Below are 48,289 nucleotides of genomic sequence, written 5' to 3'. Positions count from 1 at the left end.
GTGAGTGACCTGCCCGTGGTAGAAAGGGGAGACGCGGTCGGGGGCGGTTTCGCCCTGGGTGGCTTTGGGGGGAAGAACCCCGCCCGTGCCACCCCTCTCGGCGCCCCCCCGGTCCACGGCGCTCCAGACGGCGCGCCGGGCCACCGGGTCCATGCCGGTGGTCGGCTCGTCGAGGACCAGGACGGGCCGCTCGCCGACCAGCGCGGCGGCGAAGCACGCCAGCCGCCGCTGGCCGCCGGACAGCTTCTTCAGCGGACGGCCGGCGATGGGCTCCAGGCCCAGTTCGGCCAGGACGGCGTCGCGCTCGGCGCGTGCGGTGCGGGCGTCCAGGCCTCGCAGCCGCCCGGTGGTCTCCGCCGCCAGCGCCACGGTGAGCTCGTCGAGGGCGGTGGACTCCTGCCCGAGGTAGGCCAGCAGCCGGGCGGCCCGCTCGGGGTGGCGTACCAGGTCGTGCCCGAGCAGCTCCACGGAACCGGAGTCGGGGCGCATCAGGCCGGTCAGCTGGCGCACCAGGGTGGACTTGCCGGCGCCGTTGGGGCCGAGGAGCCCGAAGATCTCGCCGCGGCGGATCTCCAGGGAGATGCCGTCGGTGGCCCGGACCTCGGGCAGGGCCGGGGTGCCGCGCCCGCCCCGCAGCGGCGGGTACGTCTTGACGAGATCACGGACCGCGCAGACCACGGCGGGCGGCTCGGCAGCCCCCGCCCTGGGGGGCCGATCGCCGTGTTCCGCGGCTTGTCCCGCCTGTGCTGTGCCCGTGCTCACGAGGGAGCAGCCTACGGGGTTCGGCGGCGGCCGACGCTCCCGGGGCCACGCCCCGCCCCCACAACGGCAGGTTCCCCGCTAGTCGGGGACCGGAGAGGCCGGGGTGCCGGGGACGTGTTCGGCGGCGGCCCTGACGTCGATCTCGCGCCAGAACCCGGCCCGGATGGCATAGCGGTCGTGCTCGTCGATCTGGTCGTCCTTGTGGGCGAGCAGGCCGAAACGGGCCGCGTAGCGCAGCAGCTCCCCGTCGATGCGGTGCGGGATGCGCGGGTAGAGCGTGGCGAGCTTCTGGAGGTGGACGGTCTCGGGGAGGCGTTCCATCCAGCGGCGGGCGAAGACCTGGCCGACTTCGAAGGGGTCGCCGCCGACGGTGGTGATGTCCTCCTCGCGGTCCGCCCAGCGCTGCTCGGCGCTGGTCAGCTGGGCGAGGGTGGGCAGGGAGGCGGTCTCGGCCGGTTCGCCGAGCGGGCCGCCGCGCTCGATCCAGCCCCGGTCGGAGGACCAGCGCAGGGTGGCGGTGCCGGCGGGCGGGGCGGTCTGCGGGCCGGGGACGGGCGCGTGCGCGCGCAGCCCGGCGAGGTCCTTGGGGGTGGGGATGCCCTTGGCCGCGGAGGCGGGGGTGGCGGCCGGGGTGTCGTTCCCGGCGGCCGGGGCGGGGGCGGTGCCGTTGCGGGCGGCCTCGGCGAGGGCGGCCTCGGGGAGCGGGGCGGAGAGGATCGCGGCGATCTCGGGGCGGGGCGCCGGGGGCGGGGCGCAGATGCCGGCGAGGTCCTTGGCGCGGACGGCCCGGGTGATCCAGGCCCGGTCGAGGACGCGCCGTTCGTCGGCCTCGGCGACCAGGTCCTCGGACTGGTTGTAGTCGCCGTCGGCGGCCTGGACGGCCCACAGGTGGACGGCCACGCCGTGTTCCTTGGCCGACATCAGGCCGGGCAGCAGGTCGCCGTCGCCGGTCACCAGGACCACGTCGGAGCAGGCGCGGTTCCTGGCCAGCTCGGTGAGCTCGGCGTGCATGGCGGCGTCGACGCCCTTCTGGGCCCAGCGGCCGTCGCTGCGGGTCAGGGCGCCCAGCCGGACGGTGACCCGGGGCATGACGCGCAGCCTGCGGTGCTCGGGCTGGGGCACCCGGTCGGGTGCCCCGTCGAACCAGTAGATGCGCAGCAGAGGGCGTTCGGTGTCCGCCTCGGCGCGCTCGCGCAGGCCCTGGATGAGGGCGGCATGGTCGACGGTGATGCGGGAGCGCGAGGGCTCCCCGGCGAGGAGACTCGCGGCGGCGCCCAGCAGATAGCCGGCGTCCACCAGGACGACGCAGCGGTCCACGCGTTCCACCCACTTCCCTGGGGGTCCCCCTCCGAAGACCGGGGGATGGTTCGGTTTTCCCCGAGTCTGCCCGACCGTAAGGGCGTTGACGGCCGGAACTCGATCACCGGCGTGGCGGATCGCAAAGTTCCGCAGGCGTTCCACCGATTACGCGCAGTAATGATCCAAAATGCGCGGTATAGGGTGATATGTGAGTGTGAAGGCGGCCCTGGCCCCTAGACCCTCACAGGAGGCTTCACCATGGCCAAGAACAAGAACCGCCAGCAGCCGGCCAAGCAGCAGGACCGATCGTCGCAGCAGGATCCGGCGAGGAGTTCGGCGGATACGTCGTCCGACTCCGCGTCGTCGGCACCCAGTCCGATGGACATGGCGCGCAAGGGCAAGCAGAAGAAGTTCGGCCACAACTGACGCCTTCGCCTGCTCGGCAGGTACGACGAAGGGCGCGCCCGGTCTTCCGGGCGCGCCCTTCGCGCGTACGCGGCTCGCCGTCAGCCAGCCAGGCAGGACGGGCCGAGCAGGACCTTCAGGTCGCCGAAGAGGGCCGGGTCGGGCTGGACCCGGTGCCGGTCGAGCCGGAGCACGGTGGTGGTGCGCGGCCCCTGCAGCTTGATCCGGACCTCGGTGTTGCCCTTGTGGTGGCGCAGGATCTCACCCAGTCGGCTGACCATGGGCGGGGTGACCTTGACCGTCGGGATGGTGAGGACCACCGGGGCGTTGGTGCCCGCGGAGGACAGGTCGGGGACCATCATCTCCATCGCGACCAGCCGGGGGACGTCCTCCCGCTTGTCGAGGCGGCCCTTGACGAAGACGACGGTGTCCTCGACCAGCTGGGTGGAGACGAGCTGGTAGGTGGCGGGGAAGAACATGCACTCGATCGAGCCGGCCAGGTCCTCGACCGTGGCGATGGCCCAGGCATTGCCCTGCTTGGTCATCTTGCGCTGGAGGCCGGAGATGATGCCGCCGATGGTGACGACCGCCCCGTCGCCGTGCTCGCCGCCGGTGAGCTGGGAGATGCCGGCGTCCGTCTTGTCGGACAGCACGTGCTCCAGGCCGAACAGCGGGTGGTCGGAGACGTAGAGGCCGAGCATCTCGCGCTCCTGGGCGAGCAGGTACGACTTCTCCCACTCGACGTCCGAGAACTCCACGTCGAGCCCGAAGCCCGGTTCGCTGCTCTCCTCGTCGCCCATGCCGCCGAACAGGTCGAACTGTCCCTCGGCCTCCTTGCGCTTGACCGCGACCACGTTGTCGATCATGGGCTCGTGGTGGGCGACCAGGCCCTTGCGGGTGTGGCCCATCTCGTCGAAGGCGCCGGCCTTGATCAGCGACTCGACGGTGCGCTTGTTGCAGACGACGGCCTCGACCTTGTCGAGGAAGTCGGGGAAGGAGCTGTACTTCCCCTTGGCCTTGCGGCATTTGATGATCGAGTCCACGACGTTCTGGCCGACGTTGCGGACTGCCGTGAGGCCGAAGAGGATCACGTCGTCGCCCTGGGCGGCGAAGTTCGACTCGGATTCGTTCACGTTCGGCGGGAGCACCTTGATGCCCATGCGCCGGCACTCGTTCAGGTAGATCGCGGACTTGTCCTTGTCGTCCTTGACCGAGGTGAGGAGGCCGGCCATGTACTCGGCCGGGTAGTTCGCCTTCAGGTAGGCGGTCCAGTAGGAGACCAGGCCGTAGGCGGCGGAGTGGGCCTTGTTGAAGGCGTAGCCCGCGAAGGGGACCAGGACGTCCCACAGCGCCTTGATCGCCTGGTCGCTGAAGCCCTTCTCCTTCGCGCCGGCCTCGAAGATCACGAAGTTCTTCGCGAGCTCCTCGGGCTTCTTCTTGCCCATCACGCGGCGGAGGATGTCGGCCTCGCCGAGCGAGTAGCCGGCGATGATCTGGGCGGCCTTCTGGACCTGCTCCTGGTAGACGATCAGGCCGTAGGTGACGTCCAGGACCTCCCGCAGCGGCTCCTCCAGCTCCGGGTGGATCGGGGTGATCTCCTGCTGCTTGTTCTTGCGCAGGGCGTAGTTCGTGTGGGAGTTCATGCCCATCGGGCCCGGCCGGTAGAGGGCCGACACGGCGGAGATGTCTTCGAAGTTGTCGGGCTTCATCAGCCGCAGCAGCGAACGCATCGGCCCGCCGTCGAACTGGAACACGCCGAGGGTGTCACCGCGGCCGAGGAGCTCGAAGGTCTTGGGGTCGTCGAGCGGGAGGGCCAGGAGATCGATGTCGATCCCCTTGTTGGCCTTCACCATCTTGACGGCGTCGTCCATGATCGTGAGGTTGCGCAGGCCGAGGAAGTCCATCTTCAGCAGGCCGAGCGACTCGCAGCTCGGGTAGTCCCACTGGGTGATGGTGACGCCGTCGGTGTGCCGGACCCAGACGGGCACGTGGTCGGTGATCGTCTCGCTGGACATGATCACGCCGGCGGCGTGCACGCCCATCTGGCGGACCAGGCCCTCGACGCCGCGGGCGGTGTCGATGACCTTCTTCACGTCGGGTTCGTTCTCGTACATCCCGCGGATCTCGCCGGCCTCGCCGTAGCGCGGGTGCTGCGGGTCGAGGATGCCGGAGAGCGGGATGCCCTTGCCGAGGACGTCGGCGGGCATGGCCTTGGTGAGCCGGTCGCCCATGGCGTACGGGTAGCCCAGGACGCGCGCGGAGTCCTTGATGGCGTTCTTGGCCTTGATGGTGCCGTAAGTGCCGATCATGGCGACCTTGTCGGCGCCGTACTTCTCGGTCACGTACCTGATCACCTCGACGCGCCTGCGCTCGTCGAAGTCGATGTCGACATCGGGCATCGAGATGCGCTCGGGGTTGAGGAACCGCTCGAAGATCAGGCCGTGCGGGATCGGGTCGAGGTCGGTGATGCCCATGGCGTACGCGACGATCGAGCCGGCCGCGGAGCCCCGGCCGGGTCCCACCGCGATGCCCTGCTTCTTCGCCCACATGATGAAGTCGGCGACGACGAGGAAGTAGCCCGGGAAGCCCATCGAGATGATGGTGTCCATCTCGTACTCGACCTGCTTCATGCGGTCCTCGGGGATGCCCCCCGGGAAGCGGCGGTGCATGCCGCGCATGGTCTCCTCGCGGAACCACGTGACCTCGGTGTAGCCCTCGGGGATGTCGAACTTGGGCATGAGGTTCTTTTCCTCGAACATGCCCGCCATGTCGACCTGCTCGGCGACCTTCCAGGTGTTGGCGCAGCCCTCCTGCCAGGCGTCCGAGGAGTCGATCGCGTACATCTCGTCGGTCGACTTCAGGTAGTAGCCGGAGCCGTCGAACCGGAAGCGGTCCGGGTCGGAGAGGTTCTTGCCGGTCTGGATGCACAGCAGGGCGTCGTGCGCCCCGGCCTCGCTCGCGTAGGTGTAGTGCGAGTCGTTCGTGACCAGCGGGGGGATGCCGAGCTTCTTGCCGATCTCCAGGAGGCCGTCGCGGACCCGGCGCTCGATCTCGATGCCGTGGTCCATCAGCTCCAGGAAGTAGCGCCCCTTGCCGAAGATGTCCTGGTAGTCCGAGGCCGCCTGGAGGGCCTCGTCGAACTGTCCGAGGCGCAGCCGGGTCTGCACCTCGCCGGAGGGGCAGCCGGTGGAGGCGATCAGGCCCTCGGACCACTTGGAGATGGTCTCCTTGTCCATGCGGGGCCACTTGGTCAGCCAGCCCTCGGCGTAGGCGTCGGAGGACAGCCGGAAGAGGTTGTGCAGCCCCGTGGCGTTCGCCGCCCAGATCGTCTTGTGGGTGTAACCGCCGGAGCCGGAGACGTCGTCCCGCTTCTGGTGCGGCTGTCCCCACTGGATCCTGCGCTTGTTGCGCCGGGACTCGGGGGCGACGTACGCCTCGATGCCGATGATCGGCGTGATGCCGGCCTTCTTCGCGGAGTGGAAGAAGTCGAAGGCGCCGTGCAGGTTGCCGTGGTCGGACATGGCGATGTGCGTCATGCCCATCTCGTTGCAGGCGCTGAACATGTCCTTGAGCCGCGCAGCACCGTCCAGCAGCGAGTACTGGGTGTGAACGTGCAGGTGCGTGAACGGCTGCTTGGCCACGGCGCTGGACCTCCGGAAAACAATCGCCGACAGGATGGGGGGGCAGCGTTGAAGTCTACGTCGGGCGGGTGACACAACCCGGGCACTCGCGGGTACGGTCGGGCGTTGCAGTGACCGAGAACACCTGACCGACGATCCGTCCCACCCCGCACCAGGAGGCACCTGCCATGGCGGTCCCCGAGACGACGACCGAGCAGCGCGCCGAGCAGATCCTCGACGTCTTCGACACGGCGTTCGGCGAGCTCCTCGCCGCCGACCCCGCGGCCTTCCAGGTGAAGTTCCGGAAGATGGCCGCGTCCGCCTTCGCCTTCTACCGCGGCACGGCGTGCCTGTTCTACGCCGACCTGGAGCGGGAGCGGCACGGCGGGCCGTTCCTGGACGAGCGGACCGGGCGGGTGTGGATCCACGGCGATCTCCACGCGGAGAACTTCGGCACGTACATGGACTCCCACGGCCGGCTCGTCTTCAACGTGAACGACTTCGACGAGGCCTACGTCGGCCCCTTCACCTGGGACCTCAAGCGCTTCGCCGCCTCGGTCGCGCTGATCGGCTATTCCAAGGCGCTCAGCGACGGGCAGATCACCGACATGGTGCGGACGTACGCCGCCGCCTACCGCGAGCGGATCCACCGGCTGGCGGCCGGCGCGAAGTACGAGGAAGTGCCCTCCTTCACCCTGGAGACCTCGGACGGCCCGCTGCTGGGCGCCCTGCGCGCGGCCCGCGCCCGTACCCGCTTCGGGCTGCTCGACTCGATGACGGAGATACGGGACTACGAGCGCCGGTTCTCGGCGGGCGGCGGCGCGGTCGAGCTGGACGCGGCCACCCGCTACAAGGTCCTCGCGGCGTTCGACGGCTACCTGGAAACGCTTCCGGAGGAGAGCCTGGTGCGGCCGGACTCGTACCGGGTCAAGGACGTGGTGGGACGGCGGGGCGTGGGCATCGGCTCGGCCGGGCTGCCCTCGTACAACATCCTGCTGGAGGGGCACAGCGACGCCCTGGAGAACGACGTCGTGATCTACCTGAAGCAGGCGCAGACCCCGGCGGTGTCCCGGCACGTGACCGACCGGGCGGTCCGCGACTACTTCCACCACGAGGGGCACCGCACGGTGATCTCGCAGCGGGCGCTCCAGGCGCACGCCGACCCGTGGCTGGGCTGGACGGAGCTGGACGGCACCGGGCAGCTGGTGGCGGAGGTCTCGCCGTACGCCGTGGACCTGGACTGGTCGGACATCGACGACGTCGAGGAGATAAGGGCCGTCGTGGCCGACCTGGGCCGGGCGACGGCGACGATGCACGCCGCGGCAGACGCCGACGAGAGCGGGCAGTCGCTGGTGCCGTTCTCGACGGAGCGTGCCATCGACGCGGCCATCGCGGCGGACGAGGAGGGCTTCCCCGAGCTGCTCGCCGACTTCGCCCACGCGTACGGCGCCCGGGCCCGCGCCGACCACCAGATCTTCGTGGACCTGTTCCGCAACGGCCGTCTGACCAGGTAAGGGACCGCGGGAGGGCAGAGGTCCGACTTCACAGGCAATCGTGCGACACTTCCGGGCGATGGACTTCTCAGGGATACGGCTCAGAGCACTGCGGGCGGCGCTGTTCAGCGCCGTCGTCGTGGTGCTCTCGGCCGCGTCGCACGTGCTGAGCTCGGGCGTGCCGCTGCCGGTCACCCTGATCGGCGCGCTGGGCGCCGCCGTGTTCTCGGTCGCGTACGCACTGGCCGGGCGCGAGCGCGGCTTCTGGCGGATCGCCGGGCTGCTCGTACCGCTGGAACTGGCCGCGGACACCGTCTTCACCGCCGGCCAGCACGTCTGCTACGGCCCGGCCGGCGGGCCGGTGTCCGGGCCGCTGCGGGCCGTCGGCATCGACGTGCTCTGCGGCGGCGGACCGGCCGGCGCTCCGCTCGCGGGCGTGGCCGGCCCGGTCGGCGACCCGGCGGTGCTGCTGGCCTCGCCCGACCCGCTCACGCCCTGGCTGCTGCTGGGCGGGCACGTCGCCGTGGGCCTGCTGGCCGCCTTCTGGCTGCGCCGCGGCGAGCGCGCCGTGGGCCGGCTGCTGACCTCGGTCGGCGCCTTCGCGTTCCGTCCGCTGCTCCTCGCGGTGGCCTCGGCCGCCGCGCGGACCCGGCCCGCCCGGCGCCCGCTGCCGGCCGGCCGCGCGGGTGCCGTGGCCCGCACCCGCTTCCCCGTGCACTCCGTGGGTCTGCGTGGACCCCCCGTAGCGGTGCCTTCCGGCATCTGACGACGGCACTCCCCCGTTCCGGGCCGATCCCTGCCCGTACGGGCACCCACGCTTCCAACACCGACGGAGATCCACCATGAGCAACCGCAACAGCAAGGCGAACAAGGACGCGGCCCGCGAGCGGCTGCGCGCGGAGCGCGAGCGCCAGGCCAAGAAGGACAAGACCCGCCGCCAGATCACGGTCGCGGGCGCGGTCGTCGGCGTCCTCGCCCTGGCGGGCGGCATCGGGTACGGCGTCATGCAGGCGAACAAGCCCTCCGCGTGGGACGCCGCGCCCACCAAGGAGCTCGTCGTCCCGAAGAACGCCTCGGGCGACAAGGGCACGACCGTGGTCATCGGCAAGAAGGACGCCAAGAAGACCCTGGAGCTGTACGAGGACGCGCGCTGCCCGGTCTGCGCGACCTTCGAGCAGACCGCCGGCGAGCAGATCAAGCAGGACGTCGACGCGGGCAAGTACAAGGTGAAGTTCATCGGCGCGACCTTCATCGACAACGTCGCCCCGGGCACGGGGTCGAAGAACGCGCTGAGCGCGCTGGGCGCGGCGCTCGACGTCAGCCCCGAGGCCTTCCTCGCGTACAAGTCGGCGCTGTACTCGGCCTCGAACCACCCCGCGGAGAACGACGACAAGTTCGCCAAGGACGACTACCTGCTCAAGCTCGCGGACTCGGTGCCCGCCCTGAAGGGCAACGCCGCCTTCAAGAAGGCCGTGACGGACGGAACGTACGACCGCTGGGCCGTCGAGATGTCGAAGTCGTTCGACAAGAGCGGCGTGAAGGGCACCCCGACCCTGAAGATGGACGGCAAGCAGATCGACCTCCCGCAGACGCCGCAGTCGTTCGCCGCGGCGATCGACAAGGCCCTGAAGGGCTGACACCGGGTCAAGACGGGGCAACGGGCGGGCGAACTTTCACAGTTCGCCCGCCCTTTGTGCGTCCAGGGGCTGTCACCACGCCAATACCGGTCAGTAATATGATCATCCGTGACCAGTCTTCACTCCTCTTCCGCAGCGCCGCGTCGCCGCACGGTCGTCAAGGCCGCCGCCGCCACCGCCGCGTTCGCTCCTTTCGCCGCACAGGCCGCCGTGGGGACGGCGACCGCCCGTGCGGCCGAGGCAGGCGCTCCCGCCTTCCTCCACGGCGTCGCCTCCGGCGACCCGCTGCCCGACGGGGTCCTGCTCTGGACCCGCGTCACCCCGGTCCCGGGGGCCATACCCGGCTCCGGCGTGGGACCCGACACCGAGGTGGCGTGGGAGGTGGCCGAGGACAAGGCGTTCTCGCAGGTCGTCGCCCGCGGCACCACCCTCGCCACGGCCGCCTCCGACCACACGGTCAAGGCCGACGTGCGCGGGCTGCGCCCCGCGACCGCGTACTGGTTCCGCTTCAGCGCGGGCGGTACGGTCTCCGGCGCGGGCCGCACCCGCACCACCCCGGCCCACGACGCCTCGGCCCCGGGAGTCCGCTTCGGCGTGGTCTCCTGCGCCAACTGGGAGTCGGGCCACTTCGCGGCGTACCGCCACCTCGCGGCGCGCACCGACCTCGACGCGGTCCTGCACCTCGGCGACTACATCTACGAGTACCAGTCGGGCGGTTACCCGGAGGACAAGTACGTCGTACGGCCGCACGAGCCCCGGCACGAGATCGTCACCCTCGCCGACTACCGGCTCCGCCACGCCACGTACAAGACCGACGCCGACCTCCAGGCGCTGCACGCCGCCCACCCGGTCATCGCGATCTGGGACGACCACGAGATCGCCAACGACGCCTGGTCCGGCGGCGCCGAGAACCACACCCCCGGCGCCGAGGGCGACTGGGCGGCCCGCGCCGCCGCCGCCCGCCAGGCGTACTTCGAGTGGATGCCGGTCCGCGCCTCCACCGAGGGCACGGTCTACCGCCGCCTGCGCTTCGGCAGCCTCGCCGACCTGCACCTGCTGGACCTGCGCTCCTTCCGCTCGCAGCAGGCCAAGACCGGCAGCGGCAAGGTGGACGACCCGGAGCGCACCCTCACGGGCCGCGCCCAGCTGGACTGGCTGAAGGCCGGGCTGGCCGGCTCGGACGCCACGTGGAAGCTGGTCGGCACCTCGGTGATGATCTCGCCGATGGCCTTCGGCTCCGTACCGGCGCACCTGCTGGGCCCGCTGGCCGAGCTGCTGGGCCTGCCCAAGGAGGGCCTGGCGGTCAACGTCGACCAGTGGGACGGCTACACGGACGACCGCAAGGAGCTCCTGGGCCACTTGACCCAGCGGAACATCAAGAACACGGTCTTCCTCACCGGCGACATCCACATGTCCTTCGCCAACGAGGTCCCGGTGACGGCGGCCACGTACCCGCTCTCCCGGTCCGCCGCCACGGAGTTCGTCGTCACCTCGGTCTCGTCCGACAACATCGACGACATCCTGCACGTGGCCCCGCGCACCCTCTCGCTCGCCGCGGAGACGGCGGTCCGGGCGACGAACCGGCACGTCAAGTGGGTCGAGATGGACTCGCACGGCTACGGCGTCCTCGACGTCACGGCCGAGCGCTCGCAGATGGACTACTACGTCCTGTCCGACAAGCGCAGGGCCGACGCCACCTCCTCCTGGTCCCGCTCGTACCGGACCCTCAACGGCACGCAGAAGATGGAGCGGGTAAACCAGCCCGTCCGCTGACATTTCTGACACTCAGTCAAATTCTTACGGCGATCAGGCCGCCCGGATGTGATCCGGGCGGCCTGATCGTTTGTTGGCCGAAAGTTCTTGACTCAGGCCTGTCGTGCACACGTAAACTCCCGGCCAACGGAGACAACCCATCTCCGTAACCCCCCATACTTCGCGAGGAGTTCACGTGCGCGCTTTTGCCCGCATATCCCCCACGCTCCGCCGCCGCGCCCTCGGCACTGCCGTCCTGGCCGGAACCCTGGCGTTCGCCCCGCTCTCTGCCCCCGTCACGGTCGCCGCCGCGCCCAAGACCGGTGCCGAGCTCTGCGCCGAGGACGCCTCGGCCGCCGCCAACGCCCGCGTCGCGCGTCCCAAGGACAGCCACGCCAAGGAGCCCAACGCCCTCACGGACGCCCAGGCCAAGGCCATGGACGCCGACCTGAAGGCCAAGCTCGCCAAGAAGGCGCAGTCGCCCCGCAGCCTGCGGGCCGCCGAGGCGGTCACGACCATTCCGGTCTACTTCCACGTCATCCACTCCGGCACGGCCGGCAAGCTGACGGCGACCGACATCAGCAACCAGATGGCCGTTCTGAACTCCTCCTTCGGAGGCGTGGGCACCGGCAATGTGAACGCCAACTTCCAGTTCTCGCTGGCCGCGACCGATTACACGGACAACGCCTCCTGGTACAACCTGGCCTCCGGCTCCACGGCCGAAAAGAACATGAAGACCACCCTCCGCAAGGGTGGCGCGAACGCGCTGAACGTCTACACCGCCAACCTGTCCGGCGGGCTGCTGGGCTGGGCCACCTTCCCGAGCTCCTACACCTCCAGCCCCAAGATGGACGGCGTGGTCCTGCTCGACGCCTCGCTGCCGGGCGGCTCCTCCGCCAACTACAACGAGGGCGACACCGGCACCCACGAGGTCGGCCACTGGATGGGCCTCTACCACACCTTCCAGGGCGGCTGTAACGGCAACGGCGACTACGTCTCCGACACCCCGGCCGAGAAGAGCGCCGCGTACGAGTGCCCGGTCGGCCGCGACACCTGCGCCAGCAAGCCGGGTGCCGACCCGATCCGCAACTTCATGGACTACACGTACGACTCCTGCATGTACCAGTTCACGGCCGGCCAGGTGAGCCGGATGCAGAGCAGCTGGACCGCTTACCGCGCGGTCTGACCCGCAGCTGCCCTAACCTGGCGCCATGAGCGCGCCGGGGGACGTGATCGACGGACGGTTCGAGCTGCTTGAGCGGCTCGGCAGCGGAGGCATGGGCACGGTCTGGCGAGCGCTGGACCGTGCCCTGCAACGTGAAGTGGCCCTGAAGGAAGTGCGGCCGCCCGCCGCGCAGACCTCCGCCCGCGCCTCCGACGAGGCCGCCCGGCGGCTGCACGAGCGGGTCCTGCGCGAGGCCCGCTCGCTGGCCCGGATCAGCCACCCGCACGTCGTGACCATCCACCACATCGTCGAGGGCGACCCCCACCCCTGGCTGGTGATGGAGCTGCTGCCCGGCGAGAGTCTGCAACAACGCCTCGAACGCGGCCCGCTCCCGCCCGCCGAGACCGCGCGGATCGGCCGCGAGATCCTCTCGGGGCTCCGGGCCGCGCACGCCGCCGCGATCCACCACCGCGACGTGAAGCCCGCCAACGTCCTGCTGCGGGCGGACGGTTCGGCGGTACTGACCGACTTCGGCATCGCCGCCCTCCAGGACCAGTCCTCGCTCACGCTCACCGGCGAGGTCATCGGCACCCCCGAGTACCTGGCCCCGGAGCGGATCCGGGGCGCCGACCTGCCCGCCTCCGACCTCTGGTCGCTCGGCATGATGCTGTACGTGTGCGTCGAGGGCGTCAGCCCGATGCGCCGCGCGACGACCCTGGCCACCCTCGCCGCCGTCCTGGACGAGCCCGTACCGCCACCGCGCCGGGCGGGTCCCCTGACGGCCGCGCTCGGCGCCGTCCTGGTCCGCGATCCGGCGGACCGGCCCGACGCGGAGCAGCTCGACGCACTGCTCGCCGCCGCGCTGCCCGGCGGAGCCCCGGCAGCAGGCCGGGCGGCGGCGCCGGGTCCGCTCCCGGGCCTGCCCCCCGGCCCGCCCGCCGTTCCGCCCGGTCCGTCCGCTCCGAGGGGCGGCTCACGGCACGGGCCCCGTCCCGCGGTACCGCCGGCCCCGGCACCCAGGCCCGGCCCGCCGGCCGCCGCCCCGCTCCCGGCGCCGGCTCCCGTGCCGACGCCGACCGAGCCGTGGGACTCGCTGCCCACCCGGGGCGCCGGACTCCCGTACCCGGAGCCGCAGCAGCAGCGCGGACTGCGCGGACTGCGCACCCCGCTCGCCGCCGCGGCCGCCGTCGTCGCCCTCGCACTGCTGGGGGTCGGGGGGTACTCGCTGTTCGACCTCGGCGGCGCAGGAGCGGGCGACGACGCGAGGAACACGGCCCACACCACCGCCTCTGCGGCGCAGGCGACGAAGACGGCCGCCCCGGGCACTCCCGCCGGCCCGACCACGGCCCGCACGCCCTCGGCCGACCCGCCCAGTACCCCGCAGAGCACACCGCCGGCGCAAGCACCCACGGCAGCACCGACGTCGGCGGCCGCCCACAGTCCGGCCCCGGCCACCGCACCCGGTGGGGGCGGCCTCGCCGACCGCTGGATCGCCCAGCTGTACTCCGAGCCCGAGAGCACCGGAACCGCCGCCCGGGACCGGCGGCTCGCCGCCGTCCGCGCCACGGTCCCGCAGGCGGAGTTGCTGCGCAGCGCGGACTACGCCTCCCTGCGCCGCGGTTACTGGGTGGTGTACGTACCCGGGCCGTTCACCGACGGGTACGCCGCGCTCTCCTTCTGCGCGGCGCACGGCCGGACCACGGCGAACGCCTGCATCGGCCGCTGGCTCAGCCACAGCCCCGCCGACCGCACGTACCAGTGCCGGCCCTCGTCCCCCTCGGCAGCCACCTGCCGACGGCCGTGACGCGTAACCGCGACCGCGAACGCGACCGTCAGAGCGTGCCGAGGAAGCCGAGGGCCGTCTTCCAGGTCTGCTCGGCCGCCTCGGCGTCGTAGTCCGGCAGGTCCGGGTCGGTGAACAGGTGCCCCGCGCCCGGGTAGCTGTGCACCTCGACGTCCGCGCCCGCCCGCTGCATCCGCAGGTACCACGCCGTCAACCAGTCGTGCGGCTCGAACGGGTCCGGGTCCGCGATGTGCAGCTGCACCGGCAGCTCGTCGAGGACGGCGTCGTCCGCGATGTCCGCCGTGCCGTGCAGGAGCAGCAGCCCCCGCGCCTTGGCGTCCGCGAAGGCCAGGTGCTGCGCGACCGAACCGCCGAAGGAGAAGCCCGCGTAGACCACACCGCGGTCCGAGTACGGCGCGGCCGCGAGCACGGCCCGCCTGAGCAGCTCGTCCTTGCCCAGCTCGTCCCGGAAGGCCATGCCCTCCTCGACGGTCTCGAAGGTGCGCCCCCCGAAGAGGTCGGGCGTGTGCACCTCGTGCCCCGCCGCACGCAGCCGCTCGGCCGCCGCGTGCACCGCGGGCCGCAGCCCGTACGTCGAGTGGAAAAGCATGATGTTCATGCCCCTATCGTGCCAGCCTGCACCCGCGCGGGTCCGCTACGGTCGACGGCAAGGAGGTCGGTCCTGTGGAAAGCGTGCTGCGCCCCTTGATCGTGATCGGCGGCTCGGTCGTCCTCACCCTGATCGCCGGGTGGCTGGTGGACCTGCTGCTGCGCCGCGCGGACGCCCGGCACGCCGAGACCCCGCTGTGGGGGCTGCTGCGCCGGTGCCGCGTCCCGTTCCAACTGGTGCTGTGCACCGCGCTGCTGCTCGCCTTCCACCACCGCGCCAAGGTGCTGGAGGACCACGAGACCGGTGTCGAACGCACCCTCACCCTCGTCCTGATCGGGGCCGCCGCCTGGTTGCTGGTGCGGATCGCGGCGGCCGTCGTCGACTCCGCGTACACGCGCTACGCCGCCGCGGCCGGTGCGGAGAACGCCCGCGTCCGGCGGGTCCGCACCCAGGTCACCCTGATCCAGCGGGTGGTGACGGCCGTCGTCGCGGTGGTCGCGGTCGCGGCGATGCTGCTGACCTTCCCCGCGATGCGGGCGGTGGGCACCTCGATGCTGGCGTCGGCCGGCATCCTCGGCATCGTCGCGGGCATCGCCGCCCAGTCCACCCTGGGCAACCTCTTCGCCGGACTCCAGATCGCCTTCGGGGACACCGTACGGATCGGCGACGTGGTGGTGGTCGACGGCGAGTGGGGCACCGTCGAGGAGATCACGCTGACCTTCCTGGTGGTGCGGACCTGGGACGAGCGCCGGATCACCATGCCTGTGTCGTACTTCACCGGGAAGCCCTACGAGAACTGGTCGCGGGGCGGCGCGGAGATGACCGGCAGCGTCTTCCTGCACCTCGACCACACCGCCCCGGTGGCGCTGCTGCGCGAGCGGCTGGAAGCCGTCCTGCGCCAGTCGCCGGTCTGGGACGGCCGCAAGAGCGGGCTGCTGGTGACCGACACCACACCGACCACGATCCAGGTGCGGGCCGTGGTCAGCGCCAAGGACGCCGACGACATCTGGATCCTGCGCTGCGAGGTCCGCGAGCGGCTGATCGCCTGGCTGTGCGAGGAGCACCCGTACGCCCTCCCCCGTGTCACCACCGGCGAAGCCCCGCCCCGCCCCGGCCGGGCCGGGCCGGACCCCGCTACGGGCGCAGGCTCCTGACGTCGAGGTGGCGCAGGACCCGGTCGACGATCTCCGGGTCGGCGCCCGGTTCGCTGCGGGCCGCGAGGACCTCGTGCCGGGCGGCCGACATCATCTCGCGCTGGATGCGCTGCACCACCCGGAGCCGCTCGGTGCGCTGGAGGTAGGCCTCGCGCCGCTCCTCGTCGACCATCTCGGGGCTGATCCGGGCGCCGACGTCGTACGCCCGCTTCTGGAGCTGCTCCAGCAGGTCCTCGGAGAGGTCCTCCACCTCCTGGATCTCCTTCAGGCGCCGCTTGGCGGCCTTCGCCGCGCGGATCGCGAGGTCCCGCTCGAAGGCGCGCTCGGCGTCCGTGTCGGCGCGTACGCCGAGGACGCGCACCACCCGCGGCAGGGTGAGCCCCTGCACCACGAGCGTGCCCATGACCACGGCGAAGGCGATGAAGACGATCACGTCGCGCTGCGGGAAGGGCGTCTTGTCGTCGGTGGTGAAGGGCAGCGCGAGGGCCAGCGCGACCGAGGCCACGCCCCGCATCCCCGACCACCACATCACCACGCTCTCGCGCCAGCTGAGCGGGATCTCCTCGTCGTAGTCCCGCCGGTCGTGCAGCTTCTTCGCGAGCCACGCGGCCGGCAGCAGCCACAGCAGGCGTACGGCGACCACGACGCCGAGCACGGCGGCGGCCCAGCCGACCGCCTCGCCCGCCCGCCCGGTCGCGGTGCCGAACACGTGGTGCAGCTCCAGTCCGATGAGGCCGAAGGCCACCCCGGTCACGAGCGTGTCCACGACCTCCCAGAAGGTGTGCCCGGCGAGCCGTCCCAGCACGTCGTCGGCGTCGTTGGCGAACTCCGCGAGGTACAGGGCGGTCATGAGCACGGCCAGCACGCCCGAGCCCTCCAGCTCCTCGGCCAGTACGTACGCCACGAACGGCACGAGCAGCGTGAGCCCGATCTGCAGGGTGGCATCGCCGAGCCGGTCCATCAGCCGCCGGGCGGTCCAGCCGAGCGCGAGGCCGACGGCGACCGCGACGACCGCGGAGAGTGCGAACTCGCCCAGTGCCTCGGGCCAGGAGAAGCTGCCGCTGACCACCGCCGCGACGGCCACGTGGTACAGCACGATGGCCGTGACGTCGTTGAAGAGCCCCTCCCCCTCCAGGATCGACACGAGCCGGCGCGGCAGGCCGAGGGCCCCGGCGACCGCGGCCCCCGCCACGGGGTCGGGCGGGGCCACGAGGGCGCCGAGGGCGAGGGCGGCCGCGAGGGGCAGCCCGGGAACGATCGCGTGCGCCACGCCGGCGACGGCCGCCGTGGTGACGAAGACCAGTGCCACGGCCAGCAGGAGGATCGGCCGGACGTTGGCGGCGAACTGCCGCCAGGAGGTGCGCTGCACGGACGCGTACAGCAGCGGCGGCAGCACGAGCGGGAGGATGTACTCGGGTGGGATGTCGACGTTCGGCACCACCGGAACCAGCGCGAGGACGACGCCCGCGAGGGTCATCAGCACCGGCGCGGGCAGCCCCAGCCGGTCCCCGAGCGGGACCGTGACCACGGCCCCGAGCAGCAGGACGAACAGGAGGGCGAGCTGATCCACCCGCACACCCTGTCACGTCGCGGCTCCGCGCCCCCGGCACCGGACGGGGCGTTTCCCCGGGGCGGGGGCCGGGGCCGGCCGGACCGGGAGGTCAGGCCTTCGCGGCCGGCAGGGGCCGGCGCATCGAGCGGTGCGGGATCCCCGCGTCCTCGAACTCCGGGCCGTAGGCCTCGTAGCCCAGCCGCTCGTAGAAGCCCATGGCGTGGGTCTGTGCGTGCAGGTCGACGGCGGTGAGCCCGCGCCGGGCGGCCTCCGCCTCGATCGCGCGGACCAGTGCCGCCCCCACGCCGAGGCCGCGGGCGGCCTTGGTGACGGCGAGCCGGCCGAGGGAGCCGGTCCCCGGGGCCTCGATGCCGGTCAGCAGCCGGCCGGTGCCCAGCGGGGTGCCGTCGGCCGCGACCGCGAGGACGTGCAGCGCGTCCGCGTCGTGCGCGTCGTACTCGATCTCCTCGGGTACCGACTGCTCGATCACGAAGACGTCGGTACGGACCGCGAAGCAGGCCTCGCGGTCGGCCGCGGACTCCACGACCCGCACCTCGTACGCGCTCACGGGGTCACTCGCTCTCGGCGCGGATGACGTCGAGGGCGTGCTGCAGGTCCTGCGGGTACGTGCTCGCGTACTCGACCCACGTGCCGTCCGCCGGGTGCTCGAAGCCGAGCCGCACGGCGTGGAGCCACTGCCGGGTCAGGCCGAGCCGCTTGGCGATGGTCGGGTCGGCGCCGTACGTCAGGTCGCCGACGCACGGGTGGCGGTGGGCGGACATGTGCACGCGGATCTGGTGGGTGCGGCCGGTCTCCAGCTTGATGTCCAGCAGGGAGGCCGCGCGGAACGCCTCGATGAGGTCGTAGTGGGTGACCGAGGGCTTGCCCTCCTGGGTCACGGCCCACTTGTAGTCGGCGCTGGGGTGGCGGCCGATCGGCGCGTCGATGGTGCCGCTCATCGGGTCCGGGTGGCCCTGGACCAGCGCGTGATAGCGCTTGTCGACGACCCGCTCGCGGAACTGCTGCTTGAGCGAGGTGTACGCGCGCTCCGACTTGGCGACGGCCATCAGGCCGGAGGTGCCGACGTCGAGCCGGTGCACGATGCCCTGGCGCTCGGCGGCGCCGGAGGTGGAAATGCGGTACCCGGCGGCGGCGAGGCCGCCGATGACGGTGGTGCCGGTCCAGCCGGGGCTGGGGTGGGCGGCGACGCCGACCGGCTTCATGATCACGACGATGTCGTCGTCGTCGTGGACGATCTCCATGCCCTCGACGGGCTCGGCGACCACCTCGACGGGCCGCGGCGGGGCGGGCATCTCGACCTCGAGCCAGGCGCCGCCGTGCACGCGCTCGGACTTCCCGACGACGCTGCCGTCGACCGACACCTTGCCGGAGGCGGCGAGCTCGGCCGCCTTGGTGCGGGAGAACCCGAACATGCGGGCGATCGCGGCGTCCACGCGCTCGCCTTCGAGGCCATCGGGGACGGGCAGGGTTCGGATCTCGGGAATCGTACTCACCCGTCGAGTATGCCTTGTCAGTCCTTGTGGACCGTGCCGTCGGGGTCCAGGCCCTTGAACGACAGCAGCACGATCAGGATGCCGCCGCACACGATCGCCGAGTCGGCGAGGTTGAAGACGGCGAAGTGCGCGGGCGAGATGAAGTCGACCACCGCACCCCGGAAGACCCCGGGGGAACGGAAGATCCGGTCGGTCAGGTTGCCCAGCGCGCCGCCCAGCAGCAGGCCGAGCGCGATGGCCCAGGGCAGGCTGTAGAGCTTGCGCGCGAGGCGGACGATCACGACGATGACCGTGGCCGCGATGCACGTGAAGATGATCGTGAAGGCCTCGCCGAAGCCGAAGGCCGCGCCCGGGTTGCGGACCGCCTCGAACTTGAGCAGGTCGCCGATGATCTCGATCGGCGCCTGGTGCTCCAGCTTCGCGACCACGATCATCTTGCTGCCGAGGTCGAGCAGGTAGGCCACGACGGCCACGACGAGCAGCGCCGCGATCCGCCGCCGGCCCTTGGGCTGCACGGCCTCCGGCTCGGCTTCCCCAACATCTGGCGTACCGATGATGCGCTCCGCCTCTGCCACGTGGATTCCCTCAACCTAGGTGCTCGACCACAACGAGGGTACGTCACGCCCAGTGCGCCGGGTCTAGTGCCGACGCTCCTGCCTCTGCTTGCACTCGACGCACAGCGTGGCGCGCGGAAACGCCTGCATGCGGGCCTTGCCGATGGCCTTGCCGCAGCTCTCGCACAGGCCGTAGGTCCCGGCCGCCAGCCGCTCCAGGGCCCGCTCGGACTGCTCCAGCATCTCCCGGGCGTTCGAGGCGAGGGACAGCTCGTGCTCGCGTGTGATGTTCTTCGCGCCGGTGTCGGCCTGGTCGTCCCCGGCGCCGTCGCCGGAGTCGCGCATCAGCCCGGTGAGGGCTTCCTCGGAGGCGTGCAGCTCGGCCCGCAGCCGCAGCACCTCGCTCTCCAGCCCGGCGCGCGCGTCGGCCACCTCGTCCGCGGTCCAGGGGTCCTCACCCGGGCGTACGGCGAGTTCGCCGGGCTCCACCGGGCCGGAGCCGGTCCGCACCCGGGGCAGCCCGCTGGTGGCCGCGGTGGCCGTCTTCCTGGATGCCGAGGTCCTCGCCGTGCCGCTGCCCGTGCCGGTGCTCTTCTTGGCGACCACGTGGGCTCCCGTCTGCTTCCGCTCGGCGGCCTGAGCCGCCTCCTCGGCCGCGGCCTTCTTGGCCGGGGCCGCCTTTCCGGTGCCTGTGGCCTTCCCGGCGACCGTCTTGCCCGCCGCCTTCCCGGCGGCGGTCTTCCTGGTGGCGGTCTTCTTCACGACCGCCTTCACGGCGTCCTTCGCGGCGTCCTTCACAGCCGTCTTCGCGGCGGTCTTCGCGGTGGCCTTCTTCGCCGGGGCCGCCTTCCGCGAGGCGGCCGTGCTCTTCTTCCCGGACACGTCCTTGGCGGCCGTACCGGCGGAATCCGTGGACGCCGTCTTCTTCGCGGCGGTCTTCTTCGCCACCATGGCCGCGGCCCCTTCACGCATTGTGATCTTGCTCGCGAATCGTGCTGGGACGATAAATCGACTCCGACACCGCGGCAACGGGGCTCGCCGCCTCCCGGACCGGCCCCGGCGCCGCACGACGCGAGCCTGCATCCCTTGTGCCCAGCTCGCCGCGCCGTAATCCGCCCCGGGCGCCCCACCGGATCCCGGCGGGGTGCGTCGGGCCATTCGGGGCATCCGTGCCGCCCGCTGCGCGCCCCCGCGGCGCGCCCCGGAAACCGGTCTGCCGAGCCGCCCCCCGGCCCGTACACTGGGCCCAGCGAGAGGCATGGATGGGGACGAGTAGCGTCGGACGCAGCCAGGAGCGACCCGGGGACGGTGAGAGCCCGGGGGCGAGCGCGATGTGAACGATCACCCCGGAGCCGCCGGAAGAAAGCCCGTACGCAGCCCGTACGGCGAGTAGAACCGGCTTCGCACCCCTAATGAGGGGGCCACCGGTGCGTACGCACGCCCCGGCGGCCAAGGAGGGTGGTACCGCGGGAGCCGAAGGCCCTCGTCCCTCCGGACGGAGACGACAGCCCGCCGGAGGAAGAGTTCAGCCTCATGACCACACCGCCGCAGTACCGCCCGGTACCCGCCCAGGTCGACCTGCCTGCCCTTGAGCACGCCGTCCTCGACTTCTGGCGCGAGAGCAAGACCTTCGCGAAGACCCTGGAGCAGTCCGAGGGCCGCCCCGAGTGGGTCTTCTACGAAGGCCCGCCCACCGCCAACGGCATGCCCGGCGCGCACCACATCGAGGCCCGCGTCTTCAAGGACGTCTTCCCCCGCTTCCGCACCATGCGCGGCTACCACGTCGCCCGCAAGGCCGGCTGGGACTGCCACGGCCTGCCCGTCGAGCTCGCCGTCGAGAAGGAGCTCGGCTTCAACGGCAAGCAGGACATCGAGGCGTACGGCATCGCCGAGTTCAACGCCAAGTGCCGCGAGTCCGTGACCCGCCACACCGACGCGTTCACCGAGCTCACCACCCGCATGGGCTACTGGGTCGACCTGGACGACGCCTACCGGACCATGGACCCGGAGTACGTCGAGTCCGTCTGGTGGTCGCTGAAGGAGATCTTCAACAAGGGCCTGCTGGTCCAGGACCACCGGGTCGCCCCCTGGTGCCCCCGCTGCGGCACCGGCCTCTCGGACCACGAGCTGGCACAGGGCTACGAGACCGTCGTCGACCCGTCCGTCTACGTCCGCTTCCCGCTGACCTCCGGCCCGCTCGCGGGCGAGGCCGCGCTGCTGGTCTGGACGACCACCCCGTGGACCCTGGTGTCCAACACCGCGGTCGCCGCCCACCCCGACGTCTCCTACGTCGTCGCCACCGATGGCAACGAGAAGATCGTCGTGGCGGCGCCCCTGCTGGAGAAGGCGCTCGGCGAGGGCTGGGAGGCCACCGGCCAGGCCTTCACCGGCAAGGAGATGGAGCGCTGGACCTACCGGCGCCCCTTCGAGCTGGTCCCCTTCGACGCCCCCGCGCACTACGTCGTCAACGCCGAGTACGTCACCACGGAGGACGGCACGGGTCTGGTCCACCAGTCCCCGGCGTTCGGTGCCGACGACCTGGCGGTCTGCCGCGCGTACGGCCTGCCGGTCGTGAACCCGGTCCGCCCGGACGGCACCTTCGAGGAGGACGTCCCGCTGGTCGGCGGCGTCTTCTTCAAGAAGGCCGACGAGAAGCTGACCGCCGACCTCGCCGCCCGCGGCCTGCTCTTCAAGCACATCCCGTACGAGCACAGCTACCCGCACTGCTGGCGCTGCCACACCGCGCTGCTCTACTACGCACAGCCGTCCTGGTACATCCGCACCACCGCGGTCAAGGACGCGATGCTGCGGGAGAACGAGAAGACGAACTGGTTCCCGGACTCGGTCAAGCAGGGCCGCTTCGGCGACTGGCTCAACAACAACATCGACTGGGCGCTGTCCCGGAACCGCTACTGGGGCACCCCGCTGCCGATCTGGCGCTGTGAGGAGAACCACCTCACCTGCGTCGGCTCGCGCGCCGAGCTGTCCGAGCTGAGCGGCACCGACCACTCGGGCCTCGACCCGCACCGCCCGTACATCGACGACGTGACGTTCACGTGCACGCACGAGGGCTGCTCGCTCGAATCCGTCCGCGTGCCGGAGGTCATCGACGCCTGGTACGACTCGGGCTCGATGCCGTTCGCGCAGTGGGGCTACCCGTACAAGAACAAGGAGATCTTCGAGAAGCGCTACCCGGCGCAGTTCATCTCGGAGGCGATCGACCAGACCCGCGGCTGGTTCTACACGCTGATGGCCGTCGGCACGCTGGTCTTCGACAAGTCCGCGTACGAGAACGTCGTCTGCCTCGGCCACATCCTCGCCGAGGACGGCCGCAAGATGTCCAAGCACCTGGGCAACATCCTCCAGCCCATCCCGCTCATGGACCAGCACGGCGCCGACGCGGTCCGCTGGTTCATGGCGGCCGGCGGTTCCCCGTGGGCGGCGCGGCGCGTCGGCCACGGCACCATCCAGGAGGTCGTCCGCAAGACCCTCCTCACGTACTGGAACACCGTGGCCTTCCAGGCCCTGTACGCCCGTACGTCGAACTGGGCCCCCTCCGCGGCCGACCCGGCGCCGGCCGGGCGGACCGTCCTGGACCGCTGGCTGCTCTCCGAGCTGCACACGCTGACCTCGGACGTCACCGAGGCGATGGAGGCGTACGACACCCAGCGGGCCGGCAAGCTGCTGTCCGCCTTCGTCGACGACCTCTCGAACTGGTACGTGCGGCGCTCGCGCCGCCGGTTCTGGCAGGGCGACAAGGCCGCGCTGCGGACCCTGCACGAGGTCGTCGAGACGGTCACGCGCCTGATGGCCCCGCTGACCCCCTTCATCACGGAGCGGGTCTGGCAGGACATGATCGTCCCGGTCACCCCGGACGCCCCGGAGTCGGTGCACCTGTCGACCTGGCCGGTCGCGGACACCGCGGCCGTGGACCCGGTGCTGTCGCAGCAGATGGTCCTGGTCCGGCGCCTGGTCGAGCTGGGCCGTGCCACGCGCGCGGAGTCCGGCGTCAAGACCCGCCAGCCGCTGTCGCGCGCGCTCGTCGGCGCGGTGGGCTTCGACGCCCTGTCCGCCGAGCTCCAGGCCCAGATCACGGAGGAGCTGAACGTCTCCTCGCTGGCCTCCCTCTCCGAGGTGGGCGGCTCGCTGGTGGACACCACCGCGAAGGCGAACTTCCGGGCCCTCGGCAAGCGCTTCGGCAAGGGCGTCCAGGACGTCGCGAAGGCGGTCGCCGCCGCGGACGCCGCGGCCCTGTCCCAGGCCCTGCGGGCCGGCACGGCCACGGTCGAGGTGGGCGGCGAGACGGTGGCCCTCTCCCCGGAGGAGGTCATCATCACGGAGACCCCGCGCGAGGGCTGGTCCGTCGCGTCGGACTCGGGCGCCACGGTCGCCCTGGATCTGGAGATCACCCCCGAGCTCCGGCTCGCGGGCCTGGCGCGTGACGCGATCCGCCTGATCCAGGAGGCCCGCAAGAACTCCGGCCTGGACGTCGCGGACCGCATCGCCCTGCGCTGGTCCTCCGCGGACCAGGAGGTCGTCACGGCCCTGACCGACCACGCGGCGCTGATCGCGGACGAGGTCCTCGCGACCGACTTCGCGCCGGGCGAGGCCGACGGGACCTACGGCGAGCCGTTCACGGACGAGCCCCTGGGCCTGACGTTCCGCCTCCGCAAGGCGTAAGCAGCACCGCTCGGACCCTGTGGCCCGGCCGCCCCGCTCCGGGGTGGCCGGGCCACAGCCGTTTTCCCCGGTACAAAAGGCCCGGGTACGCAAAAAGGGCCGGGCCCGGATTCCTCTACGGAATCCGGGCCCGGCCCTTTCGCCTGCCGACGACGGCTATGCGCTCAGCGCGCGGGCCGTCAGTTGTCGTCCTCGTCGATCAGGAAGCCGCGCATCGGGGACGGCGCCTGCTGCATCGGCTGCGGAGCGGCCGGGCGGACCGGAGCCATCGGCTGGGTCATCGCCGGCGACATCTGCTGCTGGCCGCCGTAGGACGGGGCTCCGCCCATCGGGGACGGGGGGCTCATCGGCGACGGCGCGCCCATGGAGTGCCCGCCCATCGAACCGGCCGGAGCCATCGACGGCGCCGGGGACGGCGGCAGCGAGGCGGTCGCCGGGGTCCGCGGCGGGGCCAGCGAGTCGTCGGCCTGGGTCTCCAGCTGACGCAGCTGGCTCTCCAGGTACGACTTCAGACGCGTGCGGTACTCGCGCTCGAAGCCGCGCAGGTCCTCGACCTTGCGCTCCAGCGTGGCGCGGGCGGACTCCAGGGAGCCCATGGCGACGCGGTGCTTCTCCTGCGCGTCCCGCTCCAGGGCGTCGGCCTTGGCACGGGCGTCCCGCTCCAGGCCCTCGGCGCGCGAACGCGCCTCGCCGACGATCTTGTTGGCCTCGGAACGGGCCTCCGCGATCGCCTGGTCCGCGGTCTGCTGCGCGAGCGACAGGACGCGGGCGGCGCTGTCGCCACCGGGGCCCTGGCCCTGCGGCAGCTGCGGGGGCTGGTGCTGCATCTGCTGCTGCATGGGCTGCTGCTGCTGCATCTGCTGCGGCATCGGCTGGCCCATGGGGCCGCCCATCGGGTTCTGGCCGCCCATGGACGGGTTGCCGCCCATCGGGTGCTGCATGGGACCGCCCATCGGGCCGCCCATCGGACCGGGACCCTGCGGACCGTGTCCACCGGGGCCGGGCGGAAGCTGGGGTGCGCCACCCGGCAGCTGGGGCGGGCCCATCTGCGGGGGCTGCTGCTGGACCGGCGGGCCGGATATGGCAGCGGGTACGGGTGCTCCCGGGCCGCGCTGGTCCTGCGGCTCCGGCTTGCGCATGCCCTGCTGCTGCTGGTTCTGCGCGGCGGCACGCGTGGCAGCGGCCAGCTTCGCGCGGAGGTCCTCGTTCTCGCGCAGCAGGCGGGTCAGTTCGCCTTCGACCTCGTCGAGGAAGGCATCGACCTCGTCCTCGTCATAGCCTTCTCGGAGGCGGACGGTCGTGAACTGCTTGTTCCGCACATCCTCAGGGGTCAGCGGCATCTCTTCTTCACCTCTACGTAGTCGTCGGCAGTCGGCAAGACCGTATCGTCCGCGGTCATCCTCATCTGGGTCATCTCGCGAAGCCGCTCACGATGGAGATCAGGATGTAGACGATGATCATCAGAACGAAGAAGGACAGGTCGAGTGCCACGCCCCCGAGACGCAACGGCGGGATGAACCGCCGCAGAAGCTTGAGCGGTGGATCGGTGACAGTGTAGGTGGCCTCCAGAACGACCACCATCGCCTTGCCGGGTTCCCATGAACGTGCGAACTGGAAGACGTAGTCCATCACCAGTCGGAAGATCAGCACGATGAGGAAGCACATCAGCGCGATGTAGACCACCTGCAGTGCGACGCCCATCCCGCGCTTCCCTCTCCCCTTGCTTTCGCTGCCCGGCCGGGGTCGGCCGGGCGGTTCGTTCCCGGTGTCCCTTCCGGCTCTGGCCGGAAACCTGTCTAGCTCTGGTTGAAGAACCCGCCCTCTGCAATACGGGCCTTGTCCTCCGCCGTGACATCGACGTTAGCAGGAGACAGCAGGAACACCTTCTGAGTCACGCGTTCAATGCTGCCATGCAGACCGAAGACGAGACCGGCCGCAAAGTCGACAAGTCGCTTCGCATCGGTGTCGTCCATCTCCGTGAGATTCATGATCACCGGAGTGCCCTCACGGAAGTGTTCCCCGATGGTACGGGCCTCGTTGTAGGTCCGGGGGTGCAGTGTCGTGATGCGGTACGGCTCCCGCTCGGACACGACCTTGGGCATGATCACGGGGGCGTTCTTCTCCAGACTCGGTCGTTCAGGTGTGATGGATGCCACGGGGGCAATTCGCGCCGGACGTCCGTTTTCTACCGGCAGCGAGACAGGTTCGCGCTGCGCCGGCGGCTGTACGGCTCGTACCGGTTCGTCCTGTTGTGCGGGCTGATGCGGAGGCTGATGCCGCCGGCGGTCCCGTTCCGGTTCGGGCTCGGGCTCGAATTCGTCGTCGGGGTCGAACCCCGGGCCGTCGTACCCATCGTCCTCCACGAGGCCGAGGTAGACCGCCATCTTGCGCATCGCGCCGGCCATGCTCTGAGTCCTCCGCTCTGTGGTGGATCGCCCTACCGCCCATGTCACCGTGTCACCAAAGGTGCCAAGTGTCCGCGATCCACGTGGTCTGCCCGCCGATCAGTGGGATTGACCATATTTTCTGCTGTGGTCCGACTTGCTTGGCGACGTTACCCGAGCCGGGGTCGGTCTCCGAGTACCGCAGTACCGACGCGCACATGTGTCGCCCCGGCCGCCACGGCCTGTTCGAGGTCACCGCTCATCCCCGCCGAGACCATCGTGGCAGTCGGATGAGCGGAGCGCAGGCGGGATGACAATTCCACCAGCCGCCCGAAAGCCGCCTGTTCGCGTCCCGCGTACGGGCCCGAGAGCGGAGCGACGGTCATGAGTCCGTCGAGGCGCAGTCCCGGAGCATCCGTCACGAGCCCCGCCAGTTCGTCGATCTGGTCGGGGGCCGCCCCGCCCCGCGCACCCCGGGTGCCCGACTCGGCGTCGAGTGCCACCTGCAGGAGGCAGCCGAGCTCGCGCCCCGCCTTCTCCGCCGCGGCCGAGAGGGCCGAAACGAGCTTCGGGCGGTCGACGGACTGCACAACATGCGCATATCCGGCCACGGAACGGACCTTGTTCGTCTGCAACTGGCCGACGAAGTGCCAGGTCAGCGGCAGATCCGCGCAGGCTGCAGCCTTGGGGGCGGCGTCCTGGTCCTTGTTTTCCGCCACATGACGGACGCCCAGCTCCGCCAGCAGCCGTACGTCGCTCGCGGGGTAGGTCTTGGTGACGACGATGAGCGTCACCTCCTCCCGCTTGCGTCCCGCTGCCGCGCAGGCGGACGAGATACGTTCCTGCACCAGCGCCAGGTTCGCGGCGAGTTCCGACTTACGGTCCGTCATCTTGCTTCCAACCAGACATATCCGGCAAGCCGCCCGGTCACCCGGTCACGGCGGTACGAGAAGTGGTCGCGGGATTCGAGGGTGCAGACCGGGGACTTCTCCAGGTCCGTCACCCCCAGCGCGGCCAGCTGCGCGTGCACCCCGGCGACCACGTCGACCGCGGGGGTTCCCCAGCTGGTCTCGGACCGGGCCTGCGGAACCGCGTCGGCCACGGCGTCCCGCATCTCGGCGGGGACCTCGTAACAGCGGCCGCACACCGCGGGCCCGGTACGGGCGACGATGCGCGCCGGGTCCGCGCCGAGCGCGGTCATCGCCTCGACCGCCGCCGGAACCACGCCCGCCACCAGCCCGGGGCGTCCGGCGTGCGCGGCGCCGACGACCCCTGCGACCGGGTCGGCCAGCAGTACGGGGGTGCAGTCCGCGGTGAGGACGGCGAGGGCGAGGCCGCGGCGGGCGGTCACCACCGCGTCGACCACGGCGGGTTCGGCGTCCCCCCACGGTCCGTCGACCACGGCGACGTCCCGGCCGTGCACCTGGTTCATCCAGACCACCCGGCCCGGATCGATGCCCAGGGCCTGCGCCGCACGCGTCCGGTTGGCCAGGACGGCGGCCGGGTCGTCCCCGACCGCGCCGCCGAGGTTGAGCTCCTCGTACGGAACGGCGCTCACCCCGCCCCACCGGTCGGTGAAGGCGAAGTGCGCGCCGCTCACAGTGTGCTGCTCGCCTATCACTTCAAGAAGTCCGGGACATCCAGCTCTTCGGCGGGGCTGTCCTGGTACGGCCGGGCCGTCGGGACCTGCGGCGCCGGGGCCGCCGGGGCCGGGGCCTCGCTGACCGGGGCCGGCTCGACCGGGGCCGGGGGCTCCTCGCGCGCAGTGACCGAGCCGAGTCCGCCGAAGGCCGGGCGCGGGGGCTCGACGGCGCGGACCGGGGCCGGGGGCTCCTCGCGCTTGGTGGACGCGGCGCCGATCACGTTGTCCCGGCGGGCCGGCGGCTGTCCCCCGTCGAAGCCGGCCGCGATGACGGTGACCCGCACCTCGTCGCCCAGGGCGTCGTCGATGACGGCGCCGAAGATGATGTTCGCCTCGGGGTGGGCCGCCTCGCTGACCAGCTGCGCGGCCTCGTTGATCTCGAAGAGACCGAGGTCCGAGCCGCCGGAGATGGAGAGGAGGACACCGCGGGCGCCGTCGATGGACGCCTCGAGCAGCGGCGAGGAGATCGCCATCTCGGCCGCGGCCACCGCGCGGTCGTCGCCGCGGGCCGAGCCGATGCCCATGAGCGCCGATCCGGCCTCGGACATCACGGACTTGACGTCGGCGAAGTCGAGGTTGATCAGACCCGGGGTGGTGATGAGGTCGGTGATGCCCTGGACACCCGAGAGCAGCACCTGGTCGGCCGACTTGAACGCGTCGAGCACGGAGACCTGGCGGTCCGAGATCGACAGCAGCCGGTCGTTGGGGATGACGATGAGGGTGTCGACCTCTTCGCGGAGCTCGGCGATGCCGTCCTCCGCCTGGTTCGCGCGGCGACGGCCCTCGAAGGTGAACGGCCGGGTGACCACACCGATCGTCAGGGCGCCGAGCGAACGCGCGATGTTGGCGACGACGGGCGCGCCACCGGTTCCGGTGCCACCGCCCTCGCCGGCGGTGACGAAGACCATGTCGGCCCCCTTGAGGACCTCCTCGATCTCCTCACGGTGGTCCTCTGCCGCCTTGCGGCCGACTGCCGGGTTGGCGCCGGCGCCGAGGCCGCGGGTCAGTTCGCGGCCGACGTCGAGCTTGACGTCGGCGTCGCTCATCAACAGCGCCTGTGCGTCCGTGTTGATGGCGATGAACTCGACGCCCTTGAGACCGACCTCGATCATTCGGTTGATGGCATTGACACCACCGCCGCCGACACCGATGACCTTGATGACTGCGAGGTAGTTCTGCGGTGCTGCCACGTCGAAGGCCTCTCGCCTCGAGTTACGTGTCGCCGCCTCGCGGGCCTGCGTTGCGACGACTGATGCCGAAATTGGGGACGGCCCGACCAGCCATGACTGCCGACCCGAACCCTAACCCTGAAGTTTAGGGTTAACTGTGTGTCTGTTCCTTGGACTCTTCCGAACAGGACACTAAGTCGACAAGTGGCGCGCGTTCAACGAACACGCCGAACCTCCCGTTTTTCTTTTCACCCTATGTGATCACCCGTATCGGTGGCCAACCAGGGTGCGTCCCTGTTGGATCCGGCGTCAACTCCCGGACACCGCAGGGGCACTGGGGGCGCTCACGTCGAAGTGCGCGGCGCCCGGTGCGGCCTTCATCAGAGCGCTCAGTGCACGGCCCTTCGCCTCGCCCTGTTCGGCGCTCCCCCACACGACCGTACGGCCCTTGGTGAGCTCCAGAACCACGCTGTCGTACGACTTCACCCGCATCAGCCGGGTGTCCCGGGCGACCGGTTCCGGAAGCGAGTCCGCGATGCCCACGGCCTCGTGCAGCAGCCGCTGCCCGTCGAACCGGCGCAGGCTCGGTGACCGATCCGCGTCCAGCAGGAGTTCGGGTACGCCGGCGGGCGCCCGGGGCACCGTGGCGAATCGCACACCCGCAGCGTCCACTTCCACGAAGCCGGAGCCCTTCCGGATGACCAGAACCGGTTTCCGTTCCGTCACTTTCAGTCCGATTCCGTGCGGCCAGGCGCGCACCACGTCGACGGAATCGATCCGGGGCAGCGCGCCGCGCAGCCGGTTCTCGATCTCGCCTGTGTCCACGCCCGCCATCGGGGAGCCGAGCGGCACGGCCGCGGCCTCGCGCACCTGTCCGGTGGTCAGCACGTCGGTTCCCGTGATGCCGACCTTCTCGACGCGCAGCCAGGCGGACCCGTAGAGCACCCAGGCGCCGCCGCCCGTGAGGACGGCGGCGGCTGCGATTGCGGCGACGAAGAGCGGGACCCGGCGGGAGCGGGAACCCTGCGGCCGGCCGGCGCCCTTCGGCGGCTTCCGGGGCTTCGCCTTCTTCGGCTTGGGGGACTTCGGAGGCTTGGCTGCTGCCTTGGTTCCACCGCGTTGCGCGGTCGTCGGTCCGGCCACTCCTGTCGCCTCCTGCGTCCGTGCTTCCCGCGACCTCGGTGTCAGCGGGCTCTGTGTGCGGCGATCGCCTCGTACACCATGGCGACCAGCAGCTCGTCGGCGTCCCGGCGGCCGAACTCGGCGGCGGCGCGGGACATCTCGTACAGCCGGTGCGGATCGCTGAGCACCGGGACGATCTGGCTCTGGATCCACTCCGGGCTGAGTTCCGCGTCGTCGACGAGCAGGCCGCCGCCGGCCTTGACCACCGGCTGGGCGTTGAGCCGCTGTTCGCCGTTGCCGATCGGCAGCGGGACGTACGCGGCGGGCAGCCCGACGGCGGAGAGCTCGGCGACGGTCATCGCCCCGGCGCGGCACAGCATCATGTCGGCGGCGGCGTACGCGAGATCCATCCGGTCCACGTACGGTACCGGGACGTACGGCGGCATCCCGGGCATGTTGTCGACACGCGGCAGTTCGTTCTTGGGGCCGACGGCGTGCAGGATCTGGATCCCGGAGCGCTGGAGGGCCGGGGCGATCTGCTGGACGACCTCGTTGAGGCGCCGGGCGCCCTGCGAACCGCCGGAGACCAGCAGGGTCGGCAGGTTGGGGTCGAGGCCGAAGGCCGCGCGCGCCTCGGGCCGGGCGGCGGCCCGGTCCAGGGTGGCGATGCTGCGGCGCAGCGGGATGCCGATGTAGCGGGCGCCGCGCAGCTTGCTGTCGGGCGTGGAGACGGCGACGGCGGCCGCGTACCGGGAACCGATCTTGTTGGCCAGTCCGGGGCGGGCGTTGGCCTCGTGGACGATGATCGGCACGCCGAGCCGCTTGGCGGCGAGGTAGCCGGGCAGGGCCACGTAACCGCCGAAGCCGACCACGCAGTCGGCCTTGGTGCGCTGGAGGATCTCCTCGGCGGCCTTGATGGTGCCGCGCAGCCGTCCGGGGACGGTGATCAGCTCGGGGGTGGGCTTGCGCGGCAGCGGCACGGCGGGGATGAGCCCCAGCTCGTAGCCGCGTTCGGGCACGAGGCGGGTTTCGAGTCCGCGCTCCGTGCCGAGGGCCGTGATGCCCACGCTCGGGTCCTGCCTGCGCAGGGCGTCCGCGAGGGCGAGCGCCGGCTCGATGTGGCCGGCGGTCCCCCCACCGGCGAGTACGACATGCACCGAAATTCACCGCTCTCCGGACGGACGCTTCTTGACGCGCCGTCTCATCGACTTCCATCTCAGCCCGGCCCGCTTCCAGCCGACCCTCGGCTGCCGCATGGCGAGCGCCGCGCGCGCCGCCGGCTCCTCCCGCGCGAAGGCGATGAGCAGTCCGACCGCGAACATCGTCGGCAGCAGGGCCGACCCTCCGTAGGAGAACAGCGGGAGCGGGACTCCGGCGATCGGCAGCAGACCGAGCACCGCACCGATGTTGATCACGGCTTGCGCCGTGATCCAGGTGGTCACGCCTCCCGCGGCATACCTGACGAAGGGGTCCTCCGTGCGTCCGGCCACGCGGATACCCGCATAGCCTAGAGCCGCGAACAGGGCGAGGACCGACAGCGTCCCCGCGAGACCCAGTTCCTCCCCGGTGATGGCGAAGATGAAGTCGGTGTGGGCTTCGGGCAGTTGTCCCCATTTTTCCACACTCGCACCCAGTCCCGAACCGAACCAGCCGCCCGACGCCAGTGCGAAGATGCCGTGCACGGCCTGCCAGCAGTCGCCCTTGGGCCCGAGGTCGGTGGCGCCGATGCAGGCCAGCCGCTCCATCCGGTGCGGGCTGGTCTTGATCAGTACGGCGACGATGACGCCCGCGGCGGCCAGCACTACGGCGAACAGCCGGGTGGGTGCGCCCGCGACCCACAGCAGCCCGAAGAGGATCGCGGTGAGGATGATCGCGGTGCCCATGTCCCCGCCGAGCATGATGAGCCCGAGCAGCAGGAAGGCCACCGGGACCAGCGGGACCAGCAGGTGCTTCCACTGGCTCAGCAGCTGCTTGTCGCCCTTGCGGGCCAGCAGGTCGGCGCCCCACAGGATCATGGCGAGCTTGCCGAACTCGCTGGGCTGGAGCATGAACGGCCCGCCGAGGGAGATCCAGTTCTGGTTGCCGTTGATCGAGACCCCTATCCCGGGGACCTGGACCAGCACCATCAGGAAGACCGTTCCGGCGAGCGCCGGATAGGCCAGCGCCCGGTGGAGTTTGACCGGCATCCGGGAGGCGACCAGCAGCAGTCCGGTGCCGAGCAGCGCCGCGAGGAACTGCTTCTGGAAGAAGTACGAGGCGGACAGCCCGAGCTGGAGCGCCTTGATCATGGATGCGGAGTACACCATGATCAGGCCGAGTACGGTGATGAGCAGACCGCTGCCGAAAATCAGGTAATACGCGGTGAGCGGTCGGTCCCAGGTCCGCTTCAACTGCCGGTACGTACGCCGGAACCGGTCGATCGGGCCCCGCCCGGAGGGCCGCGGCCGCGAGGACCGCGAGGGCCGCAGGGGTCTGAGCGGCCGCTTGCGGCCCTGTGCCCCGGGTACGGACGGCCGCCGCCCTGCGCCCACCGCCACGCGCTGCATGTCTGTTCCCCTCCACTCGTACGAGCAGCCGGCCGGACAGACCCTGCCCCGGACCTAGGCGCTCTCCGCGGCCAGTTCGCGTACGGCGTCGGCGAACGCGTCACCGCGCTTGTTGTAGTTCGCGAACATGTCCATCGAGGCACAGGCGGGGGCCAGCAGGACCGTGTCGCCGGGCTCCGCGAGCCGCGCCGCTTCCCGGACCGCCGCAAGCATCGCCCCAGTGTCGGTCCGGTCGAGGTCGACCACCGGGACCTGCGGGGCGTGTCGCGCGAGCGCTTCGCGGATCAGCTCTCGGTCGGCTCCGATCAGGACGGCGCCGCGCAGCCGCTTCGCCGACCGGGCGACCAGCTCGTCGAAGGTCGCGCCCTTGGCGAGACCGCCGGCGATCCAGACGATCGGTTCGTACGCGGCCAGCGAGGCCTCGGCGGCGTGGGTGTTGGTGGCCTTGGAGTCGTCGATGTACGTGACCCCGCCGACCTCGGCGACGTGCGCGATGCGGTGCGCGTCGGGCCGGAAGTCGCGCAGCCCGTCGCGGACGGCGCGCGGCGGGACGCCGAAGGCGCGCGCGAGGGCGGCGGCCGCGAGGGCGTTGGCGATGTTGTGCGGGGCGGGTGGGTTGACGTCCGAGACCTCGGCGAGCTCCTGGGCGTTCTTCTGCCGGTTCTCGACGAAGGCGCGGTCGACGAGGATCCCGTCGACGACGCCGAGCATCGAGGGGCCGGGCGCGCCGAGGGTGAAGCCGATCGCGCGGCACCCCTCCTCGACGTCCGCCTCGACGACCAGGTCCTCGGTGGCCTTGTCGGCGACGTTGTAGACGCAGGCCACGGTGTTGCCCTCGTAGATCCGGCCCTTGTCGGCGGCGTACGCCTCCATGGAGCCGTGCCAGTCGAGGTGGTCGGGGGCGAGGTTCAGCACGGCCCCGGAGTGGGCCCGCAGGCTGGGCGCCCAGTGCAGCTGGTAGCTGGAGAGCTCGACGGCGAGGACGTCGAGGTCGCGGTACTCGGGGTCGGTGCCGAGGACCACGTCGACGATCGGCGTGCCGATGTTGCCGACGGCGGCGGTGCGCAGGCCCGCGGCGCGCAGGATCGACGCCAGCATCTGCGTGGTGGTCGTCTTGCCGTTGGTGCCGGTGATCGCGAGCCACGGCGGGGCGTCCTCGCCGCGCAGCCGCCAGGCGATCTCCACGTCGCCGACGACGTCCACCCCGGCGGCCGCCGCGGCCTCGAAGAGGGGGCTGGTCGGCTTCCAGCCGGGCGAGGTGACGACGAGCCCGGTGCCCTCGGGCAGGGTGTCCGCGTCGCCGAGGCGCACGGCGATCCCCTGCTCGGCCAGTTCGGCGGCGCGGGCGCGGTGCGCCTCGCTGTCGCCGCCGTCGACCACGGTCACGACGGCACCGAGGCCGGCCAGGGCGCGGGCGGCGCTGACGCCGCTCACCCCGAGGCCGGCGACGGTGATGTTCCTGCCGTGCCAGTCAGGCACCGGCTGCGCAGACTGCGACTGCCCGGAGGAGGTCACTTTTCGGCTGCCCATCCCGCGTAGAAGAGACCGAGACCGACGATCACGCACATGCCCTGGATGATCCAGAAGCGGACCACGACAAGGACCTCGGACCACCCCTTGAGTTCGAAGTGGTGCTGGAGCGGGGCCATCCGGAAGACGCGCTTGCCGGTCAGCTTGAAGGAGCCGACCTGGATGACGACCGACATGGTGATGAGGACGAACAGGCCGCCGAGCAGGGCGATCAGGAACTCCGTGCGGGAGCAGATCGCGAGGCCGGCGAGCGCGCCGCCGAGCGCGAGCGAACCGGTGTCGCCCATGAAGATCTTGGCGGGCGAGGTGTTCCACCACAGGAAGCCGAAGCAGGCGCCCATGAGGGCGGAGGCGACGACCGCGAGGTCCAGCGGGTCGCGCACCTCGAAGCAGGCGGCGGGGTTGGTCAGGGTCTGCGCGTTGGCGCAGGACTCCTGGTACTGCCAGACGCCGATGAACGTGTAGGCGCCGAAGACCATCACGGCGGCGCCGGTGGCCAGGCCGTCCAGACCGTCGGTCAGGTTCACGCCGTTGGACATCGCCAGGATCATGAACAGCGCCCAGATGACGAACAGCACCGGGCCGATGGACCAGCCGAAGTCCGTGACGAACGACAGCTTGGTGGAGGCCGGGGCCAGCCCGCGCGAGTCCTTGAACTGGAGCGCGAGCACGGCGAAGGCGATGCCCACGATCAGCTGGCCGGACATCTTGGCCTTGGCCCGCAGACCGAGGGACCGGCGCTTGACGATCTTGATGTAGTCGTCGAGGTAGCCGACCAGGCCCATGCCCGCCATCAGGAAGAGGACGAGGAGCCCGGAGAAGCTGGGCTCGGTGCCGGTGATGACCTTCGTCAGGGCGTACGCGATCAGCGTGGCCAGGATGAAGGAGATGCCGCCCATGGTGGGCGTGCCCTTCTTCCCGGCGTGGCCGCGGGGGCCGTCGTCGCGGATGAACTGGCCGTAGCCCTTGCGGGCCAGCAGCTTGATGAGCAGCGGGGTGCCGATGAGGGTCAGGAAGAGCCCGATGACTCCCGCGAACAGGATCTGCCTCATCGCCCGGTGACCTCGCCCTCGAGCAGCGCGAGCGCGACCCGCTCCAGACCGACCGACCTGGAAGCCTTCACCAGCACGACGTCTCCCGGGCGCAGTTCACTGCGCAACAGGTCGACCGCCGCCTGCGCGTCGGACACGAGCACCGACTCCTCACCCCACGAACCCTCGTTATATGCGCCCAGTTGCAGCCAGGAGGCTTCCCTGCCCCCGACTGCCACGAGCTTGCTCACGTTGAGCCGGACGGCGAGCCGTCCGACCGCGTCGTGCTCGGCGAGCGACTCGTCTCCGAGCTCGGCCATGGGACCGAGCACCGCCCACGTACGTCCCCCCTGCGCCCTGGTGGCGCCGCCCATGGCGACCAGCGCGCGCAGTGCGGCCCGCATGGACTCGGGGTTCGCGTTGTAGGCGTCGTTGACGACCGTCACGCCGTCCGCCCGCTCCGTGACCTCCATGCGCCAGCGGGAGAGCGTGCCCGCCTCGGAGAGCGCACGGGCGATCTCCTCTGCGGACATGCCCAGCACATGGGCGACGGCGGCCGCGGCGAGCGCGTTCGACACGTGGTGCTCACCGTACAGCCGCAAGGTCACCGAGCTGCACCCGGTGGGTGTGTGAAGCGTGAAGGAGGGCTGTCCCTGCGGTGTCAGGCGCACTTCCGCGGCCCGGACGTCGGCGTCGGCGGCTTCGCCGAACAGGACCGTACGGGCCTTCGTGCGCGCGCTCATGGCGCGGACCAGCGGGTCGTCGGCGTTGAGGACGGCGACTCCGCCCTCGGACCCGGCGGGCAGGGCCTCGACCAGTTCGCCCTTGGCCTGGGCGATCTGCTCGCGGCCGCCGAACTCGCCGATGTGCGCGGTGCCGACGTTGAGCACGAGGCCGATGCGCGGCGGGGTCAGGCCGGTCAGGTAGGCGATGTGGCCGATGCCGCGGGCGCCCATCTCCAGGACCAGGTGCCGCGTTTCGCCGGTGGCCTGGAGCGCGGTGAGCGGCAGGCCGATCTCGTTGTTGAGGGAGCCGGGCGTCCACACGGTGGGCGCGTGGTGCTGGAGCACCTGCGCGATCAGGTCCTTGGTGGAGGTCTTTCCGGCCGACCCGGTCAGGGCGACCACATCGGTGCCGAGCCGCTCCACGACGGCGCGTGCGAGGGCGCCGAGGGCCGCTTCGACGTCGGGGACGACCACGGCGGGCACCCCGACGGGCCGCGCGGCCAGCACGGCGGCGGCCCCGGCGGCGACCGCGCGCTCGGCGTAGTCGTGGCCGTCGACGTGCTCGCCGGCGAAGGCGGCGAACAGGCTGCCTGCCTCGACGCGGCGGGAGTCGATGACGACGGGGCCGGTGATCCGTACGGACGGATCCGGTATGTCGTGCGCAAGCCCGCCGGTGATGTCGGCGATCTCGGCGAGGGAGAGGGCGATCACTGTTTCACCTCGGCCTGTCGGGCGTGCTTCTGCTGCGCCTCGATGGCGGCGCGGAGCACCTTGCGGTCGTCGAAGGGCCGGACGACTCCGGCGGTGTCCTGGCCCTGCTCGTGGCCCTTGCCCGCCACGAGCACGGTGTCGCCGGGCCGGGCGCGGGCGATCGCGGCGGCGATGGCGCCGGCCCGGTCGGGGTCGACGAGCACGTCGCCGCGCTCGTCCGCGGGCACCGAGACGGCCCCTTCGAACATCGCGGCGAGGATCGCGAGCGGGTCCTCGGAGCGCGGGTTGTCGGAGGTGAGCACGGCGGTGTCGGCGAGCCGGGCGGCGGCCGCGCCCATCGGGGCGCGCTTGGTCTGGTCGCGGTCGCCGCCGCAGCCGATCACGATGTGCAGCCGGCCCTCGGTGACCTTGCGCAGGGCGCGCAGGACCGATTCGACGGCGTCCGTCTTGTGGGCGTAGTCCACGACGGCCAGGTACGGCTGGCCCGCGTCCACGCGCTCCAGGCGGCCGGGGACGCCGGGCACGGCGGCGACGCCGTCGGCGGCGGTCTGCGGGTCGAGGCCGGCGGCGGCCAGGGTGACGATGGCGGCGACGGTGTTGGCCACGTTGAACGGGCCGGGCAGCGGGGCGGTGGCGCGGATCCGCTCCCCGCCGGGGCCGACGAGGGTGAGCGTGGAGTCCACGGGCCCGGAGACGACGTCCTCGGCGCGCCAGTCGGCGGCCGGGTCCCCCTCGGCGGAGAACGTGACGACGGGGACGCCGGCCTCCTTGGCGAGGCGGCGGCCGTACTCGTCGTCGATGTTGACCACGCCGAGGCGGCTGCGGCGCTGGGTGAAGAGCTGCGCCTTGGCCTGGAAGTAGTCCTCCATGCCCGAGTGGAACTCCATGTGCTCCGGGCTCAGGTTGTTGAAGACCGCGACGTCGAAGACGCAGCCGTCGACCCGGCCGAGCACGAGGGCGTGGCTGGAGACCTCCATCGCGACCGACTCGACGCCGCGTTCGCGCATGACCGCGAAGAGCGCCTGGAGGTCGGTGGCTTCGGGGGTGGTGCGCTCGGACTTGATGCGCTCGTCGCCGATGCGCATCTCGACCGTGCCGACCAGTCCGGTGCTGCGGCCCGCTCCGCGCAGGCCGCCCTCCACCAGGTAGGCGGTGGTGGTCTTGCCGGACGTGCCGGTGATGCCGATCTGGAGCAGGTCCCGGCCGGGGTTGCCGTAGATCGCGGCGGCGAGCTCGCCCATCCGGCCGCGCGGGTCCTCTACGGCGAGGACCGGCAGTCCGGTGGCGGCGGCCCGCTCCGCACCCGCGGGATCCGTCAGGATCGCGGCGGCACCGAGGCCGGCGGCCTGCGCGGCGAAGTCCGCGCCGTGCAACCGGGCGCCGGGGAGGGCGGCGTAGACGTCGCCGGGGCGCACCGCACGGGAGTCGTGCGTGATGCCGGTGATCTCCGTGTCCGCGGCGCCGGGGGCACCGGAGGCGCCGGATCCCAGCAGCGCGGCCAGCTCACCCAGCGGGGTCGGGCGCAGCGTGGCGGGCCTGGGCGCTCCCGGCGGCGCTGCCGGGGCGTCTTCCTGGGTGGTTCGGGGCTGATCAGCGTGGGGCACGGCGGTGAGCGTACCGGGCGTACCGGGCCCGCCGGGAATTGAGGGGCCCGGGGCGCGGTGGTTCCCGGGGTCCTGGGTGATCGTCGTCACTGTGGTGCCTTACGGGGTGAAGGTGACCGGCAGACCGGCGGGCGCGGCTCCGGTGGGGGCGATCTGGAGGGTCTTGAGCGCGAACTCCATGACCTTCTTGTAGATGGGGCCGCAGATCTGGCCGCCGAAGTAGCTGCCCCGGGTGGGGTTCTGGATGGCGCAGTAGACCGTGATCCGCGGGTTGTCGGCGGGCGCGAATCCGGCGAAGGAGGCCGTGTAGCCCTTGTAGCGGCCGGTGGCCGGATCCACCCGGTTGGACGTTCCCGTCTTGCCGCCGACGCGGTAACCGGGGATGCGGGCCTTGGTGCCGGTGCCCTCCTGGTCGTCGACGACCGACTCGAGCATCTGCGCGAGCGTCTTGGCGGTCGCCTCGCTGACCACACGGGTCTTCTCGGGCTCGGGGGCGGGGGCGAACCGCCCGTCGGGGCCCCGGGAGCCGCGGACCAGGGTGGGCTCGATGCGCACGCCGCCGTTGGCGACGGTCGAGTAGACGGAGGCCGCCTGCATGGCGTTCAGGGAGAGTCCCTGGCCGAAAGGGATCGTGTACTGCTGCGAGGTGGACCACTCCCGGGGCTTGGCGAGGATGCCGCGGGACTCGCCGGGGTAGCCGAGGCCGGTGGGCTGCCCGAGGCCGAAGCGGGTCAGGTACGAGTACAGGACGTCGTTGGCGTCGGACTGGGTCTTGCCGAGCTGGCCGGTGGCCAGGATGGTGCCGATGTTGCTGGACTTGGCGAGGACGCCGTTGAGGGTCAGGTACCAGGTCGGGTGGTCGATGTCGTCCTTGAAGAGCCGGTCGCCGCGGTGCAGCCGGTTGGGGACGGTGACCCGGGTGAGCGGGCCGGCGGCCTTCTCCTCCAGTACGGCGGCCATGGAAATGACCTTGGCGGTGGAGCCGGGCTCGTACACGTCCTGGAGGGCGGCGTTGCCCATGGCGGCGGAGCGGGCCCGGCTGAGGTCGTTGGGGTCGAAGCCGGGGGCGTTGGCCATGGCGAGGATCTCGCCGGTACGGGTGTCCTGGACGATGACGTAGCCGCGGTCGGCGGCCGACGCGCGCACCTGCTCGGTGATGGCGTTCTGTGCGGCCCACTGGATGTCGCGGTCGATCGTCAGCTCGATGTCGTCGCCGGGCACGGCGGGCTTCTCGTGGGAGCCGGCGGTGGGCACGCGGCGTCCCCCGGCCTGGGCGTAGCGCAGCTCGCCGTCCTCGCCCGAGAGCTTCTCGTCGAGGGCGGACTCCAGGCCGCCGGCGCCCTTGCCCTCGGCGTTGACGTATCCGATTATCCCGGCGGCGAGGTTGCCGTTGGGGTAGATCCGCTTGCTGCTGGGCTCCTGGAAAACGCCGGCGAGCACGTTGGCGCCGGGGCCGTTGCTGCGCTTGTCGGCCTGCGCCTTGTCGGCGAAGGCCTTCCTGAGGTCCTTGATCTGGTTCCAGACCTGCGGGGTCTGCCGGCGGGCCAGGACGACGTACTTCGTGTTCGGCGTCTTGAGCAGGGCCGTGAGCTCCTTGGCGTCCTTGCCGAGGATGGGCGCGAGGAGCGCGGCCGCCTGCTCGGGGGCGTCGGGCGCCTTGCTCTCCTGCGCCGTGAACATCGTCGGGTCGGCGGTGATGTCGTACGCGTCGACGCTGGTGGCGAGGGCGATGCCGGTGCGGTCGGTGATCCGGCCGCGCTCGGCGGCCAGGGTGTACTTCGTGTACCGGTTCTTCTCCGCCTGGGCGGAGAACTCGGAGGCGTCGACAGCCTGGACCTGGAGCAGCCGCACCACGAAGGCCAGCATGACGAGGGTCAGACCGAGGCTGACCAGCCGGAGCCGGGGCCGCGGGCTGCCGAGGCGGATGGCGTGGCCGTTGCGGGCGGAGGGCCGGGGGCGGCGGGCGGAGGGCCGGGCCCCGGGCCGGGTCCGGTCCCCGCCGCGCGGTCGGCCGGGGCCGGGGACCACGCGGCGGCGCGGGGGTTCCTGGGGGCTCACGGCGCCTCCCCGGAGCGGGGCGGGGCGGGGGAAGCTCCCGCCGGGCGGGAGGGTTCCTGGGCGATCACAGCGTCACCTGCCGGGGGTCGGGGTGGGCTTCGCGTCGGGGTCGGATGTGCCGTCCGCGGGGGCCGGGAGCCCCTCGGCGGGTGCGAGGGGGACGGCAGGTCCATCGGCGGACCCGCCGGACCCGGCACCGCCGGGGTTCTCGGCGCTGCCGCGGCCCGCGGAGGTCTCGGATGCCCCCGCGGTGCCCGATGCGCCTGGAGTGCCCGTCGTTTCCGGGTTTCCGTACGGCCCGGAGACCCCCGCGGGCCCGGATCGCGCCGGGTACGCGTCGGCCGCGGAGCGCACCGCGGACTGCGCGGCCGGCTGCGGTACGGACTGCTGCGGCTGCGCGGCGGGCTGCGGGCCGGGGCGGGTGCCGCCCGGGGCCGCTGCGGGGGTGGGCGGGGGCGGGGCGGACGCCGTGCTGGGCACGCCGTTGACCTTGCCGTCGGGGCCGAGGAAGACCGGGCTGCCGCCGGGGACGAGGCCGAGCTCGCGGGCGCGGCGCTCCAGCGCGTCGGGCGCGGAGTAGGCGTCGACGTCCTTCTGGAGCGCCTGCTGCTCGTCGGTGAGCCCGGTGGTCTCCTTCTTCAGCCTGCTGAGGTGGAAGGAGCCTTGGTTGAGTGCGGAGTTCAGCAGCAGCAGCGTGATCAGTCCGCCGCCGAGCAGCACCACGACCAGCAGGACGAAGGGGGTCCGCGCGGCGCCGGCGGGCCCGGCGGGCCTGATCCGGAGCACTCCCCCGAGCCGTCCCGCGCGCCCGCCCGACGGCGCGGCCCCCTTGCTCACGCGGCCTCCCGGTGCTCCGGCCGTGCTCCGGTGGTCACAGTTCCTCCTCGCGGATGCGCTGGACCCCGCGCAGCCGGGCGGGGGCGGCGCGCCGGTTCTCGGCGACCTCCTCCTCCGTCGGCAGCTCGGCTCCGCGGGTCAGCAGCTTCAGCTTGGGCTGGTACTTCTCGGGCACGACCGGCAGGCCGGGCGGCGCGGTGCTGGTGGCACCCGCCGAGAAGACCTGCTTGACCAGCCGGTCCTCCAGCGAGTGGTACGACAGGACGGCGATGCGGCCGCCCACGGCGAGGGCCTGGACGGCGGCCGGGATGGCCCGCTCCAGCACGGTCAGCTCGCCGTTGACCTCGATCCGCAGGGCCTGGAAGGTGCGCTTGGCCGGGTTGCCGCCGGTGCGCTTGGCGGCCTGCGGCAGTGCGTCGCGGATCAGCTCGACGAGCCGGGCGCTGTTGGTGAAGGGCTCCTTCTCGCGCTCGCGCACGACGGCGGAGACGATCCGCTTGGCCTGCTTCTCCTCGCCGTACGCGCGCAGGATCCGGACCAGCTCGCCGGGCGGGTACGTGTTGAGCACCTCGGCCGCGCTGATGCCGGTCGTCTGGTCCATGCGCATGTCGAGCGGGGCGTCCTGGGCGTACGCGAAGCCTCGGTCGGCCTCGTCGAGCTGCATGGACGAGACGCCGAGGTCGAAGAGGATCCCCTGCACCCGGGGGACGCCCAGCCGGGCGAGGACGTCGGGGAGCTCGTCGTACACCGCGTGGACCAGCGTGGCCCGGTCGCCGAAGGGGGCGAGGCGTTCGCCGGAGAGCCGCAGGGCTTCCTTGTCGCGGTCGAGGGCGATCAGCCGCGCCTCGGGGAATCGGGTCAGCAGGGCCTCACTGTGGCCGCCGAGGCCCAGGGTGCAGTCGACGACGACGGCCCCGGGCCTCTCCAGCGCCGGGGCCAACATGTCCAGGCACCGCTGGAGCATCACCGGGACATGCCGAGTCTCGCTCATGCGCCCTCTCAGACAATGGCGCGACCTGCGATACGCGCCGCGCACGCGGGAAGTTTTCGGGGCCGGGCACACAGGGAATCAGGGCAGACGGGTCAAGCCCGTGGCGCCGGCCGGTTCGCGCCACTTTAGTCCACGGCCCCGTCCGGTCAACGAACCGGCCCGCGCGCCGTGCGGCCCTCTCGGGGCGAACCGGCAAAAGCCGCGGATCACCCGGACGGCCGCGTCCGCCCACTCCTGTGGGTTAGCTCACAACAAGCGATCACGGTGCGCTTTGTCCCAACCTCACACCTGCCGAGACCGCTCGTGAGCACTACCGTCGTACTCATGACCACTTCCGCTTCCCTGCCTGTCGAGCCCGCGTCCGCACTCGCGACCGGAACGGTCACCGACCGGCTCGTCGATGCCAACCGCCGCTACGCCGAGCAGTTCGCCGACCCGGGGATGGACGCCCGCCCCGTGCTGGGCGTCGCCGTCGTGGCCTGCATGGACGCCCGTCTCGACCTTCACGCCGCGCTCGGCCTGAAGCTGGGCGACTGCCACACCATCCGCAACGCCGGCGGTGTGGTCACGGACGACACGATCCGGTCGCTCACGATCAGCCAGCGCGCCCTGGGCACGCGGACCGTCGTCCTCATCCACCACACCGGCTGCGGCCTGGAGTCCCTCACCGAGGACTTCCGGCACGAGCTGGAGGACGAGGTCGGCCAGCGCCCCGCCTGGGCCGTGGAGGCCTTCCGCGACGTCGACCAGGACGTCCGGCAGTCCATGCAGCGCGTGCGCACCTCCCCCTTCCTGCTCCACAAGGACGACGTGCGAGGCTTCGTCTTCGACGTGACCACCGGACTCCTGCGGGAGATCGATCCCGCCTCTTGAGTGACATAAGGGCGTAACGCCGTCAAGAATGCGGTGTGGCGCCCGACCGGGAGACGAAGAAGACCCGGCCGGCGCGATGTGTTTTTGGGGTGGGCCGGTCATGCGCACAGGGCGTCGGCCCGGGAAAGGGCCGAGGAGGGCCGGGTGACGACCTATGACGATCGAGCGAGCCTCGCTGATCTGACCACCACAGCGGACCGGGTACGCCGGTCGGTGGAGAGCGTGATCGAGGGCAAGCCCGAGGTCGTTCGGCTCGCGCTGACCGTGCTGCTCGCCGAGGGACACCTGCTCATCGAGGATGTCCCCGGCGTCGGCAAGACGATGCTGGCCAAGACGCTGGCGAAGTCCATCGACTGCTCGGTGCAGCGGATCCAGTTCACGCCGGACCTGCTGCCTTCCGACATCACCGGCGTCAGCATCTACGACCAGCACCGCAGGGAGTTCGAGTTCAAGCCCGGCGCGATCTTCGCCCAGATCGTGATCGGCGACGAGATCAACCGCGCCTCGCCGAAGACCCAGTCCGCGCTGCTGGAGTCGATGGAGGAGCGGCAGGTCACCACCGACGGGCAGACGTACGAGCTCCCCAGCCCCTTCATGGTGGTCGCCACGCAGAACCCGGTGGAGATGGAGGGCACGTACCCGCTCCCCGAGGCGCAGCGCGACCGCTTCATGGCGCGGGTGTCGGTGGGCTACCCCAGCCCCGAGGCCGAGCTCCAGATGCTCGACGTGCACGGCAGGGTCTCCCCGCTGGACGACCTCCAGGCCGTCGCCCACGCCCACGACATCGTGAAGCTGATAGACGCGGTCCGCGAGGTGTACGTCGCCGAGCCCGTCCGGCGCTACGTCGTCGACCTGGTCTCCGCCACGCGCAGCCACCCGGACCTGCGGCTCGGCGCCTCGCCGCGCGCCACCCTGCACCTGCTGCGCGCGGTGAAGGCCTCGGCGGCGCTGGCCGGCCGCGACTACGTCCTGCCGGACGACGTGCAGGCGCTGGCCGCCCCGGTGCTCGCGCACCGGCTGCTGCCGAACGCGCAGGCGCAGCTGAACCGCCGTACCGCCGAGCAGGTCGTCGCCGAGATCCTCCAGCGCACCCCGGTCCCGACCGCGGCCGCGGGCGGCGGCGGCATCGGCGCCCCGGCCGGGCGCGGCGAGCGTGCGCCGGGCGTGCGGGGGTACTGATGGCTGCCGGGGTGCGCCCCGCGGCCGCGGGCCGTGACGCCGGGGAGCGCACGGGGCTGCGGGCTGCCCTGTCGGGGCTGACCACACGGGGCCGCTCCTTCCTGGCCGCGGGTGTCGCCGCGGCCGTGTGCGCCTACGTCCTGGGGCAGGGCGACCTGCTGCGGGTCGGCGTGCTGCTCGCCGTGCTGCCGCTGCTGTGCGCCGGCGCCCTGCACCGGACCCGGTACCGGGTGGCCGCCGGCCGGCGGCTGACCCCGCAGCGGGTGCCGGCCGGCGGCGAGGCGCGGGTGCAGCTGCGCCTGGACAACGTCTCCCGGCTGCCCACGGGCCTGCTGATGCTCCAGGACCGGGTGCCGTACGTCCTGGGGCCGCGGCCCCGGTTCGTGCTGGACCGGGTCGAGGCGGGCGGCAAGCGCGAGGTGTCGTACCGCGTGCGCTCCGACCTGCGCGGGCGCTATCCGCTGGGCCCGCTGCAGCTGCGGCTCTCGGACCCGTTCGGGATGGTCGAGCTGACGCGCTCCTTCACGGCGTACGACACCCTGACCGTGATCCCGCGGACCGAGCCGCTGCCGGCGGTGCGGATGACCGGCGAGGCGAGCGGGTACGGCGACGGGCGGCAGCGCTCGCTCGCGCTGGCCGGCGACGACGACGTGATCCCGCGCGGCTACCGCTACGGCGACGACCTGCGCCGGGTGCACTGGCGTTCCACGGCGCGGTACGGCGAGCTGATGGTGCGCCGCGAGGAGCAGCCGCAGCGGGCCCGTGCCACGGTGCTGCTGGACACCCGGAACGTCGCCTACCAGGGCGCGGGGCCGGACTCGGCCTTCGAGTGGGCCGTCTCCGCGGCCGCGTCGGCCCTGGTGCACCTGCTCGAACGGGGCTTCTCGGCCCGGCTGCTGACCGACACCGGCGACTCGGTGCCCGGCGAGGGCGGCGCCGGCGGGTTCACCGCGGGCGGCCAGGAGTCGGCCGAGGCGGCCGGGATGATGCTGGACACGCTGGCCGTGGTCGGGCACTCCGACGGCGCCGGGCTGTCGCGCGCGAACGACGCGCTGCGCGGGGGCAACGAGGGCCTGCTCATCGCCTTCTTCGGCGATCTCGACGAGCCCCAGGCCGAGCTGGCGGCGAAGATGCGGCAGCGCAGCGGCGCGGCCGTGGCCTTCGTCCTGGGCTCCGCGGCGTGGACCGCCGGGCCGGGCGGCGCACAGCGCGGGACGGCCGCGGTCGAGGACCGGCTGCGGCGGCTGCGGGAGACCGGGTGGACGGCCGTGGCCGTGACGCCGGGAATGCCGTTCGCCGAGCTCTGGCGCCAGGCCGGGGACGCCCCGGGCGGGCGCGGGTTCGGTCATGAGAACAAGTCGGGCGCCGCGGGCGCCCCGGGGGGTTGGGGATGAGCGGCCGGGCGAGACTGACCCTGTTCGCGCTGCTGGCCACGCTGCTGACCGCCTGTTCGCTGATCCCGCTGGTGCATCCGGACACCTGGCTGCTGCGGGCGGCGCTGCTGGCGGGCGTGCAGAGCGGGGTCGGCGCGCTGGCGCGGCGGGTGCCGCTGGCCCGCGTACTGACGGTGCTGGCCCAGCTGCTGGCCTCCGCCGTGCTGATCACGCTGTTCTACGCGGGGGAACGCGCCCTCGCCGGGGTGCTGCCGGGTCCCGGGGTCTTCCAGGAGCTGGCGGAGCTGTACCGGCAGGGCGTCGAGGACGTGAGCCACTACGCCACGCCCGCGCCGCTCACCGACGGGATCGGGCTGCTGCTCGTCTCCGGGGTGCTGCTGATCGGGCTGCTGGTGGACCTGCTGGCGGTGACCCTGCGGACCGCCGCGGCGGCCGGGCTGCCGCTGCTCGCGCTGTACTCGGTGGCCGCCGGGCTCACCGCGGGCGGCGCCGCCTGGGGCTTCTTCGTGCTGGCCGCGGCCGGGTACCTGCTGATGCTGCTCGCGGAGAGCCGGGACCGGGTCTCCCAGTGGGGCCGGGTGTTCGGCAGCGCCTCCCGGGGCCGCTCGAACGCCGGACTGACGGCGGGCGGCGCGCTGGCGCCCGCCCGCACCGGACGGCGGCTGGGGGCGGCGGCGCTCGGCATCGCGGTCTCCGTGCCGCTGCTGCTGCCCGCGCTGGACGGCGGGATGCTGGCCGGCACCGGGGAGGGCGAGGGCAACGGCCTCGGCGGCGGGACCATCTCGGCGGTCAACCCGCTGGTCTCGCTCCAGAGCAACCTGAACCAGCCGGAGAACCGCGAGGTGCTGCGCTACCGGACCGACAGCCGCCAGGTGTCGGGCCAGTACCTGCGGATCGTGGCGCTCGACTCCTTCGACGGCACGTCCTGGAAGACCTCCGAACGCAAGATCACGGACGTGCCGGAGCGGCTGCCGGCCCCGCCGGGGCTGAGCCCGGCGGTGAAGACCACCGAGGTCCGCACGAGCCTGTCCGCGGCCGGCTGGTACGGGCAGACGTACCTGCCGCTCCCCTATCCGGCGACGCAGGTGGAGATCGGCGGGCGCTGGCGCTTCGAGCCCGCCGGGCGGACGCTGGTCGGCGACCGCAAGCAGGACACCCGCGGGGCGCAGTACACCGTGCGCAGCCTCCAGGTGGAGCCGACGTCGAAGCAGCTGGCGGAGGCGCCGCCCGCGCCGGATCAGCTGAAGGCCGAGTACACGGCGCTGCCGGAGACCCTGCCGGACGTGGTGCGCAAGACGGCGCGCTCGGTGACCCGCAACGCGAAGTCGGACCATGCGCGGGCCGTCGCCCTCCAGGACTGGTTCGCGTCCTCGGGCGGCTTCCGGTACGACACGAGCGTCGCGTCGGGCACGGGTTCCGAGGCCATCGTCCGCTTCCTGGAGGACAAGCGGGGCTTCTGCGTCCACTTCTCCTTCTCGATGGCGGCGATGGCCCGCGAGCTCGGCATCCCGGCGCGGGTGGCGGTGGGCTTCACCCCGGGCACCGCGCAGTCGGACGGCACGATGTCCGTGGGGCTGCGGGACGCGCACGCGTGGCCCGAGCTGTACTTCGAGGGGGTGGGCTGGACGCGGTTCGAGCCCACGCCGACCCGGGGCAGCACCCCGGAGTACACGCAGCGCGAGGTCACGCCGGGCCGGACCACCGGTCCGGGCGCCACTCTGCCGACGGGCCAGGCGAGCGGTGCGGCTCCCGCGCCGTCCGCCTCGGCGGGCTGCACGGCGCAGATGCGGCGGCTCGGCGACTGCGGCCCGACCGCGGGCGCGGACGTCACCCCCGTGGACGACGGCACGCCGTGGTGGGTGCAGTCCCTCGTGGTGCTCGCCGTGGCGGCGCCGGTGGCGCTGCTGCTGTTGCTGCCGTTCCTGTGGCGGCTGGCCGTGCGCAGGCGGCGGCTGGCACCGGGTACGGGCCCGGAGGGCGACCCCGCCGGGCCCACCCTGGAGGCGGCCGGGTCCGGCGGCCCGCGGCCGCAGGCGGCGGGCGGCACGACCCGCCGGACCCTCGCGGTCTGGCAGGAGCTGACCGATGCCGCGTGGGACGTGGGCATCCTCCCGGACGACGCGCTGTCGCCGCGGATGGCGGCGGAGCGGATCGTACGGCTCGGCAAGCTGGAGGCGGAGCCCGCGGCGGCCGTGCACCGGGTGGCCGGAGCGGTGGAGAAGGTCCTCTACGCCCCGGTGGCGCCGCCGGTGACCGGTCTGCGTGCGGATGCGCTGTCGGCCCGCGCCGGCCTCCTGGCGGCCGTCGGCCGCTGGCCCCGTCTCCGCGCCCGCCTGGCCCCCCGCTCGGCGGTCCGCGTGCTGTGGTCCCTGTCCGAACGCCGCGCGGCCCTGCAGGCGGCCCTGTCGGCCCGCACCCGCGCGGTCCGGGTACGCCTCCCGCTCCGCGGCCGCGGCTGACGGCCGCGCGCGGCAGGCGTCCCCCGGCGGGCCCGGGTACGGCGTACCCGGGCC

At 72.1% G+C, this 48,289-nt stretch carries 38 protein-coding genes; 13 read left to right on the top strand and 25 right to left on the bottom strand.

Going from position 1 to position 48,289, the window contains the following annotated elements; genetic code table 11:
- Positions 1-678 (bottom strand): ABC transporter ATP-binding protein (locus ACZ7H1_RS17450; RefSeq protein WP_470787643.1); only part of this gene is annotated, 678 nt, incomplete at its 3' end.
- A 162-nt stretch (positions 679-840) separates the two neighbouring features.
- On the bottom strand, positions 841-2,088 hold the full coding sequence (locus ACZ7H1_RS17445) for an NYN domain-containing protein (protein ID WP_470787542.1): 1,248 nt from the start codon (positions 2,086-2,088) through the stop codon (positions 841-843).
- Between the two features lie 231 nt (positions 2,089-2,319).
- Between ACZ7H1_RS17445 and ACZ7H1_RS17440 the strand changes: the two genes are divergently transcribed.
- Positions 2,320-2,487 (top strand): hypothetical protein, encoded by a 168-nt coding sequence (locus ACZ7H1_RS17440; protein ID WP_470787541.1) that lies wholly within the window; start codon positions 2,320-2,322, stop codon positions 2,485-2,487.
- Positions 2,488-2,567: 80 nt separating this feature from the next.
- On the opposite strand, the gene dnaE is transcribed toward ACZ7H1_RS17440, so the two are convergent.
- The gene (gene dnaE / locus ACZ7H1_RS17435; protein WP_470787539.1) at positions 2,568-6,107 is read right to left on the bottom strand and encodes a DNA polymerase III subunit alpha; all 3,540 of its coding nucleotides are present in this window, start codon (positions 6,105-6,107) and stop codon (positions 2,568-2,570) included.
- Positions 6,108-6,274: 167 nt separating this feature from the next.
- Between dnaE and ACZ7H1_RS17430 the strand changes: the two genes are divergently transcribed.
- The 6 genes from ACZ7H1_RS17430 to ACZ7H1_RS17405 all read left to right on the top strand — a co-directional run bounded on the left by ACZ7H1_RS17430 (position 6,275) and on the right by ACZ7H1_RS17405 (position 13,937).
- Positions 6,275-7,600 (top strand): DUF2252 domain-containing protein, encoded by a 1,326-nt coding sequence (locus ACZ7H1_RS17430; RefSeq protein ID WP_470787537.1) that lies wholly within the window; start codon positions 6,275-6,277, stop codon positions 7,598-7,600.
- A gap of 58 nt (positions 7,601-7,658) precedes the next feature.
- On the top strand, positions 7,659-8,345 hold the full coding sequence (locus ACZ7H1_RS17425) for a hypothetical protein (protein WP_470787536.1): 687 nt from the start codon (positions 7,659-7,661) through the stop codon (positions 8,343-8,345).
- A 76-nt stretch (positions 8,346-8,421) separates the two neighbouring features.
- Positions 8,422-9,216 (top strand): DsbA family protein, encoded by a 795-nt coding sequence (locus tag ACZ7H1_RS17420; RefSeq protein ID WP_470787535.1) that lies wholly within the window; start codon positions 8,422-8,424, stop codon positions 9,214-9,216.
- Positions 9,217-9,324: 108 nt separating this feature from the next.
- Positions 9,325-10,989, top strand: a complete 1,665-nt coding sequence (locus ACZ7H1_RS17415) for an alkaline phosphatase D family protein (RefSeq protein WP_470787534.1) — start codon at positions 9,325-9,327, stop codon at positions 10,987-10,989.
- Between the two features lie 175 nt (positions 10,990-11,164).
- Positions 11,165-12,154, top strand: coding sequence for a zinc metalloprotease (locus ACZ7H1_RS17410; protein ID WP_470787533.1), 990 nt, complete (start codon positions 11,165-11,167; stop codon positions 12,152-12,154).
- Between the two features lie 25 nt (positions 12,155-12,179).
- Positions 12,180-13,937, top strand: a complete 1,758-nt coding sequence (locus ACZ7H1_RS17405; protein ID WP_470787531.1) for a serine/threonine-protein kinase — start codon at positions 12,180-12,182, stop codon at positions 13,935-13,937.
- A 28-nt stretch (positions 13,938-13,965) separates the two neighbouring features.
- Here the strand turns inward: ACZ7H1_RS17405 and ACZ7H1_RS17400 are convergent, their stop codons facing one another.
- Entirely contained in the window at positions 13,966-14,535 is a 570-nt protein-coding gene (locus ACZ7H1_RS17400) for a dienelactone hydrolase family protein (protein WP_470787529.1), read from the bottom strand.
- 65 nt (positions 14,536-14,600) lie between these two features.
- Here ACZ7H1_RS17400 and ACZ7H1_RS17395 point away from each other — a divergent pair, with 65 nt between their 5' ends.
- Positions 14,601-15,680: a mechanosensitive ion channel family protein gene (locus tag ACZ7H1_RS17395; RefSeq protein ID WP_470787528.1), complete on the top strand. Its 1,080-nt coding sequence runs from the start codon at positions 14,601-14,603 to the stop codon at positions 15,678-15,680.
- Here ACZ7H1_RS17395 and ACZ7H1_RS17390 read toward each other — a convergent pair.
- The 5 genes from ACZ7H1_RS17390 to ACZ7H1_RS17370 all read right to left on the bottom strand — a co-directional run bounded on the left by ACZ7H1_RS17390 (position 15,661) and on the right by ACZ7H1_RS17370 (position 20,251).
- Positions 15,661-17,250, bottom strand: coding sequence for a Na+/H+ antiporter (locus ACZ7H1_RS17390; RefSeq protein ID WP_470787527.1), 1,590 nt, complete (start codon positions 17,248-17,250; stop codon positions 15,661-15,663). The genes ACZ7H1_RS17395 and ACZ7H1_RS17390 overlap by 20 nt on opposite strands.
- 91 nt (positions 17,251-17,341) lie before the next feature.
- Positions 17,342-17,800 carry a GNAT family N-acetyltransferase gene (locus ACZ7H1_RS17385; protein WP_470787524.1) on the bottom strand — a complete coding sequence of 153 codons (459 nt, stop codon included), beginning with the start codon at positions 17,798-17,800 and terminating at the stop codon, positions 17,342-17,344.
- Positions 17,801-17,804: 4 nt separating this feature from the next.
- Positions 17,805-18,746 carry an RluA family pseudouridine synthase gene (locus tag ACZ7H1_RS17380; RefSeq protein WP_470787523.1) on the bottom strand — a complete coding sequence of 314 codons (942 nt, stop codon included), beginning with the start codon at positions 18,744-18,746 and terminating at the stop codon, positions 17,805-17,807.
- A 17-nt stretch (positions 18,747-18,763) separates the two neighbouring features.
- Positions 18,764-19,321: a signal peptidase II gene (gene lspA, locus ACZ7H1_RS17375; protein WP_470787521.1), complete on the bottom strand. Its 558-nt coding sequence runs from the start codon at positions 19,319-19,321 to the stop codon at positions 18,764-18,766.
- 63 nt (positions 19,322-19,384) lie between these two features.
- Entirely contained in the window at positions 19,385-20,251 is an 867-nt protein-coding gene (locus ACZ7H1_RS17370; RefSeq protein ID WP_470787519.1) for a TraR/DksA family transcriptional regulator, read from the bottom strand.
- A 582-nt stretch (positions 20,252-20,833) separates the two neighbouring features.
- On the opposite strand from ACZ7H1_RS17370, the gene ileS reads away from it, so the two are divergent.
- Positions 20,834-23,980, top strand: a complete 3,147-nt coding sequence (gene ileS / locus ACZ7H1_RS17365; RefSeq protein ID WP_470787518.1) for an isoleucine--tRNA ligase — start codon at positions 20,834-20,836, stop codon at positions 23,978-23,980.
- A 179-nt stretch (positions 23,981-24,159) separates the two neighbouring features.
- On the opposite strand, the gene ACZ7H1_RS17360 is transcribed toward ileS, so the two are convergent.
- The 16 genes from ACZ7H1_RS17360 to rsmH form a co-directional block, all read right to left on the bottom strand.
- Positions 24,160-25,320: a DivIVA domain-containing protein gene (locus ACZ7H1_RS17360; protein ID WP_470787517.1), complete on the bottom strand. Its 1,161-nt coding sequence runs from the start codon at positions 25,318-25,320 to the stop codon at positions 24,160-24,162.
- Between the two features lie 70 nt (positions 25,321-25,390).
- On the bottom strand, positions 25,391-25,681 hold the full coding sequence (locus tag ACZ7H1_RS17355; RefSeq protein ID WP_226739480.1) for a YggT family protein: 291 nt from the start codon (positions 25,679-25,681) through the stop codon (positions 25,391-25,393).
- Positions 25,682-25,776: 95 nt separating this feature from the next.
- Complete coding sequence (locus ACZ7H1_RS17350) at positions 25,777-26,385, bottom strand: cell division protein SepF (RefSeq protein WP_470787516.1); 609 nt, start codon at positions 26,383-26,385, stop codon at positions 25,777-25,779.
- A 149-nt stretch (positions 26,386-26,534) separates the two neighbouring features.
- Positions 26,535-27,254, bottom strand: coding sequence for a YggS family pyridoxal phosphate-dependent enzyme (locus tag ACZ7H1_RS17345; protein WP_470787514.1), 720 nt, complete (start codon positions 27,252-27,254; stop codon positions 26,535-26,537).
- Positions 27,251-27,985, bottom strand: a complete 735-nt coding sequence (gene pgeF / locus ACZ7H1_RS17340) for a peptidoglycan editing factor PgeF (RefSeq protein WP_470787512.1) — start codon at positions 27,983-27,985, stop codon at positions 27,251-27,253. The genes ACZ7H1_RS17345 and pgeF overlap by 4 nt, the downstream gene beginning before the upstream one ends.
- Positions 27,982-29,196 carry a cell division protein FtsZ gene (gene ftsZ, locus ACZ7H1_RS17335; RefSeq protein WP_470787511.1) on the bottom strand — a complete coding sequence of 405 codons (1,215 nt, stop codon included), beginning with the start codon at positions 29,194-29,196 and terminating at the stop codon, positions 27,982-27,984. The genes pgeF and ftsZ overlap by 4 nt, the downstream gene beginning before the upstream one ends.
- A gap of 288 nt (positions 29,197-29,484) precedes the next feature.
- Complete coding sequence (locus ACZ7H1_RS17330; RefSeq protein ID WP_470787510.1) at positions 29,485-30,318, bottom strand: cell division protein FtsQ/DivIB; 834 nt, start codon at positions 30,316-30,318, stop codon at positions 29,485-29,487.
- A 41-nt stretch (positions 30,319-30,359) separates the two neighbouring features.
- Positions 30,360-31,454, bottom strand: a complete 1,095-nt coding sequence (gene murG / locus ACZ7H1_RS17325) for an undecaprenyldiphospho-muramoylpentapeptide beta-N-acetylglucosaminyltransferase (protein WP_470787509.1) — start codon at positions 31,452-31,454, stop codon at positions 30,360-30,362.
- A gap of 6 nt (positions 31,455-31,460) precedes the next feature.
- A complete protein-coding gene (gene ftsW, locus ACZ7H1_RS17320; protein WP_470787507.1) occupies positions 31,461-32,843 on the bottom strand; it encodes a putative lipid II flippase FtsW in 1,383 nt (460 codons plus the stop codon).
- 54 nt (positions 32,844-32,897) lie between these two features.
- On the bottom strand, positions 32,898-34,373 hold the full coding sequence (gene murD / locus ACZ7H1_RS17315; RefSeq protein ID WP_470787506.1) for a UDP-N-acetylmuramoyl-L-alanine--D-glutamate ligase: 1,476 nt from the start codon (positions 34,371-34,373) through the stop codon (positions 32,898-32,900).
- On the bottom strand, positions 34,355-35,425 hold the full coding sequence (gene mraY, locus ACZ7H1_RS17310) for a phospho-N-acetylmuramoyl-pentapeptide-transferase (protein WP_470787505.1): 1,071 nt from the start codon (positions 35,423-35,425) through the stop codon (positions 34,355-34,357). Before mraY ends, murD begins: the two co-directional genes overlap by 19 nt.
- Positions 35,422-36,840 (bottom strand): UDP-N-acetylmuramoyl-tripeptide--D-alanyl-D-alanine ligase, encoded by a 1,419-nt coding sequence (locus tag ACZ7H1_RS17305; protein ID WP_470787503.1) that lies wholly within the window; start codon positions 36,838-36,840, stop codon positions 35,422-35,424. The genes mraY and ACZ7H1_RS17305 overlap by 4 nt, the downstream gene beginning before the upstream one ends.
- Positions 36,837-38,534, bottom strand: a complete 1,698-nt coding sequence (locus ACZ7H1_RS17300) for a UDP-N-acetylmuramoyl-L-alanyl-D-glutamate--2,6-diaminopimelate ligase (RefSeq protein WP_470787502.1) — start codon at positions 38,532-38,534, stop codon at positions 36,837-36,839. The genes ACZ7H1_RS17305 and ACZ7H1_RS17300 overlap by 4 nt, the downstream gene beginning before the upstream one ends.
- 9 nt (positions 38,535-38,543) lie before the next feature.
- The gene (locus ACZ7H1_RS17295; RefSeq protein ID WP_470787500.1) at positions 38,544-40,502 is read right to left on the bottom strand and encodes a peptidoglycan D,D-transpeptidase FtsI family protein; all 1,959 of its coding nucleotides are present in this window, start codon (positions 40,500-40,502) and stop codon (positions 38,544-38,546) included.
- A gap of 72 nt (positions 40,503-40,574) precedes the next feature.
- A complete protein-coding gene (ftsL, locus tag ACZ7H1_RS17290; protein WP_470787498.1) occupies positions 40,575-41,339 on the bottom strand; it encodes a cell division protein FtsL in 765 nt (254 codons plus the stop codon).
- Between the two features lie 34 nt (positions 41,340-41,373).
- The gene (gene rsmH, locus ACZ7H1_RS17285) at positions 41,374-42,330 is read right to left on the bottom strand and encodes a 16S rRNA (cytosine(1402)-N(4))-methyltransferase RsmH (protein WP_470787497.1); all 957 of its coding nucleotides are present in this window, start codon (positions 42,328-42,330) and stop codon (positions 41,374-41,376) included.
- Between the two features lie 324 nt (positions 42,331-42,654).
- Between rsmH and ACZ7H1_RS17280 the strand changes: the two genes are divergently transcribed.
- The 4 genes from ACZ7H1_RS17280 (at position 42,655) to ACZ7H1_RS17265 (ending at position 48,235) form a co-directional block, all read left to right on the top strand.
- On the top strand, positions 42,655-43,203 hold the full coding sequence (locus ACZ7H1_RS17280) for a beta-class carbonic anhydrase (protein WP_470787495.1): 549 nt from the start codon (positions 42,655-42,657) through the stop codon (positions 43,201-43,203).
- A gap of 144 nt (positions 43,204-43,347) precedes the next feature.
- Positions 43,348-44,382 (top strand): AAA family ATPase, encoded by a 1,035-nt coding sequence (locus tag ACZ7H1_RS17275; RefSeq protein WP_470787494.1) that lies wholly within the window; start codon positions 43,348-43,350, stop codon positions 44,380-44,382.
- Positions 44,382-45,776: a DUF58 domain-containing protein gene (locus tag ACZ7H1_RS17270; RefSeq protein ID WP_470787493.1), complete on the top strand. Its 1,395-nt coding sequence runs from the start codon at positions 44,382-44,384 to the stop codon at positions 45,774-45,776. Before ACZ7H1_RS17275 ends, ACZ7H1_RS17270 begins: the two co-directional genes overlap by 1 nt.
- Complete coding sequence (locus ACZ7H1_RS17265) at positions 45,773-48,235, top strand: transglutaminase TgpA family protein (protein WP_470787491.1); 2,463 nt, start codon at positions 45,773-45,775, stop codon at positions 48,233-48,235. Before ACZ7H1_RS17270 ends, ACZ7H1_RS17265 begins: the two co-directional genes overlap by 4 nt.
- Positions 48,236-48,289 lie beyond the last annotated feature (54 nt).

The organism is Streptomyces sp. NPDC037401 (assembly GCF_055602345.1).
The sequence above is the reverse complement of the archived record's forward strand: the minus strand, read 5'-3'. Positions and strand labels throughout refer to the sequence as shown.

Bases quoted from the DNA above. Each gene is read 5' to 3' on its own strand.
- ACZ7H1_RS17440 (WP_470787541.1), top strand. From the start codon at position 2,320: ATGGCCAAGAACAAGAACCGCCAGCAGCCGGCCAAGCAGCAGGACCGA.
- ACZ7H1_RS17430 (WP_470787537.1), top strand. From the start codon at position 6,275: ATGGCGGTCCCCGAGACGACGACCGAGCAGCGCGCCGAGCAGATCCTC.
- ACZ7H1_RS17425 (WP_470787536.1), top strand. From the start codon at position 7,659: ATGGACTTCTCAGGGATACGGCTCAGAGCACTGCGGGCGGCGCTGTTC.
- ACZ7H1_RS17420 (WP_470787535.1), top strand. From the start codon at position 8,422: ATGAGCAACCGCAACAGCAAGGCGAACAAGGACGCGGCCCGCGAGCGG.
- ACZ7H1_RS17405 (WP_470787531.1), top strand. From the start codon at position 12,180: ATGAGCGCGCCGGGGGACGTGATCGACGGACGGTTCGAGCTGCTTGAG.
- ACZ7H1_RS17400 (WP_470787529.1), bottom strand. From the start codon at position 14,535: ATGAACATCATGCTTTTCCACTCGACGTACGGGCTGCGGCCCGCGGTG.
- ACZ7H1_RS17370 (WP_470787519.1), bottom strand. From the start codon at position 20,251: ATGGTGGCGAAGAAGACCGCCGCGAAGAAGACGGCGTCCACGGATTCC.
- ileS (WP_470787518.1), top strand. From the start codon at position 20,834: ATGACCACACCGCCGCAGTACCGCCCGGTACCCGCCCAGGTCGACCTG.
- ACZ7H1_RS17360 (WP_470787517.1), bottom strand. From the start codon at position 25,320: ATGCCGCTGACCCCTGAGGATGTGCGGAACAAGCAGTTCACGACCGTC.
- ACZ7H1_RS17355 (WP_226739480.1), bottom strand. From the start codon at position 25,681: ATGGGCGTCGCACTGCAGGTGGTCTACATCGCGCTGATGTGCTTCCTC.
- ACZ7H1_RS17350 (WP_470787516.1), bottom strand. From the start codon at position 26,385: ATGGCCGGCGCGATGCGCAAGATGGCGGTCTACCTCGGCCTCGTGGAG.
- ACZ7H1_RS17345 (WP_470787514.1), bottom strand. From the start codon at position 27,254: ATGACGGACCGTAAGTCGGAACTCGCCGCGAACCTGGCGCTGGTGCAG.
- ftsW (WP_470787507.1), bottom strand. From the start codon at position 32,843: ATGCAGCGCGTGGCGGTGGGCGCAGGGCGGCGGCCGTCCGTACCCGGG.
- murD (WP_470787506.1), bottom strand. From the start codon at position 34,373: ATGGGCAGCCGAAAAGTGACCTCCTCCGGGCAGTCGCAGTCTGCGCAG.
- mraY (WP_470787505.1), bottom strand. From the start codon at position 35,425: ATGAGGCAGATCCTGTTCGCGGGAGTCATCGGGCTCTTCCTGACCCTC.
- rsmH (WP_470787497.1), bottom strand. From the start codon at position 42,330: ATGAGCGAGACTCGGCATGTCCCGGTGATGCTCCAGCGGTGCCTGGAC.
- ACZ7H1_RS17280 (WP_470787495.1), top strand. From the start codon at position 42,655: ATGACCACTTCCGCTTCCCTGCCTGTCGAGCCCGCGTCCGCACTCGCG.
- ACZ7H1_RS17270 (WP_470787493.1), top strand. From the start codon at position 44,382: ATGGCTGCCGGGGTGCGCCCCGCGGCCGCGGGCCGTGACGCCGGGGAG.
- ACZ7H1_RS17265 (WP_470787491.1), top strand. From the start codon at position 45,773: ATGAGCGGCCGGGCGAGACTGACCCTGTTCGCGCTGCTGGCCACGCTG.